54 protein-coding genes, 2 pseudogenes and 1 riboswitch (1 of these 57 running past the window's edge) are annotated in these 55,026 nt (G+C 72.6%); of the genes and pseudogenes, 23 read left to right on the top strand and 33 right to left on the bottom strand.

From position 1 onward, the window contains the following. Positions 1-153: 153 nt before the first annotated feature. Complete coding sequence (locus tag ACIQRW_RS29980) at positions 154-684, bottom strand: gamma carbonic anhydrase family protein (protein ID WP_403766015.1); 531 nt, start codon at positions 682-684, stop codon at positions 154-156. Positions 685-861: 177 nt separating this feature from the next. Between ACIQRW_RS29980 and ACIQRW_RS29985 the strand changes: the two genes are divergently transcribed. The 3 genes from ACIQRW_RS29985 to ACIQRW_RS29995 all read left to right on the top strand — a co-directional run bounded on the left by ACIQRW_RS29985 (position 862) and on the right by ACIQRW_RS29995 (position 2,939). Then, positions 862-1,611: an acyltransferase gene (locus ACIQRW_RS29985; RefSeq protein WP_403766018.1), complete on the top strand. Its 750-nt coding sequence runs from the start codon at positions 862-864 to the stop codon at positions 1,609-1,611. Between the two features lie 156 nt (positions 1,612-1,767). Beyond that, the gene (locus ACIQRW_RS29990) at positions 1,768-2,340 is read left to right on the top strand and encodes a helix-turn-helix domain-containing protein (protein ID WP_403766021.1); all 573 of its coding nucleotides are present in this window, start codon (positions 1,768-1,770) and stop codon (positions 2,338-2,340) included. A gap of 44 nt (positions 2,341-2,384) precedes the next feature. After that, the gene (locus tag ACIQRW_RS29995; protein ID WP_403766023.1) at positions 2,385-2,939 is read left to right on the top strand and encodes a YbaK/EbsC family protein; all 555 of its coding nucleotides are present in this window, start codon (positions 2,385-2,387) and stop codon (positions 2,937-2,939) included. A gap of 44 nt (positions 2,940-2,983) precedes the next feature. Here the strand turns inward: ACIQRW_RS29995 and ACIQRW_RS30000 are convergent, their stop codons facing one another. After that, positions 2,984-3,805: an aminoglycoside N(3)-acetyltransferase gene (locus ACIQRW_RS30000; protein WP_403766025.1), complete on the bottom strand. Its 822-nt coding sequence runs from the start codon at positions 3,803-3,805 to the stop codon at positions 2,984-2,986. A gap of 46 nt (positions 3,806-3,851) precedes the next feature. Beyond that, positions 3,852-4,283, bottom strand: coding sequence for a CoA-binding protein (locus ACIQRW_RS30005; protein WP_403766028.1), 432 nt, complete (start codon positions 4,281-4,283; stop codon positions 3,852-3,854). Between the two features lie 75 nt (positions 4,284-4,358). Here ACIQRW_RS30005 and ACIQRW_RS30010 point away from each other — a divergent pair, with 75 nt between their 5' ends. The 3 genes from ACIQRW_RS30010 (at position 4,359) to ACIQRW_RS30020 (ending at position 9,426) form a co-directional block, all read left to right on the top strand. Further along, positions 4,359-4,985 carry a YigZ family protein gene (locus tag ACIQRW_RS30010; protein ID WP_403766031.1) on the top strand — a complete coding sequence of 209 codons (627 nt, stop codon included), beginning with the start codon at positions 4,359-4,361 and terminating at the stop codon, positions 4,983-4,985. 266 nt (positions 4,986-5,251) lie between these two features. Beyond that, positions 5,252-6,421 carry an exonuclease SbcCD subunit D gene (locus ACIQRW_RS30015; RefSeq protein ID WP_403766034.1) on the top strand — a complete coding sequence of 390 codons (1,170 nt, stop codon included), beginning with the start codon at positions 5,252-5,254 and terminating at the stop codon, positions 6,419-6,421. Next, entirely contained in the window at positions 6,418-9,426 is a 3,009-nt protein-coding gene (locus ACIQRW_RS30020) for an AAA family ATPase (RefSeq protein ID WP_403766037.1), read from the top strand. The genes ACIQRW_RS30015 and ACIQRW_RS30020 overlap by 4 nt, the downstream gene beginning before the upstream one ends. A gap of 30 nt (positions 9,427-9,456) precedes the next feature. Here the strand turns inward: ACIQRW_RS30020 and ACIQRW_RS30025 are convergent, their stop codons facing one another. Then, a complete protein-coding gene (locus ACIQRW_RS30025) occupies positions 9,457-9,903 on the bottom strand; it encodes an Lrp/AsnC family transcriptional regulator (RefSeq protein ID WP_403766040.1) in 447 nt (148 codons plus the stop codon). Between the two features lie 88 nt (positions 9,904-9,991). Between ACIQRW_RS30025 and ACIQRW_RS30030 the strand changes: the two genes are divergently transcribed. Continuing rightward, entirely contained in the window at positions 9,992-10,486 is a 495-nt protein-coding gene (locus ACIQRW_RS30030; RefSeq protein WP_403766043.1) for a rhodanese-like domain-containing protein, read from the top strand. A gap of 20 nt (positions 10,487-10,506) precedes the next feature. On the opposite strand, the gene ACIQRW_RS30035 is transcribed toward ACIQRW_RS30030, so the two are convergent. The 3 genes from ACIQRW_RS30035 to ACIQRW_RS30045 form a co-directional block, all read right to left on the bottom strand. Then, complete coding sequence (locus ACIQRW_RS30035; protein ID WP_403766311.1) at positions 10,507-11,388, bottom strand: ATP-grasp domain-containing protein; 882 nt, start codon at positions 11,386-11,388, stop codon at positions 10,507-10,509. Between the two features lie 47 nt (positions 11,389-11,435). Then, on the bottom strand, positions 11,436-13,124 hold the full coding sequence (locus ACIQRW_RS30040) for a DUF885 domain-containing protein (RefSeq protein WP_403766046.1): 1,689 nt from the start codon (positions 13,122-13,124) through the stop codon (positions 11,436-11,438). Positions 13,125-13,253: 129 nt separating this feature from the next. Beyond that, the gene (locus ACIQRW_RS30045) at positions 13,254-13,733 is read right to left on the bottom strand and encodes an Lrp/AsnC family transcriptional regulator (RefSeq protein WP_403766048.1); all 480 of its coding nucleotides are present in this window, start codon (positions 13,731-13,733) and stop codon (positions 13,254-13,256) included. Positions 13,734-13,792: 59 nt separating this feature from the next. On the opposite strand from ACIQRW_RS30045, the gene ACIQRW_RS30050 reads away from it, so the two are divergent. Beyond that, positions 13,793-15,022: a trans-sulfuration enzyme family protein gene (locus tag ACIQRW_RS30050; RefSeq protein ID WP_403766051.1), complete on the top strand. Its 1,230-nt coding sequence runs from the start codon at positions 13,793-13,795 to the stop codon at positions 15,020-15,022. On the opposite strand, the gene ACIQRW_RS30055 is transcribed toward ACIQRW_RS30050, so the two are convergent. The 5 genes from ACIQRW_RS30055 to ACIQRW_RS30075 form a co-directional block, all read right to left on the bottom strand. Beyond that, positions 14,940-16,382, bottom strand: a complete 1,443-nt coding sequence (locus ACIQRW_RS30055; RefSeq protein ID WP_403766314.1) for a GNAT family N-acetyltransferase — start codon at positions 16,380-16,382, stop codon at positions 14,940-14,942. The genes ACIQRW_RS30050 and ACIQRW_RS30055 overlap by 83 nt on opposite strands. A gap of 85 nt (positions 16,383-16,467) precedes the next feature. Continuing rightward, a complete protein-coding gene (locus ACIQRW_RS30060) occupies positions 16,468-19,230 on the bottom strand; it encodes a DUF6493 family protein (RefSeq protein WP_403766054.1) in 2,763 nt (920 codons plus the stop codon). After that, complete coding sequence (locus ACIQRW_RS30065) at positions 19,227-20,606, bottom strand: SWIM zinc finger family protein (RefSeq protein ID WP_403766057.1); 1,380 nt, start codon at positions 20,604-20,606, stop codon at positions 19,227-19,229. The genes ACIQRW_RS30060 and ACIQRW_RS30065 overlap by 4 nt, the downstream gene beginning before the upstream one ends. 51 nt (positions 20,607-20,657) lie before the next feature. Beyond that, complete coding sequence (locus tag ACIQRW_RS30070; RefSeq protein ID WP_403766060.1) at positions 20,658-22,244, bottom strand: alkaline phosphatase D family protein; 1,587 nt, start codon at positions 22,242-22,244, stop codon at positions 20,658-20,660. Positions 22,245-22,371: 127 nt separating this feature from the next. After that, positions 22,372-23,829 (bottom strand): PLP-dependent aminotransferase family protein, encoded by a 1,458-nt coding sequence (locus ACIQRW_RS30075; RefSeq protein ID WP_403766063.1) that lies wholly within the window; start codon positions 23,827-23,829, stop codon positions 22,372-22,374. 47 nt (positions 23,830-23,876) lie between these two features. Between ACIQRW_RS30075 and ACIQRW_RS30080 the strand changes: the two are divergent. Further along, positions 23,877-24,719: pseudogene (locus ACIQRW_RS30080) on the top strand (DMT family transporter); the annotation flags it as partial. 93 nt (positions 24,720-24,812) lie between these two features. On the opposite strand, the gene ACIQRW_RS30085 reads toward ACIQRW_RS30080, so the two are convergent. Then, entirely contained in the window at positions 24,813-25,643 is an 831-nt protein-coding gene (locus tag ACIQRW_RS30085; RefSeq protein WP_403766066.1) for an alpha/beta fold hydrolase, read from the bottom strand. A 122-nt stretch (positions 25,644-25,765) separates the two neighbouring features. On the opposite strand from ACIQRW_RS30085, the gene sigJ reads away from it, so the two are divergent. Both sigJ and ACIQRW_RS30095 read left to right on the top strand, forming a co-directional pair. Further along, a complete protein-coding gene (gene sigJ, locus ACIQRW_RS30090) occupies positions 25,766-26,650 on the top strand; it encodes an RNA polymerase sigma factor SigJ (protein ID WP_403766069.1) in 885 nt (294 codons plus the stop codon). 286 nt (positions 26,651-26,936) lie between these two features. Further along, entirely contained in the window at positions 26,937-27,707 is a 771-nt protein-coding gene (locus ACIQRW_RS30095; protein WP_403766072.1) for a GntR family transcriptional regulator, read from the top strand. A 249-nt stretch (positions 27,708-27,956) separates the two neighbouring features. Here the strand turns inward: ACIQRW_RS30095 and ACIQRW_RS30100 are convergent, their stop codons facing one another. From ACIQRW_RS30100 to ACIQRW_RS30110, 3 genes are all read right to left on the bottom strand, one after another. Continuing rightward, positions 27,957-29,114: an ROK family transcriptional regulator gene (locus ACIQRW_RS30100; RefSeq protein WP_403766075.1), complete on the bottom strand. Its 1,158-nt coding sequence runs from the start codon at positions 29,112-29,114 to the stop codon at positions 27,957-27,959. A 100-nt stretch (positions 29,115-29,214) separates the two neighbouring features. Then, on the bottom strand, positions 29,215-29,865 hold the full coding sequence (locus ACIQRW_RS30105) for a response regulator (protein WP_403766078.1): 651 nt from the start codon (positions 29,863-29,865) through the stop codon (positions 29,215-29,217). Further along, positions 29,837-31,030, bottom strand: coding sequence for a sensor histidine kinase (locus tag ACIQRW_RS30110; protein WP_403766081.1), 1,194 nt, complete (start codon positions 31,028-31,030; stop codon positions 29,837-29,839). The genes ACIQRW_RS30105 and ACIQRW_RS30110 overlap by 29 nt, the downstream gene beginning before the upstream one ends. A 108-nt stretch (positions 31,031-31,138) precedes the next feature. On the opposite strand from ACIQRW_RS30110, the gene ACIQRW_RS30115 reads away from it, so the two are divergent. Both ACIQRW_RS30115 and ACIQRW_RS30120 read left to right on the top strand, forming a co-directional pair. Next, positions 31,139-32,071, top strand: a complete 933-nt coding sequence (locus tag ACIQRW_RS30115; RefSeq protein WP_403766084.1) for an ABC transporter ATP-binding protein — start codon at positions 31,139-31,141, stop codon at positions 32,069-32,071. A gap of 2 nt (positions 32,072-32,073) precedes the next feature. Continuing rightward, positions 32,074-32,811 (top strand): ABC transporter permease, encoded by a 738-nt coding sequence (locus ACIQRW_RS30120; protein ID WP_403766087.1) that lies wholly within the window; start codon positions 32,074-32,076, stop codon positions 32,809-32,811. 58 nt (positions 32,812-32,869) lie between these two features. Here the strand turns inward: ACIQRW_RS30120 and mug are convergent. From mug to ACIQRW_RS30150, 6 genes and pseudogenes are all read right to left on the bottom strand, one after another. Continuing rightward, positions 32,870-33,453: pseudogene (gene mug, locus ACIQRW_RS30125) on the bottom strand (G/U mismatch-specific DNA glycosylase). Between the two features lie 19 nt (positions 33,454-33,472). Then, positions 33,473-34,915, bottom strand: a complete 1,443-nt coding sequence (gene purB / locus ACIQRW_RS30130) for an adenylosuccinate lyase (protein WP_403766089.1) — start codon at positions 34,913-34,915, stop codon at positions 33,473-33,475. 100 nt (positions 34,916-35,015) lie between these two features. Further along, the gene (locus ACIQRW_RS30135; protein ID WP_403766092.1) at positions 35,016-35,885 is read right to left on the bottom strand and encodes an SGNH/GDSL hydrolase family protein; all 870 of its coding nucleotides are present in this window, start codon (positions 35,883-35,885) and stop codon (positions 35,016-35,018) included. Positions 35,886-35,928: 43 nt separating this feature from the next. Further along, positions 35,929-36,948, bottom strand: a complete 1,020-nt coding sequence (locus ACIQRW_RS30140; RefSeq protein WP_403766095.1) for a hemolysin family protein — start codon at positions 36,946-36,948, stop codon at positions 35,929-35,931. Then, positions 36,945-38,282: a hemolysin family protein gene (locus ACIQRW_RS30145; protein ID WP_403766098.1), complete on the bottom strand. Its 1,338-nt coding sequence runs from the start codon at positions 38,280-38,282 to the stop codon at positions 36,945-36,947. The genes ACIQRW_RS30140 and ACIQRW_RS30145 overlap by 4 nt, the downstream gene beginning before the upstream one ends. Positions 38,283-38,449: 167 nt before the next feature. Further along, on the bottom strand, positions 38,450-38,884 hold the full coding sequence (locus tag ACIQRW_RS30150; protein WP_403766101.1) for a GNAT family N-acetyltransferase: 435 nt from the start codon (positions 38,882-38,884) through the stop codon (positions 38,450-38,452). A gap of 117 nt (positions 38,885-39,001) precedes the next feature. On the opposite strand from ACIQRW_RS30150, the gene ACIQRW_RS30155 reads away from it, so the two are divergent. Continuing rightward, entirely contained in the window at positions 39,002-39,229 is a 228-nt protein-coding gene (locus tag ACIQRW_RS30155) for a hypothetical protein (protein ID WP_010062312.1), read from the top strand. Then, entirely contained in the window at positions 39,226-39,597 is a 372-nt protein-coding gene (locus tag ACIQRW_RS30160; RefSeq protein ID WP_018957883.1) for a hypothetical protein, read from the top strand. The genes ACIQRW_RS30155 and ACIQRW_RS30160 overlap by 4 nt, the downstream gene beginning before the upstream one ends. A gap of 72 nt (positions 39,598-39,669) precedes the next feature. Here the strand turns inward: ACIQRW_RS30160 and ACIQRW_RS30165 are convergent, their stop codons facing one another. From ACIQRW_RS30165 to bioB, 4 genes are all read right to left on the bottom strand, one after another. Next, positions 39,670-40,347: a class I SAM-dependent methyltransferase gene (locus ACIQRW_RS30165; protein WP_403766104.1), complete on the bottom strand. Its 678-nt coding sequence runs from the start codon at positions 40,345-40,347 to the stop codon at positions 39,670-39,672. A gap of 160 nt (positions 40,348-40,507) precedes the next feature. Beyond that, positions 40,508-41,203 carry a dethiobiotin synthase gene (gene bioD / locus ACIQRW_RS30170; RefSeq protein WP_403766107.1) on the bottom strand — a complete coding sequence of 232 codons (696 nt, stop codon included), beginning with the start codon at positions 41,201-41,203 and terminating at the stop codon, positions 40,508-40,510. A gap of 6 nt (positions 41,204-41,209) precedes the next feature. Then, the gene (locus ACIQRW_RS30175) at positions 41,210-42,553 is read right to left on the bottom strand and encodes an adenosylmethionine--8-amino-7-oxononanoate transaminase (RefSeq protein WP_403766110.1); all 1,344 of its coding nucleotides are present in this window, start codon (positions 42,551-42,553) and stop codon (positions 41,210-41,212) included. Then, entirely contained in the window at positions 42,546-43,829 is a 1,284-nt protein-coding gene (bioB, locus tag ACIQRW_RS30180) for a biotin synthase BioB (protein WP_403766113.1), read from the bottom strand. Before bioB ends, ACIQRW_RS30175 begins: the two co-directional genes overlap by 8 nt. A 202-nt stretch (positions 43,830-44,031) precedes the next feature. Between bioB and ACIQRW_RS30185 the strand changes: the two genes are divergently transcribed. Next, entirely contained in the window at positions 44,032-45,192 is a 1,161-nt protein-coding gene (locus tag ACIQRW_RS30185) for an 8-amino-7-oxononanoate synthase (protein WP_403766116.1), read from the top strand. On the opposite strand, the gene ACIQRW_RS30190 is transcribed toward ACIQRW_RS30185, so the two are convergent. After that, the gene (locus ACIQRW_RS30190; protein ID WP_403766118.1) at positions 45,185-45,436 is read right to left on the bottom strand and encodes a DUF397 domain-containing protein; all 252 of its coding nucleotides are present in this window, start codon (positions 45,434-45,436) and stop codon (positions 45,185-45,187) included. The two genes, ACIQRW_RS30185 and ACIQRW_RS30190, sit on opposite strands and share 8 nt — an antisense overlap. 9 nt (positions 45,437-45,445) lie before the next feature. Continuing rightward, complete coding sequence (locus ACIQRW_RS30195; protein ID WP_403766120.1) at positions 45,446-46,300, bottom strand: helix-turn-helix domain-containing protein; 855 nt, start codon at positions 46,298-46,300, stop codon at positions 45,446-45,448. A 235-nt stretch (positions 46,301-46,535) separates the two neighbouring features. Between ACIQRW_RS30195 and ACIQRW_RS30200 the strand changes: the two genes are divergently transcribed. Then, entirely contained in the window at positions 46,536-46,967 is a 432-nt protein-coding gene (locus tag ACIQRW_RS30200; protein ID WP_361880232.1) for an ATP-binding protein, read from the top strand. A gap of 12 nt (positions 46,968-46,979) precedes the next feature. Here the strand turns inward: ACIQRW_RS30200 and ACIQRW_RS30205 are convergent, their stop codons facing one another. Then, positions 46,980-47,903 carry a LysR family transcriptional regulator gene (locus tag ACIQRW_RS30205; RefSeq protein WP_403766122.1) on the bottom strand — a complete coding sequence of 308 codons (924 nt, stop codon included), beginning with the start codon at positions 47,901-47,903 and terminating at the stop codon, positions 46,980-46,982. 73 nt (positions 47,904-47,976) lie between these two features. On the opposite strand from ACIQRW_RS30205, the gene ACIQRW_RS30210 reads away from it, so the two are divergent. Next, on the top strand, positions 47,977-48,636 hold the full coding sequence (locus tag ACIQRW_RS30210; RefSeq protein ID WP_403766125.1) for a LysE family translocator: 660 nt from the start codon (positions 47,977-47,979) through the stop codon (positions 48,634-48,636). 79 nt (positions 48,637-48,715) lie between these two features. Here ACIQRW_RS30210 and ACIQRW_RS30215 read toward each other — a convergent pair whose 3' ends face one another. The 3 genes from ACIQRW_RS30215 to ACIQRW_RS30225 form a co-directional block, all read right to left on the bottom strand. After that, positions 48,716-49,186, bottom strand: a complete 471-nt coding sequence (locus ACIQRW_RS30215) for a C40 family peptidase (RefSeq protein WP_403766128.1) — start codon at positions 49,184-49,186, stop codon at positions 48,716-48,718. A gap of 3 nt (positions 49,187-49,189) precedes the next feature. After that, positions 49,190-49,375, bottom strand: a riboswitch (cyclic di-AMP (ydaO/yuaA leader). 353 nt (positions 49,376-49,728) lie between these two features. Next, entirely contained in the window at positions 49,729-50,034 is a 306-nt protein-coding gene (locus ACIQRW_RS30220) for a hypothetical protein (protein WP_403766130.1), read from the bottom strand. A gap of 37 nt (positions 50,035-50,071) precedes the next feature. Then, positions 50,072-50,677 carry an ATP-dependent Clp protease proteolytic subunit gene (locus tag ACIQRW_RS30225; RefSeq protein WP_403766133.1) on the bottom strand — a complete coding sequence of 202 codons (606 nt, stop codon included), beginning with the start codon at positions 50,675-50,677 and terminating at the stop codon, positions 50,072-50,074. 85 nt (positions 50,678-50,762) lie between these two features. Between ACIQRW_RS30225 and ACIQRW_RS30230 the strand changes: the two genes are divergently transcribed. Then, positions 50,763-51,047 (top strand): type II toxin-antitoxin system Phd/YefM family antitoxin, encoded by a 285-nt coding sequence (locus ACIQRW_RS30230; protein ID WP_274345935.1) that lies wholly within the window; start codon positions 50,763-50,765, stop codon positions 51,045-51,047. An 83-nt stretch (positions 51,048-51,130) separates the two neighbouring features. On the opposite strand, the gene ACIQRW_RS30235 is transcribed toward ACIQRW_RS30230, so the two are convergent. Continuing rightward, positions 51,131-52,114, bottom strand: coding sequence for an ABC transporter permease (locus ACIQRW_RS30235; protein ID WP_403766136.1), 984 nt, complete (start codon positions 52,112-52,114; stop codon positions 51,131-51,133). 126 nt (positions 52,115-52,240) lie between these two features. Between ACIQRW_RS30235 and ACIQRW_RS30240 the strand changes: the two genes are divergently transcribed. From ACIQRW_RS30240 to ACIQRW_RS30255, 4 genes are all read left to right on the top strand, one after another. Then, positions 52,241-52,861, top strand: coding sequence for a TetR/AcrR family transcriptional regulator (locus ACIQRW_RS30240; protein ID WP_403766139.1), 621 nt, complete (start codon positions 52,241-52,243; stop codon positions 52,859-52,861). Between the two features lie 137 nt (positions 52,862-52,998). Then, entirely contained in the window at positions 52,999-53,301 is a 303-nt protein-coding gene (locus ACIQRW_RS30245; RefSeq protein ID WP_403766142.1) for an urease subunit gamma, read from the top strand. A 13-nt stretch (positions 53,302-53,314) separates the two neighbouring features. Then, positions 53,315-53,626 carry an urease subunit beta gene (locus tag ACIQRW_RS30250; RefSeq protein WP_403766317.1) on the top strand — a complete coding sequence of 104 codons (312 nt, stop codon included), beginning with the start codon at positions 53,315-53,317 and terminating at the stop codon, positions 53,624-53,626. Continuing rightward, a protein-coding gene (locus ACIQRW_RS30255; RefSeq protein WP_403766145.1) for an urease subunit alpha crosses the window boundary here: on the top strand, positions 53,619-55,026 show its 5' portion. The gene runs 314 nt beyond the window's last position; 1,408 of the gene's 1,722 nt are visible here — the first part of the coding sequence; the start codon lies at positions 53,619-53,621; its stop codon lies beyond the right edge, outside the window. The genes ACIQRW_RS30250 and ACIQRW_RS30255 overlap by 8 nt, the downstream gene beginning before the upstream one ends.

Here is a 55,026-nt window from a genome sequence, read left to right on the forward strand (position 1 = left end):
GCGGGGGGCCGGCCGGGGGGCCGCCCGGCTTTCGCCGGTGGGGGCGCCCGCCCCCCCCCCCTGTTTCACACCCGCCCCCCCCCCCGGGGGCCGCCCCCCCCCGGGGGGGGGGGGGCCCGCGGCCCGGGTGCGCTGTCGGCCGGAATCCGGGCGTCAGCCCCCGTGCGCCTCACGGTGGGCCTTCGCCAGCTCCACGTACCCGGCCGCGTTGAAGCGGATGCCCTCCAGCTCCTCGGCGGTCAGCAGCCGCTTCACCTTCGCGGGCACCCCCGCCACGAGCGAGCCCGGCGGCACCCGCATCCCCTGCGGCACGAGGGTCTGCGCCGCGACCAGCGAACCGGCCCCGATGTGCGCGCCGTTGAGCACCGTGGCGCCCATCCCCACCAGCACGTCGTCCTCGATCACACAGCCGTGCAGCACCGCGTTGTGGCCGACCGAGACCCGAGCGCCCACGGTGAGCGGGAACCCGGGGTCGGTGTGCACGCTGCAGTTGTCCTGGATGTTGCTGTCGGGGCCGAGCGTGATGGGACCGCAGTCGGCCCGCAGCACGGCCTGGTACCAGACGCTGGAGCCCGCGGCGAGCGTCACCTCGCCGATCACCACGGAGGTCGGGGCCACGAACGCGTCCACGTCGATGTCCGGCTCCTTGCCGCCCATGCCCGTGATCAACGCCTGCTCCGCCATCGCCTGCTCCTTCGCGCCGGTGTGGTGCTCCTGGGCCTTCCCGCCGAATCCGTCGGATCCGCCGGACCCGGCCGACTCACACGGTAGGGGACGACTCTCCGCGCACAGCGCCCGGTGGGGCGAACATCACAGGTCATCGCGCAGATCGCCCACCGCGCCGCCGACTACCGTGAGCGCGTGCCGAAGAACCGAAACGCGTTCTCCTTCCTCGCCCGCCGGCCGCGCCGTGCCGCCTCCCGCGCGGTCCACCTCGGCTGGGCCTGGGCGCAGCGGGCGGGCGCGGTCACCGCCGAGCACCCCGGCCGGCTGCGGTTCCGCGCGATCGGGACGGGGACCCGGCTCGCCTTCCCGCAGGGGACCGTGTTCGGGGAGCCGTGGATCGAGCTCGGCGCGCACTGCGTCATCGGCGAGCAGGTCACGCTCACGGCCGGGATGATGCCGGACCTGGACCTCGGCCCCGACACCGTCCTCACGCTGGGCGACGGCGTGGTGCTGGGGCGCGGCAGCCATGTGATCGCGGACACGACGGTGACGATCGGCCCGGACACGTACTGCGGTCCGTACGTCTACATCACCTCGACCAACCACAGCTACGACGACCCGCACGAGCCCGTGGGCAAGCAGTGGCCCCGGATGGAACCGGTGGCGATCGGGCCCGGCTGCTGGATCGGCACCGGCGCGGTGATCCTGCCCGGTGCCCGGCTCGGCCGGAACGTCGTGGTCGCCGCTGGCGCGGTCGTCCGGGGCGAGGTCCCCGACCACGCCGTGGTCGCGGGGGCCCCCGCCCGCGTCGTCCGCAGCTGGGACCCGGAGAAGGGCTGGCAGCCGCCCCTGCGCACACCGGCGCCCGTGCCGATCCCCGAGGGCGTCACGACCGAACAGCTGCTGGCCCTCGCGGAGCTGGACGAGGCACCCGAAACGCCGTAGGGCGGCGGTGGCGGTACAGCCCGCCGGACGCGGGAGTGCACCGTACGGCAGTGCAATATTCTTGACCCCGGCATGCGCCGTACGCGACTCAGCCCGCCGCACCCAGTACGCCGCACCCCGCCACCCGCACTCCGCCATCCACCGCAGGGACGGTACGTGTCCGACCTCGACCAGCTCACCCAGTCGCTGGCCCGCAACCTCAAGCGCTGGCGGGGGGAGCGCGGCTTCACCCTCGACGCCCTCGCGGCCCGTGCCGGGGTCAGCCGCGGGATGATCATCCAGATCGAGCAGGCGCGGACGAACCCGAGCGTCGGCACCACCGTCAAACTGGCCGACGCGCTCGGCGTCAGCATCACCACCCTCCTCGACCACGAGCAGGGCGCCCAGGTCCGGCTGGTCCCGGAGAGCCGGGCCGTCCGCATGTGGTCCACCGAGGCGGGCAGCTCCACCACGCTGCTCGCGGGCGCCGAGGCCCGCGGCCCGCTCGAACTGTGGACCTGCCGGCTGATGCCCAGCGAAGGCACCACCTCCGACCCGCACCCCGAGGGCACCGTCGAACTCCTCCATGTGACCGAGGGCGAACTGACCCTCGTCGTCGACGGCCGCACCCATCCCGTCCCCGCCGGAACCTCCGCCACCTTCGAGGCGCACGTGCCGCACGGCTACCGCAACGAGGGCGCCGAACCGGCCGTGTTCACCATGGTCGTCGCCATCCCGCCCGTACGCTGAGACGCCCGGCCGGTCCCGCCCCCGCCGCTGTTAGCGTGAGCGCCATGCGCGCACCCATCGGCACCTTCGAGGACGCCGCTCCCGCTGCGGAACGGCTCGACCTGCTCCCCGCCCCCGTGGTCACGGCCCTGACCGCCGGCTGGGGCGAGTTCACCGCCGAGCAGGTCATCCACGTCGACAGCGACCCGGCCGTCGCGGACACCGCGGTCTTCGCCGAGCACTACGGCGTGGAACTGCTGGACACCTCGGCCAACTGCGTCGTCGTGGCGGGCAAGCGCGGCCAGGACGTCACCCTCGCCGCCTGCGTGGTGCTCTCCCGCACGCGGGTCGACGTCAACGGCGCCGTCCGTAAACACCTCGGCGCCCGCAAGGCCTCGTTCGCGTCGATGGACACGGCGGTCGGCGAGAGCGGCATGGAGTACGGCGGCATCACCCCGATCGGCCTGCCCGCCGCCTGGCCCCTCCTGCTGGACCCCGCCGTGGTGGACGAGGAGTGGGTCCTGATCGGCAGCGGCAGCCGACGCGGCAAGCTCATCGTCCCCGGCAAGGCGCTCGCCGCCCTCCCGGGTGCCGCCCTCGTCGAGGGCCTCGGCGTCTGACGCCTCCCTCCGGGGGCGTCCCGACTCCCCTTCGGGCGGCCGGGTCAGCGCCCGGTCGCCCGGTGCTCCGTGAGCCAGCCCGTGGCGAAGTCGACGGCGGGGCGCAGCCGGACAAGCCTGCAGTCGGCCGCGCCCACGCGTCCCGCGCGTACGGCACCGCCCGCCGCGACACCCTCGAACGCCGCGCCCAGGGCGGCGAAGTCACCGTCGTCCAGGGCGACATCCTCGTACTCCCACCACCGGCGCACCCCCCGCGACGTCACCACACAGCGGTAGCTGCGGCGCGGCGGACCGGGCATCCGGTACTCGCCCAGGTGGAACGCCGTACACGTGGCGTAGCCCGTGCCGAGCAGCAGAATCCGGGCATCCGCCTCGTACAGCCGGGCCAGCGGCGAGTCCTCCCCGAGATGGCAGTCGGCCCGGTGCCCGGCGAGCAGCCGCGCCGCTTCCGGACCCAGCGCGGCGAACGAGGTCTGCGGATGCGCACTGCGCCCGGCCCCCGGAGCCGTCCGTACGGTCTCGGCCAGCGCGCCCATCGACGGCGCGGGGGTCAGCGACGGGTCGTACGGCTCCATCGAGGCCCGCACGGCGTCGACGGCCCCCGCGTCCAGGCCCCGTACCCGCGCGCGGTAGTGCGGGGAGGTGTCGGAGTTCTCCGGGGTGAAGGAGGGGACCACCAGGGTCCCCTCCGGCCCCACGGCCCGGCGCAGCGCGCCCAGCACGCCCCGCGCACCGTCCGCCACCGGACCCAGCGAGCGCAGCGAGGCGTGCACCAGGAGCACTTCGCCGGGCCGTACGCCCAGCGCGGTCAGAGCGGCCGTCGTCCGGGCCCCGTCGAGCACGTCTGCGTCGAGTACGTCGTCCACGGCGGAGATTCTTCCCGTCCCGGGGCGTCCCGCACACCCGGTCCGCTCAGGCGGGCCGTCCCAGCTGCGGGATCTCGATCGCCGGGCACCGGTCCATGACCATGTCCAGCCCCGCCGCGCGCGTCCGCTCGAAGGCGTCCGGGTCCACGACGCCGAGCTGGAACCACACCGCCTTCGCCCCCACCGCCGCCGCCTCGTCCGCGACCCCGCCCGCCAGCTCGCTGTTGACGAACACGTCCACCACGTCGACCGGGAAGGGGATGTCCGCGAGCGAGGCGTACCCCTGCTCCCCGTGCACCGTCTCGGCCTTCGGGTGCACGGGCACCACCCGCTTGCCGAACCGCTGAAGGACCTCCGCCACACCGAAGGCCGCCCGGGAACGGTTGCCGGACAGGCCGACCACCGCCCAGGTGTCGCCCGTGTCCTGGAGAATCCGCCTGATCGTCGCGGGGTCCGCGTAGGTGTCGTCTGCGTTCATGCCGGGACAACCGACGACCCCCGCCCGCTCATTCCCGCCGAACCCCGTCGTCCCGGCGGCGCATAGGGTGGACGGATGCAGGAGCAGTACCGGACCGTCGCCCGCGCGGGTGTGCACGGATGCGAGATCAACCGATCCCGTTTCCTCTGCTCCCTCGCCCCCGCCGCCACCGAACAGGAAGCGCAGGAATTCGTCGCCCGCGTCCGCAAGGAGCACCCGACCGCCTCCCACAACTGCTTCGCGTACGTGATCGGCGCCGACGCCTCCGTACAGAAGGCGAGCGACGACGGCGAACCCGGCGGCACCGCGGGGGTCCCGATGCTCCAGATGCTCATGCGGCGGGAGGTGCGGTACGCCGTGGCGGTCGTCACCCGCTACTACGGCGGGGTCAAACTCGGCGCGGGCGGGCTGATCCGGGCGTACGGGGGAGTGGTCGGCGAAGCCCTCGACGCGCTCGGCACCATCACCCGGCAGCGCTTCCGGCTCGCCACGATCCGGGTCGACCACCAACGGGCCGGAAAGTTGGAGAACGACCTGCGGGCCACCGGGCGGGACGTCCGCGAGGTGCGGTACGCCGAGGCCGTCACCATCGACATCGGGCTGCCGGACGGCGATGTCGAGGCGTTCACCGCCTGGCTGGCCGACGCGACCGCGGGGACCGCCGTGCTGGAGCTGGGCGGCGAGGCGTACGGCGACGTGTGACGGCGCCGAGGTGCGAACGCGCGCGATGAGGGCAATCCCACGGACGCCAAAATCATGATCGATGCGGGTTCGGCGGCCCGGCGGCGTTAGCGTGGTCGGTGCCGAGCGGGATCACGGGCCGCCGGTGCGCGGCCCACGGGGTGGAGGACGACGACGATGCAGGCCGGAACCGGCGGAATGACGATGCGGCCCGCGAGCGGCGAGGTGGCGGGACAGGCCGCGACCGGCGGAGCGATGGCGCCGGCCGGATCCGCCGGAGTGATGGCGTGAGGATCCTGCACACCTCGGACTGGCACCTGGGCCGGTCCTTCCACCGCGTCTCCCTCCTCGACGCCCAGGCCGCCTACCTCGACCATCTCGTGGCGACCGTCGAGGAGCGCGAGGTGGACGTCGTCCTCGTCGCGGGCGACGTCTACGACCGGGCCGTCCCGCCGCTCACCGCCGTCGAGCTGTTCGACCGCGCGCTGCACCGGCTCGCCGCCGTCGGCGTCCCCACCGTCATGATCTCCGGCAACCACGACTCGGCCCGCCGGCTCGGCGTCGGCGCCGGGCTGTTCGAGCGGGCCGGGATCCACCTGCGGACCGACCCGGAGAACTGCGCCACCCCCGTCGTGCTCACCGACGACCACGGCGACGTGGCGTTCTACGGGCTGCCCTACCTGGAACCTGCCCTGGTCAAGGACGTCCTCCGGGCGGCCAAGGCCGGCCACGAGGCGGTCCTTACCGCCGCCATGGACCGGGTCCGCGCCGACCTCGCCACCCGCCCGAAGGGCACCCGCTCCGTCGTCCTCGCACACGCCTTCGTGGCGGGCGGGGAGCCCAGCGACAGCGAACGCGACATCACCGTCGGCGGGGTCGCGGCGGTCCCGGCCGGGGTCTTCGACGGCGTCGGCTACGTGGCCCTCGGCCATCTCCACGGCTCCCAGCGGGTCACGAGCCGCGTCCGCTACTCCGGCTCCCCGCTCGCCTACTCCTTCTCCGAGGCCGACCACCGCAAGACGATGTGGCTCATCGACCTCGACGGCGACGGGGACATCGCGACCGAGGAACGGATCGACTGCCCCGTGGAGCGGCCCCTCGCCCGGCTCCGCGGCCGGCTCGACACCCTCCTGGAGGACCCCGCCCTGGACCGCCACGAGCACGCCTGGGTCGAGGCCACCCTCACCGACCCGGCGCGCCCCGCCGAACCCATGGCCCGCCTCGCCCGGCGCTTCCCGGGCACCCTCAGCCTCGTCTTCGACCCCGAGCGGCCGCCGGACGACCCGGGGGCGTCCTACGCCCAGCGCCTCCAGGGCCGCGACGACCACCAGATCGCCGAGGACTTCGTCGCCCACGTGCGCGGCGGCAGCGGCCCGAACGACCTCGAACGCACCGTGCTGCGGGCCGCGTTCGACGACGTGCGGGTGGACGAGACCGTGCGCGAGGTGTCCCGGTGAGACTGCACCGCCTGAGCATCACCGCCTTCGGCCCGTTCGGCGCCACCCAGGAAGTCGACTTCGACGCCCTCTCCTCCGCCGGGCTCTTCCTGCTCCACGGCCCCACCGGCGCCGGGAAGACCTCCGTCCTGGACGCCGTCTGCTTCGCCCTGTACGGGGCCGTCCCCGGCGCCCGGCAGAGCCCCGGCGCCTCCCTGCGCAGCGACCACGCCCCGGCGGACCTGCCCACCGAGGTCCAGCTGGAACTGACCGTCGGCGGCCGACGCCTCGAAGTCACCCGCAGCCCCGCCCAGCCCCGCCCGAAGAAGCGCGGCGACGGCTTCACCATGGAGAAGGCCCAGAGCCGGCTGCGCGGCCATGACCCCGAACGCGGCTGGCAGGCGCTCAGCAAGTCGCACCAGGAGATCGGCGAGGAGCTGACCCAGCTCATCGGCATGAGCCGGGACCAGTTCTGCCAGGTGGTGCTGTTGCCACAGGGAGATTTCGCCCGCTTCCTGCGCTCGGACGCCGAAGCCCGCGGCAAGCTCCTCGGCCGGCTCTTCGACACCCGCCGCTTCGCCGCCGTCGAGGAACGCCTCGCCGAACTGCGCCGGGGCGCGGAGGCCAGGGTCACCGCCGCCGACGAGCGGATCCTCGCCCTCGCCCAGCGCATCGCCCAGGCGGCCGGACCCGTCGGGGCCGAGGCCACGCCGATCGCCGCCCGACCCGGCGAACCCGGTCTCGCCGAAGCCGTTCTGGAGTGGGCCGCCATCGCCCGGTCCACGGCCCGTGAACGCCTCGGCATCGCCCACTGCGTCCTGACCGAGGCCGAGGGCCGACAGCGCGCGGCACGCCACGCCCTGGACACCGAGCGCGAACGCGCCCGCCTCCAGCAGCGGTACGAGGAGACCGTGCGCCGCGTCGCGGCCCTGGAGGAGCGCCGGCCCGAACACGACCGCTGCCAGGAACAGCTGGAACGCGCCCGCAGGGCGGACCGGGTCGCCCCGGCGCTGGAGCTGCGCGAGGAGGCGGAGCGGGCGTACCTGGCCGCGAGCGAAGGTCTCGACCGGGCCCGGTCGCTGCTGATTCCGGAGCTCTCCGACGCGGGCACTGACCAACTGGCCGAGCTGGAAAGGAAGTTCCAGCAGGAGCTGTACGCACTCGACGCGGCGCGACAGGCCGAGGAGCGCAGTGCGCGGATCGACGGGGAGCGCGTCCGGCTGAACCGGGAGGCCCAGGCAGACGACGAGCTGATCCGCGAGGCGGACGCGTGGCTTGCCGACTGGGACATCAACCGTGCGGCCCTCAAGGGACGCATCGACGCCTCGCAGGAGGCCGCCACCCGCGCCGAGCAGCTCGCCGGACTCCTCGCCCCGGCCCGCCGCCGCCTGGACGCGGCGGGCCGCCGTGACGCGCTCGCCACCGACGTCCAGCAGGCGGAGGAGCGGCTCACCGCCGCACGTGAACAGGAGCTGGATGCCCGCACATCCTGGCTCGACCTGCGCGAACGCCGACTGCGGGGCATCGCGGCCGAGCTGGCCGCAGGTCTCGTCACGGGCGAGCCTTGCACGGTCTGCGGGTCGGCCGAACACCCGGTCCCCGCCAGCCCCGGTGACGGCCATGTCGACCGGGCGACGGAGGAGAGGGCCCTGGCCGCCCAGCGGTCCGCCGAGGAGACCCGCGCCCGTGCGCAACAGCAGCTCGGACTCGTACGCGAACGGCACGCGGCGGCGGAGACGGAGGCTCGGGCGGACGATGCCTCCGCATCCTCCACCGTGGCCGAACTCAGTGCGCTGGTAGACCGGTTGGCCGACGAACACGCCGAGGCCCACCGACTCGCCGCCGCGACGAACCCGGCGCGTGAGGCCCTCACCACCGCCGAGCGCGAGCACGCCGAGCGGCTGGAACAGCGGCAGGAAGCGCACAGCCGGATCTCCGCTCGCACTGCCGCGCGCGAGGCCCTCGATGCCGAACAGGCCCGCCTGGAGGAGCAGATCGCCGCCGCCCGGGGTGAGTCGCCGTCCGTCGCGGCGCACGCGGAGCGATTGACCCGCCGCGTGGCACGCCTCGCCGACGCCGCCGACGCGGTACGCGCCGAACAGGAGACGGGTCGGCGGCGCAAGGAGGCTGACGGCCGGCTCTCCGACGCGGCGTTCCGGGCCGGCTTCGACACCCCGGAGGCCGCTGCGGCGACCCTCCTCGACGCCGCCGCCCAACGCGACCTCCAGCACCGTATCGACGCCTGGCAGGCCGAGGCCGCCGCGGTCGCCGACCGCCGCGGCGAACGCGACGCCCGCGAGGCCGCCGAGCAGCCGCCCGCTCAACCATCGGCGGCTCAGGGCGAGTTCGAGACGGCGGAGTGGCTGTCGCGCGAGGCGTCCTCCGCACTCGCCGCCGCAGACCAGCGCTGCGGGGAGCTGGCCCGGCTCTCCGGTCAGGCCGCCGACGAGGTGCGGCGGCTCGGCCCCGTGCGCCAGGAGTACGAGCGGATCGCCCGGCTCGCGGGTCTGGCGGCGGGCACCTCCGCCGACAACGAGCGCAAGATGCGCCTGGAGGCGTACGTCCTGGCCGCCCGCCTCGAACAGGTGGCGGCCGCCGCCACCGCACGGCTTCAGAGGATGTCCTCCGGCCGTTACACCCTGGTCCACTCCGACGCCCGCACCGGCGGACGCAGAGCAGGGCTCGGGCTGCACGTGGTCGACGCCTGGACCGGCAGTGAACGGGATACCGCGACGCTCTCCGGCGGGGAGACGTTCTTCGCCTCGCTGGCACTAGCGCTGGGCCTCGCCGACGTCGTGACCGAGGAGGCCGGCGGCGTACGCCTGGACACCCTCTTCATCGACGAGGGGTTCGGCAGCCTGGACGACCAGACCCTGGACGAGGTGCTCGACGTGCTGGACTCCCTGCGGGAGCGGGATCGCAGCGTCGGCATCGTCAGCCATGTGGCCGACCTGCGCCGCAGGATCCCGGTCCGGCTGGAGGTGGTGAAGGAGCGCCAGGGCTCCTCCGTCCGCCACCGCCTGTGACCGGCCCGGCCACGCGGACGCCCCGCCGGGTCAGCGGCCGATCGCCCGGCGGGGGAGCGGCGAGGAGTACACGACGCTGGTGGTGACGGAGCCCAGCGCGCCGATTCGCCCGGTGGTCTCCTCCAGGTGCTTCATCGAACGGGCCGTGACCTTGAGGACGAAGCAGTCGTCGCCTGTGACGTGGTGGGCCTCGATGATCTCCGGTGTGGTCTCCAGGAGATCGTGGAAGGGCTTGTAGTTCCCGTTCGGGTAACGCAGGCGTACCAGGGCGAGAACGGGCAGCCCGAGCCGCTCGGCGTCGACCACCGCCGCGTACCCGCTGATCACCCCCAGCTCCTCCAGCCGGCGCACCCGCTCCGTCACGGCGCTCGGGGACATGGCGACGGCGCGTGCGAGCTCGGCGAAGGTGGCGCGGCCGTCGCGCTGGAGGACGTCGAGGATGCGCCAGTCGGTGGCGTCCGGGGAATAGTCGGTCACTGGGCCGAGACAACAGGGAAATCCCCGGCGAATCAAGAGGAGTGCCGGGGAATCCCGCTTCCCGGTCCCGTTCCGCGGCCATAGATTCATGGTCATGACCTCGCACATCACGGCCACGGCCGACAACCCCGTTCTGCGCGTCGCGCCCGCTTCTCCCGCTGCGGCGGCGGCCTACTTCGGTGCTTCGCTCGCCTTCCACGCCGACGTCTCCGACGTCGCCTCCACGCTGGCCGCCGACGGCGATCCCGGGTTCGTCGTCCTGGACAGCCGCTCCACCGCTTCCTGGGACCAGGGACATGTGCCCGGCGCGGTGCACCTGCCCACCGCGCTGATCGCCGAGCAGGCGGCGGCACTCCTGGACCCGGCCGTCCCCGTCATCACGTACTGCTGGGGGCCGGGCTGCAACGGCGCTACCCGCGCGGCCCTGGCCCTCGCCCAACTGGGCTACCAGGTCAAGGAGATGCTCGGCGGATTCGAGTACTGGGTGCGCGAGGGATTCGCCTTCGAGACCTGGGAGGGCGTCGAGCGGCGCGGAGCCGACCCGCTCACCGCGCCGGCCGACGCCGCCGACTGCGGCTGCTGATACCGAGGCGCGGGTGGAGGTCAGCGCGGTTCGACGCCCGCCAGCGCGGCGAACAGGACCCCGGCCTCCGAACCGGCGGGGAGCCCGCTGACCTGACCGTCGCCGACCTCCACCACCCGCCACACCCCGTCCTCGCGCAACGCCAGGTCGGTGGTGACCCAGCGCAGCCCGAGGCGGCCCACGGCCTCCCGCGGGAAGGCCGGTTCGGGAACGGACACCGGGCCCGGGGTGTCGGGGTGGGCGGTGACGAGCACCGCCTCCCCGTCCACCCACCACACCCGCGCCTCACCGCCCGCGACGAACGGCTCGAAGGACCGCAGGACCAGGCCGCCCGAGAGGAAGGGCCCCTGCAGCTCGACGAACCGGCCGACCACGGAGGCCAGTTGCTCCGCGTCCGCCAAATCCGGTACGTAACACGCCTCATACCACTCGTGCTTGCGGGACTTGACGAAGTCCTTCACGATGCCGGGCCCCGACCCCAGGGGCGCCGCGAGCCCGGCCAACTCGTCGGCGGTGGGCGGCGGAGCCCCCGGAGTCATGGCGCACCACACGCTGTGCGGCGTGAACCCGTCGAACTCCTCGTACCAGCCGGGGAGTTCGTGCGCCTTCCGGTAGCCGGCGGCGCCGGTGAGCAGCGCGCAGCCCCGGGCGCCGAGCGCGGCCTCCAGCTCCGCGTACCGGGCGGAGGGGATCATCCAGCCCCGGTACCAGTACGGCCCGGAGTCCCGCGCGACCCGGGCCACCGCCCCGGCCGCGTCCCCCGCGAGCAGCGCGTCATGATCGAGCAGCGCGGTCCGCCCGCCTGCCGCACGCGCCGCCGCGAGCTCGGCCGCGAACTGCGGATCGGGCCGGGAGAGCCGCAACGGGTCGGCGCAGAAAAGGAATCCGTTCCGCTCGCTCATGCCGTTCATGACGTGCTGCCCCTCTTTCCTCGATCAGATTTCCTCGATCAGAGCCGCGACAGCTCGTCCACCAGATCGTCCAGGCCCAGCGACCCCTGGGAGAGCGCCGCCATGTGCCAGGCCTTCAGGTCGAAGCCGTCGCCGTGCGCGGCGCGCGCGTTCTCCCGGCCGAGCAGCCAGGCGCGCTCCCCGAGCTTGTAGCCGATGGCCTGGCCCGGCATCGACAGATAGCGGGTCAGCTCGCTCTCCACGAAGTCGGCGGGACGGCCGCTGTGGTTGCCGAAGAACTCCTGGGCCAGATCGGGTGTCCAGCGCTCGCCCGGGTGGAAGGGGGAGTCCGCCGGAATCTCCAGCTCCAGGTGCATGCCGATGTCGACGATCACCCGGCAGGCGCGCATCATCTGCGCGTCCAGATAGCCGAGTCGCCGTTCCGCGTCGGGCAGGAAGCCCAACTCGTCCATCAGCCGCTCCGCGTACAGCGCCCAGCCCTCGGCGTTCGCGCTGACCATGCCGATCGACGCCTGGTAACGGGAGAGGCTGTCGGCGACGTGCGTCCACTGAGCGATCTGCAGGTGGTGGCCGGGAACGCCCTCGTGGTACCAGGTCGAGACCAGGTCGTACACCGGGAAACGGGTCTCGCCCATGGTGGGCAGCCAGGTGCGCCCGGGGCGGGAGAAGTCCTCGGAGGGGCCGGTGTAGTACGGCGCGGCGGCCCCGCCGGGCGGCGCGATGCGGGACTCCACCTTCCGTACCCGCTCGGCGAGGTCGAAGTGCGTGCCGTCCAGCGCCTCGATCGCCTCGTCCATCAGACCCTGGAGCCACTCGCGGACCTCGTCCACGCCCTCGATGTGCTTGCCGTGCACGTCGAGGTGGGCGAGCGCCTCCCAGGGGCCGGCCCCTGGCAGGATCTTCTCGGCCTCGGTCCTCATCTCGGCGAGCAGCCGGTGGTACTCCGACCACCCGTACGCGTACGCCTCGTCGAGATCCAGGTCGGTGCCGTTGTACAGCCGCGACCAGAGGGCGTAGCGCTCCCGGCCCACCGGGTCCGGGGCCCCCTCGACGCCCGGGGCGTACACATCGCGCACCCAGTCACGCAGGGAGAGGACCGAGGCCGTCGCCAGCCGTGCGGCCTCGTCCAGCTCCGCCCGCAGCGACGCGGGGCCGGGGGCGACGAACTCCGCGAAGAACGCCGTGCCCTCGCCCTCCCCGCCCCACTCCGTGAGCTGACCGACGAACGTGGCGGTCGCGCGGGGACCGCCGTACAGCTTGCGCTCCAGGCCGAGTGCGAGCGAGGCGCGGTACCCCTCGTGCGCGGCGGGCACCGCGCGCAGCCGATCCACGACCGCCGCCCAGTCCTCGTCCGTCGCGGTCGGCGTGAGAGTGAAGACCTCGGTGATGCTGTGGGCCGGCGACTGCAGGTTGGAGACCGTCCGCAGTCCCTCCTCGGCCTCGTGCACGGCGAGTTCCGCCGTCAGGCGTTCCCGCAGGAGGCGTCCGCAGCGCCGTTCGGATTCGCTCTCCGCACCGGGACGCCGCTCGGCGGCGTCCAGCTCCCGCAGCGTCGCGCGGATGAGGTCGGCGACCGCGGCCTGACCCGCAGGTGAGAAGTCGGGCAGCCGACGCGAGCTTTCGGACACACCCAGATAGGTGCCCGTGATGGGGTCGAGTTCGATGATGGCGTCGACGTAGGCGTCGGCGACCTGACGGGGCAGCGCGCTGCTCGAAGTGTCTGACATGCGGACATCCTCGTACGACGGTGGCCTCCTCGTCATCATCGGGGCCCCGGGGCGTCCGAAAGACGATCACTTCCAGCGCTTCCGGCTTCCGGTGGGCGTCGCGGGCGCGTCCGCACAGGTTTCCGGTACTCAGCTCCCGGCCGGAGGCAGCAGTGGCCCGCAGTCCCACTGCTGGAAGATCAGCCGGGTGTCCACCCGGGCCACCTCCCGCCGCGAGGTGAACTCGTCCAGCACCAGCCGCTGCAGATCAGCAGCGTCGGCCACCGCGACCTGCACCAGATAGTCGTCGGGGCCGGTGAGATGGAAGAGCGCACGCGACTCCGGCAAGGACTTGACGCGGTCGACGAACGGGCCGATGAGCTCCCGTCGGTGCGGCCGGACCTGCACCAGGAGCAGCGCCTGAAGACCCCGGCCGAGCTTCGCCGGATCGAGGCGCAGCTGGTCCCCGAGGATCACCCCGGAGCGGCGCAGCCGGGCCACCCGGTCCAGGCAGGTCGACGCGGCCACGCCGACCTCGGCCGCGAGCTCCCGGTACGTGGTCCGCACATCGTTCTGCAGCAGCCGCAGAATCTGCAGATCCACCGGATCAAGAGCGACAGAGTCGGACATGTGGCGAACGTAGCACGGGAAATTGCCCCTACGAACCGGTAACTGTTCAGAGTGACGCCATGGACAACGAAGTCTCGATGACGCTCCCTGCCCCCACCCCGTCCAGGGCTCTCGCCACCGAAGCCGTGCACGCCGGACGCGACGACCTCGCCTCCCTCGGTCTGCACGCCCCGCCGATCGACCTGTCCACCACCTACCCCTCCTACGACTCGCGCGGCGAGGCGATGCGGATCGACGCCTTCGCCACCACCGGTGCCCGACCCGACGGGCCGCCCGTCTACGCCCGGCTGGACAACCCCACCACGGGCCGCTTCGAGACGGCGCTCGCCCGGCTGGAGGGCGCCGAGAGCGCGGTCGCCTTCGCCAGCGGGATGGCGGCGCTGACCGCGGTCCTGCTCGCCCGCGCGAGCCAGGGGCTGCGCCATGTCGTCGCGGTCCGCCCGCTCTACGGCTGCAGCGACCATCTGCTCGGCGCCGGGCTGCTGGGCACCGAGGTGACCTGGACCGACCCGGCGGGTATCGCCGACGCCATACGCCCGGACACCGGGCTCGTGATGGTCGAGACGCCTGCCAACCCGACGCTGGCCGAGATCGACATCCGGGCCGTCGCCCACGCCTGCGGAACCGTCCCGCTGCTGGTCGACAACACCTTCGCCACCCCCGTCCTGCAGCGTCCCGTCGAACACGGCGCGCGGATCGTCCTGCACAGCGCCACCAAGTACCTCGGCGGCCACGGGGACGTCATGGGCGGCGTCGTCGCCTGCGACGAGGAGTTCGCCGCCACGCTGCGCCAGGTCCGCTTCGCCACCGGCGGAGTGCTGCACCCGCTGGCCGGCTACCTCCTGCTGCGCGGCCTGTCCACGCTTTCGGTGCGCGTACGGGCGGCCTCGACGAGCGCGGCCGAACTCGTCCGCAGGCTCACCGCCGACCCGCGCATCGCCCGGGTGCACTACCCGCGGATCGGTGGCGCGATGATCTCCTTCGAGGTGTACGGGGACCCGCACCGGGTGATCTCCGGGGTGCGGCTCATCACGCCCGCCGTCAGCCTCGGCAGCGTGGACTCGCTGATCCAGCACCCGGCCTCCATCAGCCACCGCATCGTGGAGGAGGGAGACCGGCGGGCGTCCGGCGTAGGCGACCGGCTGCTGCGGATGTCGGTCGGCCTGGAGGACGTCGAGGACCTGTGGGCGGACCTGTGCCAGGCGCTCAGCGACGGGCCCCTTCCGTCGGCGCGGACGGAAGGGCGGCCCCTTCAGTCGTCAGCCGGTCGGTCGTCAGCCGGGCGGTGATGACGAGCGTGCCCTCCTCGATCTGGTAGTCGAGGGGCAGCTCCAGCGCGCGCATCGCCGCCACCATGCCGGTGTTGTGGGACTGCGTCACGGCGTACACGCTGTCGCAGCCCGCCTCCCTGGCGAGGGCCACCAGGCGGCCGAGCAACTCGGAGCCGACGCCCCGGCGCTGCCAGTCGTCCTCGACGAGGAGGGCGACCTCGGTCTCGTCGCCGTCCCAGAGGAGGTGGCCCAGCGCCACCAGCTTGCCGGAGGCCGTCTGTACTGCCAGGGTGCGACCGAAGCGGGGGCTCAGCAGATGGTCGAGATAGCGGTCCGCGTCCGCGACCGGACCGTGGTAGCGCAGGCCCAGAGTGCGCTGCGAGCAGCGGTCGTGCATGGCGCGGGCGGCGGTGAGATCGCCGTGGTCCGCGCGGCGCACGGTGATCTCGTTGCCCTCGGGCAGCGTGAGGACGTCCTCGCTGCGCGGTACCCGCGGGCCGAGGCGGGCGTCCAGCTCGACCAGGGCACGCGCCCGCGCGAACTCGGTCGGTGTGAACGGCAGATAGGGCCGCTCCACGGAGATCACCCCGCCGGACGGGTCCCGCAGCCGCATCACCGTCTCTTCCAGCACGCCCTCGACCGGGGCGCTCTCCCCGGTCTGGCGGCCGGTGACGGAGAGGGCGGGCAGCGAGTGGATGGTGCACCGGCCGAGCAACTGGCGCAGGGCGAGCGGAAGCTCGGCCGCGTCGAGCGCCGTCCGGGTGGCCAGTGACAGCATCCGGGTCGGGATGTCGACCAGATCGTGGGCGTCCGCCCGCTCGATCCACGTGGACGCGCCGCCGGCGGCCGCGATCTCCCGGGACAGCTCCTGGGCCTGGAGCGAGGCCGGGGCCCGCAGCAGGAACTCGTCGACGGTCCCCCGCGCCAGCGGGTGGGTCCCCAGGGTGAGGATGTCCACCCGGAGCCCGGCGAGGGCCACGCACAGCGCGGCCAGACTGCCCGGGGCGTCGCGCACGGTCGTCCGCATCCGCCACAGCGTGGTCTCCTCGGCGCCGGCGATCCTGCCCGCACCGCTGCCCCCGGCCCCGCCCGCCGCCCCGTCCCGTGCCCCGCGCTCCGCCGCGTCCGCTCGATCCGGCACGGAGCCCCCCTCACCGGACGGGGGAGCGTGACTGTGCCGTCGCGCCCACCAGGTGTGGAACGCCGCGGTGGCCACCAGGGCCACCGCCGACGCCACGAGCAGGTAGGGCCCGTCCGGCTGGTGTCCGATCAGGTTGGCGATGGCGTCGGCCACGGCCACGGCGGTGAACAGGGCGGCCAGTTCGATCAGGTCCCGCCGCCAGTGGTGCGGACGGCGGGCGCTCTTCGCGGAGGTCACATCAGTCATATCCTCACTGTGAACGAACGGTGTTGCCTGATCACGAACGCCTTGTGACTGATGGGTTACGTGTTGATCTGGTCGCCTATCGTCGTTTTCGGTCAGATTCCGTGGAACTCTCCGCCACGGCAGGGAACGTCGCGAGCAGCCGGGCGGCCTGACGGACCGTCTGGGAGGTGCCCTTGCGTCCCGCCGTGGCCGCGAGCCCCGCTATCGACGGGATCCCGCCCGTACCGCAGCGTTCGGCGCACTCGGCCGCCACGGACAGCAGGTCGCCGAGCCCCCGGGGCGTCTTCTCGTACGCCAGGAGACCCGGCAGCATCGCGGCCAGCACGGTCAGTACCGTTCGGTACGCGCCGGTGGCGGCCGCCGTGCCGAGCGCGTCGGCCGTGCGGTTCACCTTCACCAGGTCGCGGTCGACCAGGATCGCCAGCTCCCGTCCGAGCGACGCGCCGTCAAGCCTGCCGCCCGCGGCCAGCACGAGCAGGGCGTCCACCGCCGCCGTCCGGTCCTCCGGGTACCGCGCGCCGAGACCGTAGGCCAGCGCGAGATGCGTCGCCCCGCCCACCTCGCCCGCGCTCTCCGCCAGGGCCGGCAGGAACCCGGCGGCTCCCCGCTGCCCCTGGTCGGCGGCGAACAGCAGGTTCGGCATCAACCAGGCGGCGAGCGTCTCCGGATCCTCGGGCAGGGTCGCCGTCCAGTGTGCGGACCGCTCGGGCCCCCAGTGGTAGCACTCCTGCGCCCGGGGGAGCTGCGCCCGGCCCAGCCAGCGGAAGGCTTCGGGGAACTCACGCCGGATCACCGGTCGTTCCTGGGTCGCCAGCAGCACCTGACGGGCCCCGGTCGTCGTCCGCTGCCACCAATTGCCCGCCGACGGGCGGGAGACGGCGGTCGTCGGATGCCGGAGCACCGGGGCCACCGGCTCGTCGGCACGGATCCAGGCGGCCAGCCGGTCGCCCTCGCCGGTACCCAGCGCCTCGGCCGCCGCAGCGACGTCCGCCCCCTCGGGGCCGCCGCCCCGACGGACCCGCAGCAGGGCCTGGCCGAAGTCGGCAGGGCCGGGACGGGCGCCCACCTCCCGATACGTCCGCAGCCGTTCGACGAGCTCGGCCGCCTCGATCGCCCCGGTGTGCCAGGTCGGCGTGGCCAGCAGGAACGGCGCCTCCCCGACCGCTATCGCCTCCGCCGCCTCCCACGCCCGGTCGAGCAGCACCCCGTTCAGCGCGGCGTGGGCACAGGCGCCCGGCCCCGAGACGGTCGTCTTCGCCCGCCACGCGGCCCTGTCCCGGTCGGACACCAGGCCCAGCAGCGAGGCCACCACGACGGAGAGTCCGTGCGAGGTCGAGATGGACCGAGGATCGATCATGTACGGAGACAGGCCTTGCTCGACGAAGTGGACACCGGCCAGTGCCTCCCGCAGAGCCCCCGTCAGCTCCTCCCGGTCGGTCCGGGCCACCCGGACGAGGCCGTCGAACGCCCGCTCGAAACCGGTGACCCCGACCGAGGGGTCCATGGTGGCCGACGACGGGATCCGGTGTTCCGACGCATGCGCCTTCACCCGGGCGGCCACCTCCTCGACGAGCTCGGCCACCGTCCCCGGCGCGGGCTCCTGACGCCGCAGCACCGGCGCGGCCGGCAGGAACTCCTCGTACGCCTCGGGCCCTTCCACCTCCACGGGAGCGCCGAACAGGGCGATGACCGTCTCCCGGTGCAATGGGCCCAACTGTGCGGCGGCGGAGGCCAACTGCTCCCGCACCGGCGGGTCGGCGACGGCGGGGAGATACCGCGCGACCAGCTTCAGAGACCGCTCCTGGACGTCGATTCCCTCGTGGACGAACGCCTCGGCGACCGCCGGAAGAAGCTCGTCCGCCGTCGAGGCGTCCCGGCGCAGCGCCTTGCCCAACAGGGTCAGTTGGGCCCGTACCAGCTTCTTCTCCTGCCGGAAGAGCACGGCGCCCGACACATCCGCCAGCTCCCGGGTGGGCAACAACCCCCGCGCGTCGAGCCGTACGAGCACCTGCTGGGCGTACGAGGCGACCGGCGTGATCCCGTCCGTCGCCATCGCCGTCCAGTCCCGCAGATGCCGGTCCTCCTCTTCCTCCGTCGTCCCCAGTCGCAGGAGAACGGCCAGGAAGAACCGCTGATCGACGGATCTGCCACCGCGCATCAGACGGGTCACGCACCGCTCCACCAGGTGTGCCCGGTCCAACACCCCGTCGTCGGCCAGTGCGCACAGCGCCCCGGGCCAGTGGTCCTGCGAGTCCGGCGCGTCGTAGAAGTCGACCTGCGGCGGCAGCTCCGGCATCTCGAACAACCGGGACGCCAGCTCGGGGGAGTGCGGATCCTCCCGCAGGATGTCGGTCAGCGGACGCCGGGTCCGGCCACGCCAGCGAGCCGCGCTGACCAGCTCCGTCCATCCCACGACCAGGTTGTCCGTGACGGGGAGAGGGACCTGGGCGATCCGCGTCAGCTCGCCGACGAAGGTGTACTCCGCGTCGGAGAGGGCCGCGCGCCCCGCGAACCGGTGGGCGAGATCGCCCAGCCACGCCGGATCGCGGTCCTTCAGCGAAGCCAGGATCAACGGATACGGAGATCGGGCCCAGTCGCGCAGATCACGGCCCCCGATCCAGGCGGCGCACCCCGCCGCCCCGGTGTGACAGCCCGCGCCGGCCACCAGCAGCGCCTTGCGGATCTTGTCCCGCCGCTGCCAGTCCCAGCCCCGCACCTCCTTGCGCAGCTCCTTCAACCCGGCGAGGGCGGCACGACGGCCCGGCAGGTCCAGACCGAGCACCAGCGGCGGCACGTCGTGGTGACGCCCCGCCCGTACAGCGGTGAGCAGCTCGTTCATCGCGTGCCACCGGCGACCGTCGCACCCCGGCGGACCATACGCACCGCGAGCGCGTGCTTACAGGGCCCTCGCCGCCCCCGGTAGTCCGCCCACCACTGACAGGTGCACGTGAACGCGGAACCGCTCTCGCGCACCTGGTAGCGGCGGTCCCCGGAGGCGACCGTCGCCCGCGCACCGTCGAGGGACACCGCGCCCTCACCGGCCAGCCTGCGGGCCGCCACGAGACGCGGGTTGTGCCGCTCCACCCGGTCCGCGTCGTACGGCAGCTCCCGATGGAAGTACGCGGCGTCCGCCAGGTCGTAGCCGACCCGGCCCGCCGTGCCGAGCCGGGTCAGCGCGGCGCGCACCCGCTCCACGCCCAGCCCCGCCTGCTCGGCCAGCGAAGCCGGTTCGATCCGGGGCTCCCAGGCGAGCAGCACCGACACCAGCTCGGCATCGGCCGCCGCGTCATCCGTGGCCAACGCCTCCAGGACGCCGCCCTCGCCCGAGAACCCCCGGGAGGAGTCGGGGGAGAGCGTCAGCGTGAGCCGCATCCCCGGCAGCACCACCTCCCAGGCGCTCGCCGCCGCCGCGCCGTCGGCCACCGGCCCGTACACCCGCAGGGCCGTCGCGTCGCGCAACACCCGCTGCAACGCCACCAGCCGCTCAGGGCCCGGCAGGCACACCGCGCCCGGGACCGGCCGGGTCGTCGGGCGCAGGGACCCGCCGGACGCCACCACCCACCGGGCGCCGCGTGCCGCACGGCCCGAGGAGGGGGAGCGGGGCAGCGAACTCAGGAACGCCACCGCCTGCGCCGCCGTCAGCTCGGCCCGCAGATCGAACCCGGCCGAGGCGACCTGCGCCTCGGCGAAACCGCGCAGCCACCGGTCGGGCAGCGGCACCTTCTTCTCCACCACCGGACCGTCGAGCGTGGTCACGGCCAGCTCCTCCGGACCCACCCGCAGATGCAGCGGATCATCCGCCGTGATCCGCGAAAGCGCCTCCCGCAGCGGAGGGTTCACGTCCACATTCGTCGTTCCGTGGCCGGTCTCCCGGCCGTCCAGACCTTCCTGGAGCACGTCGAGGCGCGCGTACACCCCGCAGCAGCCGGAGAACGACTCAAAGCGCAGCCGGTCGCCGTTGCCCGTCACCACCGGGTCCAGGGAGGCGGGCAACGTGCGCTGGTAGTAGCGGGCGGCGGCCACGTCCGCGACCGCCAGCAGCCCGCGTGCCGCTGTCCGAGGGGCGGCGAGGAAGCCCGCGAAGAACCGCGGGTGCGCCTCCGCTCCGCGCGGGGTGAGGCCCCCTGCGGTCTCCAGACCGAGGGACGGCCCCACCTGCGATGACGTCAGGGAGGACGGGCGTGCGTAGGCCAAGGCCTGAACGGATCGGGTCATGAAAAAAGCGTAGGACCCACCACTGACAACGGGCCTTGCCCCAGCCTCGGTTCACTGCCCGACGCGGCCCGGCCGGAGCACCTTGGTGAACAGCACCGCTCCGCCCTCGGCCCGCAGCCGCACCGTCAGCTCCGCACTGTCGCCGTCGATCTCCACCTCGCCGAAATACTGCGGGGACTCCATGGGCGAGACATTGGCCCGGTCGGGAGCCCGCACGAAGACCCGGTCCGGGCCGAAGGTGCCGTCCAGCGCGTTGGCCGGGAAGCCGCCCGCCGCCAGCGGCCCCGACACGAACTCCCAGAACGGGGCGAAGTCCTTGAACGCCGCCCGCTCCGGCGCGTAGTGCTGGGCCGAGGTGTAGTGGACGTCGGCCGTCAGCCACACGGTGCCGGTGATCCTGCGGTGCTTGATGAACCGGAGCAGTTCGGCGATCTGGAGTTCCCGCCCGAGCGGGGCCCCGGGATCGCCCTGTGCCACGGCCTCGAAGTCCGTCGCGCCGTCCGGGACCACGAGGCCGAGCGGCATGTCGGCGGCGATCACCTTCCACTCCGCCCGGGAGGCGGCCAGCGAGCGCTTCAGCCACCGCGCCTGCTCGGCGCCGAGGATGCCCGTCGTGTCGTCGGCCTGCCGACCCGGGGAGTTGGCGTTGCGGTGCGAACGCATGTCGAGCACGAACACGTCGAGCAGCGGCCCGTGGTGCACGACCCGGTACAGCCGCGAACGGCGCCCGGAACCGTACGAGGGCGCGAGCGGAACGTACTCGTGGAAGGCGCGCACGGAGCGTGCCGCGAGGATGTCCACGTTCTTCTCGGTGTAACGCGCGTCGTCGAGGATCTGGCCGGGATACCAGTTGTTACGCACCTCGTGGTCGTCCCACTGCACGACGGAGGGCACCTGCGCGTTGAAGCGGCGGACGTTCCGGTCGAGCAGGTTGTAGCGGAAGTTGCCCCGGTATTCGTCCAGCGTCTCGGCGACCTTCGCCTTCTCCTCGGTCATGACGTTGCGCCAGATACGGCCGTCCGGCAGCGTCACGCTCGGCTCCAGCGGGCCGTCCGCGTAGATGCTGTCGCCGCTGCACAGGAAGAAGTCCGGGTCCAGACGCCGCATCTCCTCGTACACGCGGTAGCCGCCGATGTCCGGGTTGATGCCCCAGCCCTGCCCCGCGATGTCGCCCGACCACAGGAACCGCACCCCGGAGCGGCGCCGGGCCGGGGCGGTACGGAAGGTCCCGTACACCGGTCTGCCGGTACGGCGTGGATCGGCCGCATCGGCGAGCGTCACGCGATAGTGCACCTGTTCGCCCGCGGGCAGACCGTACAGGGGTGTGGTGCCGGTGAAGTCCGTACCGGGGCCGATCGACGGCCCGTGCCACCTGCGGACCCGCCGGAACGACTCGGTCGCCGAGGTCTCCACCAGCATCCGGGCCGGCCGGTCCGAGCGCACCCACAGGAGCGCCGACGAGGCGGTGACGCTGCCCACCTGCACACCCCACGACGCTTCGGGCCGCCCCGCCAGGTGCAGCGCGGGCGCCGCCGCCGAAGCGGTCGCGGGGGAGAGGGCGACCGCCGCCGGGGCGATCAGCGAGCCGCGCAGGACGGCACGGCGGCCGGGCGAGGGAATACGCGGACGGTAGGACATCGAAGCGCCTCCAGGGAGGTGGGCGGGCGGTGCGCCGTTCGCGAGAAGACCCGGACCGGCGCCGGTCTTGGCCCATGCCTAGTGCCCCGCGGCGGCGGGAGTCCCAACCCCGGGTGAACGGCGCCCGTCAGCCGGGGACGGACCGGCCGGAACGCCACGCGGCCGCCAGCGCGGCGACCCCCCGGGCGATGTCGCCGGGGGCGAGATGGGCGTAGCCCAGGACGAGGGGCAGGGTGCCGTCGTCGGAGTCGGCCGTTCCGCAGTCGCGCAGCGGCCGCAGCGCGATGCCCGCCCCGGCCGCCCGCTTCAGGAAGACGTCCTCGGGGCCGTACCGCGCGGGCAGTCGGGCGATGATGTGCAGGCCCGCCGCGATGCCGCTGACCGTCGCGCCGGGGAAGTGCTCGTCGAGCGCGGCCACCAGGGCGTCCCGGCGTTCCCGGTAGGCCCGCTGGCAGCGCCGCAACTGCCGGTCGTAGCCGCCGCGCACGATGAAGTCGGCCAGGACGGCCTGGTCGATCACCGGGTTGCCCAGATCCATGGTCCGTTTGCGGGCGACGATCCGCCCGGTGAGCGCGGCGGGGGCGATCAGCCAGCCGAGCCGCAGGCCGGGAGCCAGCGACTTGCTCACGGAACCGGTGTACACGACCCGCTCGGGATCCAGCCCCTGCAAGGCTCCCACCGGCGCCCGGTCGTACCGGAAGTCCCCGTCGTAGTCGTCCTCCATGATCACGGCGTCCGCGTCCCGAGCCCAGTCGAGCAGCTCGCCGCGGCGCTGCGCGGAGTACCCGATTCCGGTGGGGAACTGGTGCGCCGGCGTGGTCACCACGGCGCGTACCCCGGAGCGCTTCAGGGGCGCGAGGGCGAGGCCGTCGTCGTCGAGAGGAAGGGGGACCGTGCCCAGACCGGTCGCCGCGAACAGCGAGGCGTGTTCCGGGCTGCCCGGATCCTCCACCCCGACCGAGGTCACGCCCTCGTCCCGGAGGACGAAGCCGAGCAGGGTCGTCGCCTGGGCCACCCCCGAACAGACCACAAGCCGCTCCGGATCGGCCACCACGCCCCGGCGCCGGGCGAGCAGCCCGGCCAGCGCCTCACGCAGCTCCGGCAGCCCGCGCGGATCGGGGTAGCCCAGCGCGCCGTGCGGCAGCCGGCCGAACACGGTCCGCTGGGCGGCGCTCCACGCACTGCGCGGGAAGAGGGACAGATCGGGGGTGCCCGGCCGGAAGTCCACCAGCGCGCCCGCCGCGCGCGGTGCGCGGTCGCGTACGGGACGCTCCGCCGCGCGTACGCCCGCGCTCACCCAGGTACCCGCGCCCTGCCCGCTGCGCAGATAGCTCTCCGCGGTGAGCTGCTCGTACGCCTCGGTGACCAGCCCGCGCGACACCCCCAGATCGGCGGCGAGCTCACGGCTGGAGGGCAGCCTCGTGCCGGCCGCGAGGCGGCCGGAGCGGACCGCTTCCCGCAGTGCGGACCGGAGTGCGCGCCCCCGACCGCGCGCCGGCGCGGAGGCGGCGGGCAGCAGCAACTCCCACGCCGGAGAGAGGGATTCCGCCGACGGACGATGCGAATTGGTCCCCGAAGACGTCATGGAAGTGGACCTTAAACCGGTCCGTCGTCGACCCTAGCGTCGACCCCATGAACGCAACCTCTCTGCGCGGGGCCCTCCTCGCGGCCCTCGCGTGTGTGCTGGTGGGGGCATCCTTCACGGCCAACAGTGTCCTCGGCGACTACCCGTTCGCGGGTGGCCAGGCGCTCCGCTACGGTCTCGCCGCGCTCCTGCTCATCCCGTTCCTGCGGCGTGATCCCGACTCCACGACGGCGCGGCTGCGTCGTCTCACCCGTCGCCAATGGGGGCGGATCGGGTTGCTCGCCGCCGTGGGCATGGTCGGGTTCAACCTGGCGGTCCTGGCGGCCGAACAATCGGCGGAACCAGCTGTTCCGGGTGTCTTCGTGGGCTGTGCGCCGATCGTGGTCGGCGTGCTCGTCCCGCTGCTGGACGGCCGCCGCCCGTCCCGCGTCACGCTGTACGCGGCCGGCCTCGTCGCGGTGGGGGCGTTCACCGTCCAGGGCTGGGGGCGCACCGACCTGGCGGGCGTGCTCTTCTCGGTGGGCGCGCTCGTGGGAGAGGTCGGCTTCGCGGTCCTCGCCGTCCCTGTGCTGCGGCCGCTCGGTCCGAAGCTGCTCTCCGCGACGGTCTGCGGTGTCGCGGCCGTCGAGTCGGCGCTGCTCGGTCTGCTGATGGACGGCGGGTCGTTCCTGCGCGTCCCGACGGGCGGCGAGGCGGTGGCCCTGCTGTGGCAGGCCGTCGTCGTCACCGTGATCGGATTCGTCTGCTGGTACAGCGGGATACAGCGCATCGGAGCCGAACGCGCCACGCTCTTCTCCGGCCTGATCCCGGTCTCCGCCGCCCTGACCGCACCTCTCGTCGGAGCCGGGACGTACGGTCTCGCGCAGGGGGTGGGAAGCCTCTTGGTCGGTGCCGGTGTGGCGTACGGCTCCGGCGTCCTCGGGCGGCGCGGAGCCGCCGGAGCGCGACTCCCCGTCGGGGCGCCGACGCCCCGACGGGCCGGCTCAGCGGCTGGTGTCCAGGATGACGCGGGCCACGAGCGCCGGGTCGTCGCTCATCGGGACGTGCCCGCAGCCGGGCAGCCGCACGAGCCGGGCGTGGGGGATCACCCGCTTGGCGCGGACCCCCTGCCTGCGCAGCAGTATCCGGTCGCGGGTGCCCCAGGCGACGGAGACGGGGACGCCCTTGACGTCGTCGCCGAAGAGCAGGCCCCTACCGGTCTCCAGCGTCTGGTGAAAGCCGGTCGCTCCGCGCAGGGCGAGCGTCTCGGCGACGACGGCCTCCGGTGAACGCCTGCCGGGCCGGGCGTAGATGGTGCTGGTGAGCGCCGCCCGGCCGGCCGCGCTGCGCGACAGGCGCTCGATCAGCCCCACCGGCAGGGCAAGCGCGCTCCGGCGCATGGCCCGCAGGGTGCCGAAGGCGTAGCGCCGTTCCGCCTCGGTCCAGAAGCCCGCCGGGGACAGCGCGGTCACCGACCGCACCAGCTCGGTGCGCCCCAGTTCCAGCGCGAGCAGGCCGCCCAGCGAGTTCCCCGCCACATGGGGGCGGTCCAGGCCGAGTTCGGCACAGAAGGCTCCGAGCACCCTCCCGACAGTGGCGGGATCGTAGGGGACGCCGTCCGGCAGCGCGGGCGAGGTGCCGAAGCCGGGCAGATCCACGGCTATCACCTCGCGCTCGGCGGCCAGGATCCGCGCCACCGGGTCCCAGGCCCTCAGGTGGTGCCCGATGCCGTGCAGGAGCAGCAACGGTTCGCCCGAGCCGGTCCGTTCGTACGCGACCGAGACCGGGTGGGGGCCGTCGGCCGTTGCGACGGTGAAGGAGGCCGTGGTGGTCATGCTGCTGCTCCCTGGAGTGGGTAGACATCTCGTCAACAACAATTACCGCCGGGTAGCTTGTAGTTCAAGGGGCTTGGCGATTCCCGCTGGACAGCGCGTGACCGGTGGGCTGGGATGGGCCGATGACCGTCGACACCGCGACCGAGCTCTTCGAAGAACACCGGCCCGTTCTCACCGGTGTCGCCTATCGCATGCTCGGCCGTATCGCCGACGCCGAGGACGTGGTCCAGGAGGCATGGCTGAGGTGGTCGGCGGCGGCGCGCGAGGACATCCGGGAGCCGCGGGCCTTCCTGGTGCGGATCACCACCCGGCTGGCCATCGACCGGCTCCGGCACCTCCAGTCACGCCGGGAGTCGTACACGGGGCCCTGGCTGCCGGAGCCGGTGGTCACGGAGTTCGGCCCCGCCGTGCCGGACACCGCGGAGCGCGCCGTCCTCGCCGATTCCGTGTCGCTGGCCGTGCTGGTCGTCCTCGAATCACTCTCGCCGCTGGAGCGTGCGGTGTTCGTGCTCCGGGAGGCCTTCGGGTTCCCGTACGCCGAGATCGCCACCGCCCTGGACCGCACCGAGGAGGCCGTCCGGCAGCTCGCCGGCCGTGCCAGGCGGCATGTGGAGGAGCGCAAGCCGCGTTACGACGTGGACCCGGCCGAGCGCCGCGATCTCACCGAACGCTTCCTGGCCGCCGCCTCCGGAGGCGGCATCGAGCAGCTGCTCGCACTGCTGGCCCCGGACGTCCGGCTGGTCAGCGACAGCGGTGGCAAGGCGAAGGCGCCGCGGCGGATCATCGAGACCGCGGACAAGGTCGGCCGCTTCCTCTTCGCCGTGGCGGGGAGCCTCGGCCCGGACGGGGAGGTCCGCATCGTGGAGCTCAACGGTGGGCCCGCCGCCGTCTACTTCGTCGGAGGGAAGGCCGACACCGTCTTCCAGATCGAAGTCAGCCAAGGTGTTATTCAATGCGCCTATATCATTCGTAATCCGGACAAGCTTTCCGGGCTGCCCGTCGCATAACCAAAAGGACCACCGGCCCCCTCGGTCCCCTGGTGCCCCACAGGCCCGCCGCGGGCCTGGTCAGAGCCCCGCCATCCGCCGTGATGGCGGGGCTCTGTGCTGCGCTCGCCTCACGGCACCACGAACGTCGTGTGAACGCTCTGCGCCAGAGTCCCGTTTCGTTCCGTTACGGAATAAGGATTGGTCTTGACCAAGGGAGTATGCCGTCCTAGGGTCTTCACTTAAGACAGGAACCTTTAATAAATAACGTCGCGGAAAAGACGCCGGGCGATTGCGGAGGATCAGGGTGGGGACCACGCAGCTGGAATCGGTACAGGAGCCGAAGTACTGGCACCTCAAGACCGTGCTCAGTGAGGCACTCGACTCGGACTTTGCGGTGGGGGAGATCCTGCCCAACGAGCGGGACCTCGCGGCGCGGTTCGGTGTCGCGCGAGCCACGCTCCGGCAGGCCCTGGAGCAGCTCGAACTCGAAGGCAGACTGCAGCGCCGCCGTGGTGTCGGGACGACCGTCGCCCCGCCGCGCGTGGGCATCGCCGTCTCCACCGCCCAGCACGAATGGACGGGCGGCGTCAGCGGCGAGGCCTGGCAGCCGGTCGACAGCGTCATGGACAAGGCCCCCGCGGCGGTGGCCTCCATGCTCGGCACCGACCCCGCCGAAGCGGTGCACGTGGTGCGCCGTATCCGTGACACCCAGGGGCAGGCGGTGGCGGCGGAACTCCTCTACATCCCCGCTGCCTCGGTGCCCGACCTCTCCGCCATCGAGGCCCCGTCCGGCGCCGTCCGCGCCCGGAGCGTGCTGCGCGAGCTGCACCGGCTCGACCTGCAAGGCCAGGACCGCTCCGTCGAGCTCGGCTCGGCGCGCGCGGCCGACGCCAAGGAGCTGGACCGGCTCCCCGGCGCCCCCGTCCTCGTCGTCACCACCCGCTACTTCACCGCGGACGGTACGGCTGCCGTGTCCGTCGCCACCTACCGCGCGGACACCTGCCGACTCACCTTCGGGGACTCCGGCGCGCTGGAGATCAGCCACGACGAACAGCCGGAGCGCCAGGCCTCCTGACGCCTCCGACCCGCTCGGCCCCACGCCCGCCGCTTCTCAAGGACTCCAGTCCCCGGGAGCCGGCGGGCGCGCGTGTTTCCCCGCCCGATCCGGCTCAGGGGAAAGCGTCGGCGATCCACCCCGCTCAGGGAAAGCGTCGGTGATTCACCCCGCTCAGGGAAAGCGCCCGTGATCAACCGGCTCCCGGGGCAGCGCCCGTGCCCCGGCCCGCCGATGCGCACGCGGTCCGTGTGCCGGCCCTCACCGCGGTCAGCGGCGGGCCGTCACGGCCCCCTCGACGGCGAACAGCTCCTCCTCGACGTGGTCCAGGGCGAGCCGCAACGCCCCCGTCGCGACCGCGGCCTCCCCGAGGAGCGACAGGGTCACCCGGGGCGGGCGCAGGCAGTAGCGGGCCAGCTCTCTGCGCAGGGGCTCCAGCACCCCGTCCAGTCCGGCGGCCCAACCACCCACCACGACCAGCTCCGGGTCGAGCGCCAGCACCAGCGCCGCCACATCGTGCACCAGGCGCTGAAGGAAGCGCTCAACCGCCGCCTGGGCCCCCGCGTCGCCCTCCCTGGCCTTGGCGAACACCGCGGCCACCGCAAGCTCGTCCAGCGGGTCCAGTGGCGTGTCCGTCGTCGACAGCAGATGCTCCGGCGTCACGTCCCTGCCCAGCAGGTGCAGAGCGCCGATCTCCCCGGCGGCCCCGCCGAACCCCCGGTGCAGACGCCCGCCGATCAAGGACCCCGCCCCCGGGCTCAGCCCAGCCAGCACGAAGACCACGTCGTCGGACTCGGTGGCCGCGCCCTTCCAGTGCTCGGCCACCGCGGCGGCGTTGGCGTCGTTCTCGACGAGCACGGGGCAGCGGAACGAACGGCGAAGCCGCTCCCCGAGCGCGAGGCCGGTCCAGTCCGGCAACGCCGTACCCAGCCGCACGGTGCCGTCGGCCTCCACGATCCCGGGACTGCCAACGCCGACCGCACGCAGACTGCTCCGGGCCACCCCGGTGCGTCGCAGTACGTCCGCGATGACGGCCCGTACCTGGTCGAGCCGGTCATCCGCGCCGGCGGTCTCCGACACCACGCGGGAGCCCGCCCCGACGATCCGGCCGTCGAGCCCCGAGATGAGCGCCGACACCCGGTGCGGACCGATCTCCACCCCGAGGAGATGCCCCGCCTCTGCCCGGAAACGGAATCTCCGGGCAGGGCGCCCCTGGCGCCGCGCCTCGCCCTCGTCGGGCAGCGCCTCGACCACGAGCCCCGCTTCGAACAGCCCCTCCACGACCCCTTCGACCGTCGGCCGGGACAGCCCCGTGATCCGTGTCAGGTCCGTCAGCGTCGGCGCGCCGGCCCCTCTCAGGGCGTGCAGTACTACCGCGGAATTGATCCGTCGCAACAGCGAGGGGTCCCCACCGGTCAGCCGGCCCACGGTATGTCCTCCCAGCTCGTGCGCATGTCTGCCGGATCGTACTCGCTGGCCGGGAGCCCTGCGGCCAGCGAGGGAAGCCGGTATCGAGCCGCAACCTCGGTCACCCCGGAGCGACGAACCCGGACTCGTACGCGGCGATGACCGCCTGGGTACGATCCCTGGCCCCCAACTTCGCCAGAACCGAGCTGACATGGGTTTTCACCGTCTCCGTCCCGACGACGAGGGTGGCCGCGATCTCCGCGTTCGACAGGCCTCGGGCCATCAACCGGAGCACCGCCGCCTCCCGCTCGGTGAGCGCCGCCCGGTCGAGAGCGGCCCGTGCTTTGTCCGTGCCGTACTCGGCGGCGAGCTGCCGGACCGCCGCCGGGAACAGCAGGGACTCCCCCTCGGCCACCAGACGCACGGCATGCACGATCTCCGCCGGCCTGGCTCGCTTGAGCAGAAAGCCGTCCGCCCCCGCCCTCAACGCCTCGTACACGTACTCGTCGTTCTCGAATGTCGTCACCACCAGGATCTTCGGGGGATCCGGCACCGTACGCAGCACCAGCCGGGTCGCCTCGATGCCGTCCATCAGCGGCATCCGCACATCCATCGCCACCACATCGGGCCGCAACCGGTTCACCAGGGGGAGCACCGCCGCGCCGTCCGCCGCCTCGCCCACCACCTCGATATCGGGCTGGGCCTCCAGCACGGCACGCAGTCCGGCGCGTACCAGTGGCTCGTCATCGACCAGAAGAACGGTGAAGGGCATCCGACCAGCGTATGCCGTCCAGCGGGAGGCTCACGCGCACCCGCCAATCGCCCTCCCGCGACTCCATCCGCGCCTTCCCGCCCAGCAGCGCGGCCCGCTCCCGCATACCGCGCAGCCCACTGCCGCTCCCCGGCAGACCGGCCGCCCCGGAGAGCGGATTGATCACCTCCAACTCCAGCCGCCCGTCGGCCACCGTGATGCTCACCCGGATGGGTACCGGCCCCGCGTGACGGAGCACATTGGTGAGGCTCTCCTGAAGAATCCGGTACCCCTCCCGCGAAACCGGCGCCGGGACCAGACCGAGATCCCCGGACACCCGCGCATCCACCCGCGCCCCGGAACTCCTCGCGGAGTCCAGCAGTCGCTCCGCCTCTCCCAGCGTCGGCCGCCGGCTCACGGGTGTGCCGGATTCACGCAGCACCCGCAGCACCCGCTCCAGGTCCTCCAGCGCATCACGCCCCGTCTCCTCGATGGCGGCCAGCGCCCGCTCGGTGAACGCCGGATCATTCGCCGCCCGCGCCGCACCGGCCTGCACCACCGCCACCGTCAGCGCATGGCCGATGGAATCGTGCAGCTCCCGCGCCATGCGATTGCGCTCCAACAACTGCTCGGTCAGCTCCTCCAGCACGCTCAGCCGGTCCGTCGGCGACGGGCCGAGCAGCCACCGGGCGGCCGCCGTACTGAGCCGGCCGCCGAGCACCACCAGAACGAGCAGCGGAATGATCGGCAGTGGTGCGAGCAGCGCGTTCCACCAGTGCGGGCTCATGCCCTGGACCAGCCCGTCCGGAGGCCTGCCCGTCGCCGACAGGACGAGCTCGATCGACGCCACGGGCAGCCAGAGGGCCATGATCGCCGCGGCCGAGATCAGGAGCCGCACCTCCAGCCAGAGCACGGTCCGCCACCGCTCCGCCCAACTCGTCGAGGAAGCCACCGAGATGGAGGCGTCGGGCTGCCCACGCTCGGACGGAGTCAGCAGCAACTGCGCCTGCAGACCCTCCTCGAGCCGCATCGCGGGTATGAGGCCCACGGGCACCGCGAAGAGCAGGGGCATCCAGAGCTGGTCCGAGATGAAGAACCACACACTGGCCGCGGCAGCCGGAATGAACATGTGCAACCAGCGGCTGTAAGTGACCGCGCTGGTCAGCGGGGTGAGGATGCGGTGCATGTCCTCATCGTCCCAGCGGGCCGGGCGCACCGGCTCCCCCATGAGAGGGAGACGATCCCCGCTGACGGGGGAGGCGGGCCGCCCGGCGTACCGGCCAGGCTGGTGGACATGACCAGCATCGACGTCCACGAGCTCACCAAGGAGTACGGAACCACCCGTGCGGTGGACCGCCTCAGCTTTCGCGTTCAACCGGGCAGGGTCACCGGATTCCTCGGCCCCAACGGCGCCGGCAAGTCCACGACCATGCGTCTCGTCCTCGGCCTGGACCGGCCGACCGGCGGCTCGGCCACGATCGGGGGGAGGCCCTATGCGCGGCTCACCGAACCGCTGCGCAGCGTCGGCGCTCTGCTCGACGCCCAGGCCGCCCATGGCTCACGCACACCGCGCAGCCATCTGGCCGTACTCGCCGCGAGCAACGGGATACCCATGTCGCGGGTGAGGGCCGTGCTGGAGGAGACCGGGCTCGGCGACGTGGGCGCACGGCGGATCAAGTCCTTCTCCCTCGGCATGCGCCAGCGTCTCGGCATCGCGGCCGCCCTGCTCGGCGACCCGCGGGTGGTCATGCTCGACGAGCCGTCGAACGGGCTGGATCCCGAAGGCATCATCTGGATCCGCGAACTCATGAAGCGGCTCGCCCGCGAGGGCCGGACGGTGCTGGTCTCCAGCCACCTCATGAACGAGACCGCTTCCTTCGCCGACCACTTGGTGGTGCTCGGCCGGGGCCGGCTGCTCGCCGATATGTCGATGAAGCAGTTCCTCGACTCGCGTAGCCGTCCCCGCGTACGCCTGCGAACGACCGAACCGGGCAGGCTTCACTCGGCGCTGGCCTCCAAGGGCCTGACCGGAGTGCAGGCCGAGGACGGCCGCTGGGTGATCGACGGCGTCACGGCGGAGGAGATCGGCGCGATCGTCGCCGGCGAAGGCATTCCCCTGCTCGAACTGGGCGATGAGCGCGCCACATTGGAGCAGGCCTACCTCGACCTCACGGCGGACGACACCCCCTTCGCCGCTTCGGCCACCAGCAACCGCCAGGAGGCGTGACCATGACCCTGACGGCGGTACTCCACTCCGAGTGGATCAAGATCAGATCGATACGGTCGATTCTCGGCTCCCTGACGGCCGTCCTCGCCACCACCCTCACCATCACCGTGCTCATCCTGGGAACCACCGGCCAGGAGCAAGCGGAACAGCCTGGATCCGATGCGCTCCTCAACGCCTTCTTCGCGCTGACCTTCGGGCAGATCGCGGCCATCGCGTTCGGCGCGACCGCGGTCTCCTCCGAGTTCCTCAACGGAGCCCTGCGCATATCGCTTGCCGCGGTTCCCCGACGCTCCCTCCTCTACGCGGCGAAGATGGCGGCGATCGGCGGATCGGCGCTCGTCGTCGGGTTGGTGACCAGCTTCACGTCGTTCCTGGTCGGTCAGCTCTTCCTGGGGGAGCACGCGATGGGCCTGGGGCACCCGGGTGCGCTGCGTGCCGCCTTCGGCGGGGGGATCTACCTGGCGCTGATGGCACTGCTCGCGGCGGGCCTCGCGGCGCTCCTGCGGAGCGCGGTGGCGGTGCTCGGCCTGCTCATACCGCTCTTCCTCATCGTCCCCTTCGTGTTGGTGGACGTTGCCACCGCGGTGGTGACATATCTGCCCGACCGCGCGGGGCAGGCGGTGTTGCACCAGAATCCGGAAGACGGTCCGGGGCCGTGGACCGGCCTGGCGGTGACCGCCCTATGGGCGGCGGCAGCGCTCCTGGCGGGCTGGTGGGCGGTCCGCAACCGGGACGCGTGAGGCCCGGGGGGAGAGGCGCGGGCGTGAGGCCCGGGGGAGAGGCGTGGGCCGGAGCGGTTCAGTCGGTCGGCGCGGGGCCGGGGGCAGCCTGGTCGGTCGGGGGCCCGGTGAGGACGGCGTCCCGGAGGCGGGCGTACTCGTCGGCCATGCTCGGGACCGTCCAGTGGGCGTTGAGACCGCTGGGGTTGGGCAGAGCCCACACACGGGCGCCGCCGACCGTGCGGTCCTGGGGGCCGATCCGAGCCCGGGGCTCCCCGAAGGCCGTGCGGTAGGCGGTGATGCCGACCACCGCGAGCCACTGGGGCGCGAGCAGTTCGACCTTCGCCGTCAGAGCGGCCCCGCCCTCCCGGAACTCGTCCGCGCCGAGCTCGTCGGCCCGGGCCGTGGCCCGCGCCACCACGTTGGTGATATGCCGAGTCCGAGACCGAGCAACTCGGCCTGCTCCGACGGACGCAGCTGCCGGGGCGTGAAACCCGAGCGGTGCAGGACCGGCCAGAACCGGTTCCCGGGGTGGGCGAAGTGGTGGCCCGTCACCGCCGTCGTCAGGCTCGGGTTGATGCCGCAGAAGAGCACGCGCAGACCGCCCGCGGCCACATCGGGGACGATGCGGCCACGGGCGGCGCTCAGCTCTTCGGGGGTCATGCGGTGAGGGCGGTGCCGGTCAGAGGATCGAGCCGGGGGCGTACTTCGCGGCCTCGGGGTACTGCTCGGTGATCTTCTCGATCCGGGCGACCAGCGACGAAACCTGGTCGCCGGCGGCACCCGTGAACGAGAGCTTGTCGGCCATCAGCTCGTCCAACTGCGCGCGGTCCAGCGGGATCCGCTCGTCCGCGGCGAGCTTGTCGAGCAACTCGTTGCGCTCGGCGCCCTGCTCGCGCATCGCGAGGGCGGAGGCGACCGCGTGCTCCTTGATCGCCTCGTGCGCCACCTCGCGGCCCACTCCGGCCCGGACAGCGCCCATCAGGACCTTGGTGGTGGCCAGGAACGGAAGGTAGCGGTCCAGCTCGCGCGCCACGACGGCGGGGAACGCGCCGAACTCGTCCAGCACCGTCAGGAAGGTCTCCAGGAGGCCGTCGAACGCGAAGAACGCGTCCGGGAGCGCCACCCGGCGGACCACGGAACAGGACACGTCGCCCTCGTTCCACTGGTCGCCCGCCAGCTCGCCGGTCATCGAGGCGTAGCCGCGCAGGATCACCATCAGACCGTTCACCCGCTCGCAGGAGCGCGTGTTCATCTTGTGCGGCATCGCGGACGAGCCGACCTGGCCGGGCTTGAAGCCCTCGGTCACCAGTTCGTGGCCGGCCATCAGGCGGATCGTCTTCGCCACCGAGGAGGGCGCCGCGGCGAGCTGCACCAGAGCGGTGACCACGTCGTAGTCGAGCGATCGGGGGTAGACCTGACCCACCGAGGTGAACGCCTCGGCGAAGCCGAGGTGCCCGGCGATGCGCTGTTCCAGGTCGGCGAGCTTGCCCGCGTCGCCGCCGAGCAGGTCCAGCATGTCCTGCGCCGTGCCGACCGGGCCCTTGATCCCGCGCAGCGGGTAGCGGGAGAGGAGGTCCTCCAGGCGGCCGTGGGCGACCAGCATCTCGTCGGCCGCGGTCGCGAAGCGCTTGCCCAGCGTCGTCGCCTGCGCGGCGACGTTGTGCGAGCGTCCGGCGATGACGAGCTCGCGGTACTCCGCCGCGAGCTTGCCGAGCCGGGCCAGTACGGCCACGGTGCGGTCGCGCATCAGCTCCAGCGAAAGGCGGATCTGGAGCTGCTCGACGTTCTCCGTCAGGTCCCGGGAGGTCATGCCCTTGTGGACCTGCTCATGACCGGCGAGGGCGTTGAACTCCTCGATCCGGGCCTTGACGTCATGCCGGGTGATCTTCTCGCGCTCGGCGATCGAGGCCAGGTCCACCTGGTCCAGCACACGCTCGTAGTCGGCCAGCGCCGCATCGGGCACCTCGATCCCGAGGTCCTTCTGAGCGCGCAGCACCGCCAGCCACAGCTGACGCTCCAGCTTCACCTTCTGCTCGGGGGACCAGAGGACGGCGAGCTCCGCGGAGGCGTAGCGGCCGGCCAGGACATTGGGGATGCGAGGCTTCGCAGACACAGCAGTCACGTAAAGGGATTCTACTGGCGGTTTGTGCAGGCCAGCGACGCGCCCCGGTTTGTGGGTTGCTACGAAGGAGCGGGGGAGGGTGCAGACCCGGGCGACCGGTTCAGTCGGTCTCCGCGGTGCCCACCGTGGTGCCGGGGGAGACGGCGCGGCGCCACCCCGTCACCGGGCCCGGGTTCTCCGCGTCCGTCGGCGTGATCCAGAAGGCCCGGCCCGTCGTGGCGTCGAACTGGGCGCCCGAGCGCCCGTCGCCTGAGGAGCGCCCGGTGAGCCGCCGCCCGATCCAGGGGGCCAGGTGCTGACGGGCGAAGCGGATGTCCTCCGTTCGCCGGGCCGCCCAGCGCGGCGGCGCGGTCGCGGGCATCCGCGCACGCCACTCCAGTTCGGTCGGCAGTCCCAGGGTCTGCCAGACGGCCTCGGCGACGCGCCGGTGGCCTTCGGTGTTGAGATGGAGCCGGTCGACGTCCCACATCCGGGGATCGGCGATCGAGGGCGCGGAGTAGAGATCCACCACCGCGGCGCCGTGCTGCCCGGCCAGATCGTCGATCAGGGCGAACAGCGCCTCCACCCGGGGGCGGAACCGGTCGAACACCGGCCCGCTCCGCCCGGGGCTGCGCATCAGCACCAGTTGCTTGCAGGTCGGTGCGAGACGCTCCACGGCCTCTTCGAGCCTCCCCCTGACCATCCCCATGTCGCACTTCGGGCGCAGCGTGTCGTTGAGTCCGCCGACGAGGGTGACCACATCGGCCTGGAGCGAGGCCGCCGCCTCGACCTGCTCGTCGACGATCTGGCCGATGAGCTTCCCGCGTACGGCGAGATTGGCGTACCGGAAACCGGGGGACCGGACCGCGAGCCGGGCGGCGAGGACGTCGGCCCAGCCCCGGTAGGCGCCGTCGGGGAGCAGGTCCGACATGCCCTCGGTGAACGAGTCGCCGACCGCGACGAGACTGGTGTAGGAGGCATTCAAATCCATGGCCAGATCAGCGTACCGGTCGGTAGGCCGGGAGGCCAGCAGGTCAGCGGGGTCCCGGCCGTCCAACGAGTTCGCGGAGTACGTCCTCCATCGTGACCATGCCGGCCAGTCGGCCGTCCGCGTCGAGAACGGCCGCCAGATGGGTCCGGCTGCGCCGCAGGGCGGTGAGCACGTCGTCCAGCGGAGTCGCCGCCCGCACGCGGGCGATCGGCCGCATCGCTGTCACCGGGAAGGGGACGTCCCGGGGCGTCGCGTCCAGGGCGTCCTTCACATGGAGGTACCCGAGGATGCGCTGCTCGCTGTCCATCACCGGGAAGCGGGAGAACCCCGACTCGGACGAGAGCCGCTCCAGCTCCTCCGGGGTGGTGCCGACCCTGGCGTACAGCACGCGGTCGACGGGCATGACCACGTCCCGCACCGGTCGGCGGCCCAGCTCCAGGGCGTGGTGGAGGCGTTGCGCGGAGCGGTCGTCGACCAGCCCGGCATCTCCGGCGTCCTGGACCAGCCGGGCCAGTTCGTCGTCCGAGAACGTCGCGGAGACCTCGTCCTTCGTCTCCACCCGCAACAGCTTGAGCAGGGTGTTGGCGAACGCGTTGATCGCGAAGATCACCGGCCGAAGGGCACGGGCCATCGCGACCAGCGGGGGGCCCAGGAGCAGGGCACTCCGCGCCGGTTCGGCCAGCGCGATGTTCTTCGGCACCATCTCGCCCAGGAGCATGTGCAGATAGGTGGCCACGCCCAGCGCGATGACGAACGACAGCGGGTGGACCAGCCCGTGCGGCACCCCCACCGCGTCGAAGGCCGGCTCCAGCAGATGCGCGATGGCCGGTTCGGCGACGATGCCCAGCACCAGGGTGCAGAGCGTGATGCCGAGCTGGGCGGCGGCGAGCAGCGCGGAGACGTGTTCCAGGCCCCAGATGACACTGCGGGCCCGCCGGTTCCCGGCCTCGGCCTCCGGTTCGATCTGGCTGCGGCGCACCGAGATCAGCGCGAATTCGGCGCCCACGAAGAAGGCGTTGGCCACCAGGGTCAGCAGGCCGATGAAGAGCTGGAGAACGATCACCGCTTGTCCTCCGCCCGGTCCTCGGCCCCCGGCAGTGGGGCGTGCAGCAGGGCCCGCGCGGCACGGCGGCCCGAGGCGTCGACCACGTCGATCCGCCATCCCTCCAGCTCGACGCTGTCGTCCACCGTCGGGATCCGTCCGATCTCGGCGGCGATCAGCCCCGCGAGGGTCTCGTAGGGCCCGTCCGGCACCCGCAGACCGATCCGGCGGAGCTGGTCGGTGCGCGCCGCTCCGTCGGCCGACCACAGGGTCCGCCCGTCGGCGTCCTCACCGGCGGCGGCGAGGTCCGGCGTCTCGTGCGGATCGTGCTCGTCCCGGACCTCGCCGACGACTTCCTCCACGATGTCCTCCAACGTCGCGACTCCGGCCGTCCCGCCGTACTCGTCGATCACCACGGCCATGGCGAGCCTTCCGGACAACCGGTCCAGCAGCCGGTCCACGGTGAGCGTCTCCGGTACGAGCAGGGGCTCGCGCAGCAGTTCCGAGATCCGCGTGTGGGGCCGCCGGTCGGCGGGGATCGCCAGCACGTCCTTGATGTGGGCCACGCCGACCACGGTGTCCAGGCTGCCCCGGTAGACGGGGAAACGGGAGAGACCGGTCGCCCGGGTGGCGTTGGCGACGTCCTCGGCCGTCGCGCGCAGCTCCAACGCGGTCACCTGCACCCGCGGCGTCATCACGTTCTCCGCGGTCAGCTCCGAGAGGTTCAGCGTGCGGACGAACAGTTCGGCCGTGTCCGCCTCCAGCGCACCCGCCTTCGCGGAGTGCCGGGCCAGCGCCACCAGCTCCTGCGGACTGCGGGCGGAGGCCAGCTCCTCGGTCGGTTCCAGACCGAAGCGGCGCACGATCCGGTTGGCCGTGTTGTTGAGGTGGCTGATGAAGGGGCGGAACAGCGCGGTGAACACGCGTTGCGGTGTGGCCACCGCCTTGGCCACGGCGAGCGGGGAGGAGATCGCCCAGTTCTTCGGGACCAGTTCGCCGACCACCATCAGGACCACCGTGGACAGCGCCGTGCCGAGGACGAGCGCCAGGGTGGACGCGGCGGCGGGAGGCAGCCCCGCCGCTTCGACGGGGCCGCGGATCAGCTTGGCGATGGACGGTTCGGAGAGCATGCCGATCACCAGATTGGTCACGGTGATGCCGAGCTGGGCCCCCGAGAGCTGGAAGGTGAGGCTCCGGACGGCCTTGAGCGCGCTCGCGGAACCCCGGTCGCCCCGCTCGACAGCCCGTTCGAGCTCGCCGCGCTCCACCGTGGTCAGGGAGAACTCCGCCGCGACGAACGCGCCGCAGGCGACGCAGAGCAGCAGGGCGACGAGCAGCAGCAGCACTTCGATCATCGGTTCACCTCCGTCCCATGATCGGGCAGGGGCGGGGGGACCGCGCGGTGTCGGCGGTGTCGGCTACTGGGAGGCTCGTCCATGGACGGACGTTCACACCTTTCGGCAGGGGGTGACGGAGGGCATGTCATCGTAGGGCGTCTGCCCAGCGGCGCCCGCCCTACCGCTCAGCCGGTCAGGTGCTTCACCCAGCGGCTCCACTGCGGCTGGGGCTCGTAGCCCGCCGCGCGCCAGGCGGGGTGGGCCGATGTGTTGCGGTCGAGGACCATGGCGTCGGCGCGCCGCCCGCCCAGCGCGACGAACCGTTCCTCGGCCGCCGCCAGGAGGGCGCCGCCCACGCCCCGGCGCCGCTGGTCCGGGTGGACCGCGAGCCGGTAGAGATGGCAGCGCCAGCCGTCGAAGCCCACGATGACCGTGCCCACCAGCGCTCCCTCCCGCTCCGCGAGTATCAAGGCGTCGGGGTCGCGTTCCACCAGGCGTGCGACCCCGTCCCCGTCGTCGCTGATGCTGGTGCCCTCGGCGGCCACCTTCCAGAAGGCGAGGACCGTGTCCAGATCGGCCGGGGTCGCGGACCGTATCGAAAGATCGTTCATGACGGCCATCCCACCATCCGCGGCGACAGGGCGTCGATCGCATTCCACAGTCCGGGCGCGGCGCCCCGCGCCCCCGCCCCCGCGCTCCCCTTGCCGGTGCTAGCACGGCCGCGCTAGCGTGGTCGGGTGCCCAAGACTCAGCTGAACGTTCGAGTGGACGAGGCCACCGCCGAGGCCGCGCGGCAGCGCGCGCTGCAGAGGGGGATGAGCGTGAACCGCTACATAGAGGAACTCGTCCAGCAGGACGCGGGCGAGGTGGGACACACCTTCGTCGAGGCCGCGGCCGACTTCATGAAGCAGTACGAGTCGGTGTTCGCCGAGGAGTTCGGCCCGGAGCGCGAAGGCACCCGTTGAACCTTCGGATCGACCTTTCCTGGTTGCTGATGGTCGCCGAGCACAAGACGCCCGGAGACCCGCAGGTCGTCGACTGGGGTGCGCTCGTCGCCGCCGTCGCACGGCATGACGCGGAGATCTTCGGCAGCGCCGTCTACAGCGACCCGCACGCGCGGGCAGCCGCCCTGTTGCAACTGCTCCTGCACGTGCCCGCCCTCGAACACTCCAACGCGATGTTCGCCTCGGCCGTCGCCTACGGCTACCTCGTCGCCTCCGGGCTCAAGGTCATCACCTCGCCCGAGCAGGTCCGCGATCTGGCGCTGCTGGTGAAGCAGGGCAAGGCGGACGTGCGCGCCATCGCCGACGAGCTGCGGCAGTGGAGCGTGTGAGGCCGGACGGAACACGCCACGACAGACCGGGCGAAGCGCTCCACCATCCGGTTCGGCCCCAGCTCTCGGCCCTCAGTCCTCGGTGAACGGCTTGCGGGCCACGCCCAGCACACAGGGGGAGGAGGGCACCTGGAGGCCCGTCTCCGGAATCCGCAGCCTGCGGTACGTGCCCATCTCGAAGCCCGCCGCCTCGATCGCGGCCAGCGGGTCCCGGGCCGTGTGACAGCCGCCGAAGAGCAGCGGCCACAGGGTCCGGTCGGCCACCCGCTGCGCCGTGGCCAGCGCCCGGCCCGGCGCCGACCCGTGCTCGAAGAACCACAGTTCGCCGCCGGGCCGCAGGACCCGCCTGATCTCGGCGAGCGCCCGGGGCAGATCCCGTACGGTGCACAGGACCAGGGACGCCACCGCCCCGTCGAAGGCCTCGCTCTTGACCGGCAGCGCCTCGGCGGCCCCCGGCACCACGTCCACCGGCACCTCCGCGCGCAGGGCGGAGCGGACGGCGAGCTGCCGCAGCGAGCGTTCCGGCTCCAGCGCCACGACCTCCGAGACGGCGCCGGGATAGTGGGCGAAGTTCAGCCCGTTACCGGCGCCGATCTCGATGGCCCGGCCGGAGAGCCCCGACAGCAGCTCCTCGCGGTACGCGGCGATGCCGCCCTTCAGGTCGGCGGTCACGCTCACCCGTGCGTAGAAGCGGGCGAAGACCGGGTGGTGCACGGCGTCCCGGGGGAGCTTCCTGCTGCGCAGTTGCATGACGACCTCCGCTGAGGAGTGGACGTGACGCTTGAGGAGTGGACGTGACGTTCCTCCACGATTCTCCCCCGGATCGTCCCGGCGGGAATCCCCTGTTCACCCCGGATCGTCCCGGCGGGAACCCCCGAGGCCGCCCGGGCGCCACCCCCGCGCGCGCCCGTCAGCGCGGGGCCGCCCAGGTCCCTCCGAGCTCCGGAGCCAGCCAGCCCGGCGCGCGTGCCGCGAAGGCGGCGCCCGACAGTGAGCCCGCGCCGGCCGGTACCGCGCCGAGCAGCGGTGCACCGGCCGCCACCGGCAGGTCCTCGATGTTGCAGCGGGACGCGAGGTCGGGCTCCGCCGGCATGCTGCCGATCACGACGCCCCGGCAGCTCAGCCCCCGGTTCCGCAGAGCCTCTGCCGTCAGCGCGGTGGCGTTCAGCGTGCCCAGGCCCGCGGGGGCCACCAGCAGGACCGGCGCGGCCAGCAGCCGGGCCGCGTCCGCGAGGGTGCCGCCCTCGTCGTCGAACCGCACGAGCAGCCCGCCCGCACCCTCCACCAGCACGAGATCGTGCTCGGTGGCCAGCTTCTCCGCGGCCTCGGCGACCTCGTACGGCCGCACGGGCACGAGCCCCGCCCGCCGGGCGGCCGTGGCCGGAGCCAACGGCTCCGGAAAGCGGGCCAGTTCGACCGCCGTCACCTGGCTCCCCGCCAGGCGCGCGACCTCGGCCGCGTCGCCCGGCTCCCCGGGGGCGAGCCCGGTCTGCGCGGGCTTGAGCACCGCGACCCGGCGGCCCCGCGCGGCGGCCGCCACCGCGGCGGTCACCACGGTCTTGCCGATCTCCGTGCCCGTGCCGGACACCACCAGAATCGTCGACATATCGGCTCAGCCCTCCCGTGCCGCCGCGCACACGGCCCGGCAGATCCGCGCCACGTCCTCGTCCTCGGTGACGTACGGCGGCATCGTGTAGACGAGATCGCGGAACGGCCGCAGCCAGACGCCCTCGCGCACGGCCGCGCGGGTCGCCGCCGCCATGTCCACCTCGTGGTCGAGCTGGACGACCCCGATCGCTCCCAGGACGCGTACGTCCACCACCCCGGCGAGGTCCGCGGCGGGAGCGAGGCCGGAGCGCAGGCCCGCGCCGATCCGCGCCACCTCGCCCTCCCAGTCCTGCCCGAGCAGCAGGTCCACGGAGGCCGAGGCCACCGAGGCGGCCAGCGGATTGCCCATGAACGTCGGGCCGTGCGCCAGCACCGGCACCTCGCCGCTGGAGATGCCCTCGGCCACTCGGGTGGTGCACAGCGTCGCCGCCATCGTGAGATAACCGCCGGTCAGGGCCTTGCCGACGCACATGACGTCCGGCGAGATCCCGGCGTGCCCGGCGGCGAACAGCTTGCCCGTACGCCCGAAACCGGTCGCGATCTCGTCGAGGACCAGCAGGACGTCGTGCTCGTCGCAGGCCTCGCGCAGGACCCGCAGATAGGCGGGGGAGTGGAACCGCATCCCGCCGGCCCCCTGCACCACCGGCTCCACGATGACCGCCGCGAGCTCGTCGGCGTGCGCGGCGATCAGCTCCCGCAGATGGTTCACATAGGCGGGGTCCGGCTCCGCGTCGAAGCCGTCCGGCGGGGCGTCGGCGAAGACCTGGCGGGGCAGGGACCCCGACCACAGCTCGTGCATCCCGCCCTCCGGGTCGCACACCGACATCGGCTGCCAGGTGTCCCCGTGATAGCCCCCGCGCCAGGTCAGCAGCCGCTGCTTGGCCGGACGCCCGGCCGAGCGCCAGTACTGGAGGCACATCTTGACCGCGACCTCCACGGAGACGGACCCCGAGTCGGCGAGGAAGACGTGCTGGAGCGGCCCGGGGGTGATCTCCACCAGCCGGGTCGCCAGCCGGACGGCGGGCTCATGGGTGAGCCCGCCGAACATCACATGGCTCATCCGGTCCAGCTGGCCGCGTGCCGCCTCGTTGAGGACCGGGTGGTTGTATCCGTGCACCGCCGACCACCAGGAGGACATGCCGTCCACCAACTCGCGCCGCCCCTCGACGGGTTCGGCGAGCCGGAGCCGTACGCCGGAGGCCGACTCCACGATCAGCGGCTCCTGGCGGCCCGGCATCGGACCGTACGGATGCCAGACGTGCGCCCGGTCCAGCGCCCGCAGTTCGTCGGGGGCGTACGGCTTCGGCGCGGCGGGCAGGGGGAGTGCGGGGGCGTACGGCTCAGGCATTGGGCGCGAGATCCGTTCCCGCGCCGCGCCGGCGCACCGCCACCAGATCCGTGCGCGCCGCGCCGTTGGCGTCCGTACGCGCCACCGGGACGCTCTTCCCGGCGTCGGAGTCGGCGACAGCCACCGGCTCCCGCTCCCCGTGCCCACCGCACGGCCCGCAGCCCCCGTCGCCACCGTGGGAACCGCAGCCACCGGCTCCGGAGTCCTCGTGCGATCCGCAGCCGGACCTCGCGGTGGCGTCCCGCGTCCCGCAGCCGCCGCTCAGGGCGTCGGCCCGGTGGCGCGGAAGCGTCGTCGTGCCCGCGCCCTCCACCTCGAAACCGGCGTCCGCGATCATGTCCAGGTCGGTCTGGCCGGCCTGGCCCTCACTCGTCAGGTAGTCGCCCAGGAAGATGGAGTTGACCAGGTGGAGCGCCAGCGGCTGCATCGAGCGCAGGTGCACCTCACGGCCCCCGGCGAGCCGGACCTCGACGTCGGGGCAGACGAAGCGGACCATCGCCAGAATGCGCAGGCAGCGCTGCGGGGTGAGGTTCCACTCCTTGGCGAGCGGCGTTCCCTCGAACGGGATCAGGAAGTTCACCGGCACCGAGTCCGGGTCCAGGTCCCGCAGTGCGAACACGACGTCGACCAGGTCCTTGTCGCTCTCGCCCATCCCGGCGATCAGCCCGGAACACGCCGAGAGCCCGGCGGCCTGGGCCTGTTGCACGGTCTCCACCCGGTCCGCGTACGTGTGGGTGGTGGTGATCGCCCCGTACGTCTCCTCGGACGTGTTGAGGTTGTGGTTGTACGCGTCGGCGCCCGCCGAACGCAGCCGGTCGGCCTGTCCGTCGGAGAGGAGGCCGAGGCAGGCGCAGACCTCGATGCCCTCGTTCTCCTCCTTGATCGCCTCGATGGTCTTCGAGACCCGGTCGACGTCCCGGTCCGTCGGGCCGCGCCCGCTCGCGACCAGGCAGACCCGCTTGGCGCCGCCCGCCACTCCGGCGGCGGCGGCCTTGGACGCCTCGTCCGGCTTCAGCCAGGTGTACTTGAGGATCCCGGCCTTCGAACCGAGCCGCTGCGAGCAGTAGGAGCAGTCCTCGGGGCAGAGCCCCGACTTCAGGTTGACCAGATAGTTGAGCTTGACGCGCCGCCCGAACCACTGACGGCGCACCTTCCCGGCGGCCGCCACCACGTCGAGCAGCTCGTCGTCGGAGGTCGCCAGTACGGCGAGCGCTTCTTCGCGGGTCGGCAGTTCGCGCCGCAGCCCCTTGTCCACCAGCGTGTTCAGCAGGTCCATGAAAGATGATCCTGACGTACGGCACCGCTTCCAGCCAAGGAGGAACCAGACAGGAGACCCGGGCGAGGGTGTGTGTATTGCCACACCCTGACCTGCTGCGCACCCGGCTAGGGTCTGTTGGCTGCCTACAAAGGGACCGTCCGCACCGGACCGTCCGCGCGGAGCCGCCCGCCGAGGGCCCGCCTACCCAAGGGACCGCCCCATGTCCTTCGCCCCGTTCGACTGGATCGACGCCGAGGCCCGCAGCAGGGCCACCGCCGGACTCGTACGGACCCTGCGTCCGCGCGGCGCCGAGCCGGAGCTGCTGGACCTCGCGAGCAACGACTATCTGGGCCTCACCCGGCACCCGGAGGTCACCGCCGCCGCCGCCGGCGCCGCCCAACGCTGGGGGGCGGGGGCGACGGGGTCCCGGCTGGTCACCGGCTCCACCGCCCTGCACGCCCAGCTGGAACGGGAGCTCGCCGCGTTCTGCGGTTTCGAGGCGGCCCTCGTGCTCTCCTCCGGGTACGCGGCCAATCTCGCCGCGCTGACCGCGCTGACCGGGCGCGGCTCCCTCATCGTCTCCGACGCCGGCAACCACGCCTCGATCGTGGACGGCTGCCGGCTCTCCCGCGCCGGGACCGCCGTCGTGCCCCACGCAGACCCCGACGCGTTCGAGAAGGCCCTGCGGGAACACGACGGGCGGGCCCTCGCCGTCACCGACTCGGTCTTCTCCGTCGACGGCGACGCCGCCCCGCTCCCCGCCCTGGCGGAGGTCTGCCGTTCCGCGAACGCGGCCCTGCTGGTCGACGACGCCCACGGCCTCGGAGTGCTGGGCGAGGGCGGTCGCGGCGCGCTCACCGCGGCCGGGCTGGCGGGCCGCGACGGGGTCGTGGCCACGCTCACCCTGTCCAAGTCCCTGGGCAGCCAGGGCGGAGCGGTCCTGGGGCCCGCCCGGGTCATCGACCACCTGGTCAACACGGCCCGAACGTTCATCTTCGACACCGGACTCGCCCCGGCGGCGGTCGGCGGCGCGCTCGGCGCCCTCGGGGTGCTGCGCCGGGAGCCCGAACGTGCGGCCCGCGCCCGTGAGGTGGCCACCGCGCTGTTCACCCGGCTCACCGCGGCCGGGCTGAGGGCGGTCCGGCCCGATGCGGCCGTCGTCTCCGTCCGGGCGCCCTCGGCGGACGCGGCCGTGCGCTGGGCGGCCGACTGCCGCGCGGCCGGGATGGCGGTGGGCTGCTTCCGCCCACCGTCGGTACCGGACGGCGTCTCGCGGCTGCGGCTGACCGCGCGCGCCGACCTGACCGAGGAGCAGATCACGACCGCGGTGGCCACGGTCCTCGCCACCGCTCCCCGGCAGGTGGACGCTCCGGTCAGTTGAAGCGCCGTGGACGGGCCCCGTGCGGGCCGAGCCCGTCCACGAAGGTGGTCCAGGCCGCCGCGGAGAAGCGCAGCGGCGGCCGGCGCACGTCCTTGGAGTCGCGTACGGCGAGGAGTGCGCCGCCCAACAGGGCGGTCTCCACGCAGTTGTTCATCCCGGTCGAGCGGCTGCTGCGCCGCCACCGCGGGGTGGGCGGCGCGGTGGACGACGGTGTTGCGGCGGACAGTGCGAGACGGTCTGACATGGCGGCCCCTCAGCTGCGTCTGATCTCGGTGATGAGGTCCAGCGAGCGTTCTGGTGAGAGCGCGTGTGCCTGCAAGGAACGGAAGGCCGAGCTGTACGCGTCGAGGTCTTCTTTCCGCTCCAGGTAGAGGCTACTCGTCAAGTGGTCAAGAACGACCACATCCAGATCAGAAATGTTCGGAAAAGAGAAAATAACGAAAGGTCCGGTGAGGCCGACGTATCCGCCGACCGAGAACGGCAGCAACTGCAGTTGCACATGCGGAAGTTGGGCAACCTGGATCAGATGTTGCAGCTGGTCCCTCATCACCTGCGGCCCACCCACCTCGCGGCGGAGCACCGCCTCGTCCAGCACGGCGGTGAAGCGCAGCGGCGGACTCGCGCGCAGCACCCGCTGGCGGGTCAGCCGGACCTCGACCAGCGAGTCGAGCCGGCCGTCCGGTAAGCCGTCCAGCGAGGCGCGGGTCACGGCACGTGCGTATCCGGCGGTCTGGAGCAGCCCCGGCACCACCGAGGTCTCCAGCGTCCGGACCGTGCTGGCCTGCGACTCCAGGCTGATGAAGTCCCGGTACTGCGGCGGGATCAGCCCGCGGTAGGCATGCCACCAGCCCGAACCGCCGCCGCCCGCCGACCCCGCGAGGACTTCGAGCAGGCAACGCAACTGGGTGTCGCGCACCGCGTAGACGTCCAGCAGCCGTGACACGTCGGCGGGCGTCACCCCGCTCGCGCCCGTCTCGATGCGGCTCACCTTCGACTGGTGCCAGCCGAGCAGCCGCGCCGCGTCCCGGCTGGTCAGCCCGGAGGCGTGGCGCAGACTCCGCAGCTCCTCACCGAGCTTGCGGCGTCGGACGACGGGGCCGTGCAGCATGCCGGTCTCCTTCTGCTGTCGGGAAGGGCCGGTCCGTCACCGGGGCCGGCCCGCAGAGGGGTCAGTGTGCCGCCCGTCCACGCCGTACGGGTCCCGAATTCACCGCTTCGAGCGACAGATATATGCATATCTTGGCCGAACGTCGTTACAGGGAGCTGCATCAATGGCAATCTGGCGCGAAGCACAATCCTGGCCGGCCGCCGGTCGGCCAGGGCGGGAAAGGGACGGCGTCGCCATGGCAGACCATCAGGAAGCAACCGTCACGCTGCCGACCGATCCGGTCTCGGTCTCGTCGGCCCGCAGACATGTGGCCAGGACCCTGGCCCAATGGGGGCTGCCCGACGACACCGAGTTCGCCGACACCATCCGGCTGATCATCTCGGAGCTGGCCACCAACGCCGTCCAGCACACGTTCGGCCAGTCGCCCACCTTCACCGTGGATCTGCGCCTCGAACGCGACGAGGAGCTGTATCTCGGCGTCACGGACAGTCACCCCCGCTGGCCCCAGCGGCTGCCCGCCGCCGTCCGGCAGGACAACGGCCGGGGCATGGTCATCATTCGGGCCCTGGCCAAGGAGCGTGGCGGGCGGCTCCAGGTGACCCCGACCGCCGAGGGCGGCAAGACGGTCTGGATCGCCCTCCCCTGGGTCGTCCCGATCCAGGGCTGACCCCGGTGAGGCTCATCGCGCGGGGGCCGTGCTCCCACGGCCGAAGCCGCTGCGCAGCAGCGCGAGCAGCGTCGCCGCCGCCGCGGTCGACCGGTCGCCCCGGTGCACGACCGAGATGGTCCGGCGGAACGAGGCGGGCTCCAGCCGCCGGACCGACAGCGGGGCCGAGGACATTGAGGCGACCATCTCCGGCACCACCGCCACCCCGAGCCCCGCGCTGACCAGCGCGCACACCAGCGCGTACCCGGGCGACTCGCAGACCACCGCCGGTGTCGCCCCGGCCTCGGCGAGCGCGTTCTCGACCCCGCGCCGGGGCGGATGGGTGGGCGCGCTGCTGATCAGCGGCCGCCCCGCCAGCTCGCCGACCGGCAGCCGCCCGGTGCCCTCGGAGAGCCGGTGGCCCACCGAGGCGACCAGCACCAGCTCCTCGACCAGCAGGGGTTCGACGAGAACGCCCGCCGACGGGGGCTCGGCCGCCGCCGGTTCGTAGGCGTGGGTCAGGGCGAGATCCACCTCGCCCGCGACCACTGCGGCGATGCCGCCCGGCGGTTCGTATTCGGCGACGGCCAGCTCGACCTCCGGATGGGCCCGCCGGAACGCGCTCAGGACCGGCGGCAGCAGATGGATCCCGGCCGTCGTGAACGTCCCCACCCGCAGCCTGCCGCCCGAGAGCCCGGCCAGCTGAGCCAGCTCGTGCCGCGCCTGGTCCAGCTCGTCCAGGACTCGCCGGGCCCGGCCCGCCAGCAGCTCGCCCGCCGCCGTCAGCCGCGCCCCGCGGTGGTGGCGCACGAGCAGTGCCGCCCCGGCCTCCCGCTCCAGTTTGGCCAGCTGCTGGGAGAGCGCGGGTGCGGTGTAGCCGAGGCGGGCGGCGGCCCGGGTGATCGATCCGGCCTCCGCGACCGCCACGAGTGCCGCGAGCCGTGTCGGGTCGTACATGAAAGCGTTCCTTTAGGCAGACCCAGAAGATTGCAAATACATGCTAAAGGCTCCGCCGGTCCAAGGTGGACCCATGGACGCACAACTGATCGCCTTCACCGGGGTCGCCGCCGGAATGGTCGCACTGCCCGGCGCCGACTTCACCGTCGTCGTACGCAACGCCCTGGCCTCGCGCATCGCGGGCCTGGCCACCGCGTTCGGCGTCGCCGGAGGGCTGCTGGTGCACACCGCGCTCGCGGTCGCCGGACTCGCCGCGGTGCTGGTGACCATGCCGGTGCTCTTCCGTACCGTCCAGCTGCTCGGCGGCGCGTACGTGCTCTACCTCGGGATCAGCGCGCTGTACGCGATCCGCCGCCGGCCCTCGCAGGACAGCTCCGGCTCACCCTCCGGTACGCGGGAGGACGAGCCGGGGCGGCCCGTGACCGGGGAGTTCGGACGCGCGCTGCGTCAGGGGTTCCTGACCAACGCGCTCAACCCGAAGGCCCCGGTCCTCTTCCTCAGCCTGCTCCCGCAGTTCGTGCCCCACGGTCAGCCGCCGCTGCCCAGGACCCTGCTGCTCGCGGCCCTGGTGGTGGCGCTGGCGCTGATCTGGTTCCCGGCCGTCGCCCTGCTCGTGGACCGGCTGGGCCGGTGGCTGCGCCGCCCGCGTACCGCCCGCGCCATCGAGGGCGGCAGCGGTGTGGCGCTCACCGGTCTGGGACTGGCGCTGGTCACCGGCCCCCTGCTGCGCTGAGGGCGCGGGCGGTATGCGGGCGGCCCCGAGGAGGGGCCGGGCCGGGCCGCCCGCACGGAAAGAGCGTCCGGTCGGTGGGTCAGCGGACCCGTCCGTACCAGACGCTCTTGGACCAGATTTTGGCCAGTCTCACCACGTCCCCCGATTTGGGGGAGTGCCAGATCTTCCCGGCCCCGGCGTAGATGCCCACGTGGTAGACGCTGCGACCCGAATGGAAGAAGACGAGGTCGCCGCGTTTGCGCTGCGACTTCCCGATGTGGCGGGTCTTGTTGTACTGCTGCTGTGCCGTGCGGGGAAGCTTCTTGCCGGCCTTCTTGAACGAATAGACCGTCAGCCCCGAACAGTCGAAGCGGCTGGGACCGGCCGCTCCGTACTTGTAGGGAGCCCCCTTCTTCGACGCGGCGACCTTCAGGGCCTTCGTCGAGTGGGTGGCGGCCTCGGCATCGTTCACCAGACCGGGCGCCAGCATCGTGGACGTCACAGCCAGGGTGAGTACCGAGGCCGTACCGACCCGGGCGAACAGAGACGGGACATGAACCTGCGCAGACATGCGCAACCCTTCGTCAGCCGCCTGTGAAGGATGACCTGTCGGGTTCGGGCTGGCGAAGTTGCCCGGCCGCTGTCGCGGCTTCACCCCGAGGGCTTCCCGGTCTCCCGGGCGGCCCGTTGTGCTCGGGTCCTCCACTCCTGCCGATCCACTCCTGTCGACCAGTCATCCGGGCGGCGGCAGGACTCGGCGTCCGCCCGGACCGCCCCGCCGCGGTGGCGGGGGCTTGTCGTCCCAGGGATCTTGACTCACTCGATGCCGGAATTCCGAGCTGAAACAGCGGTTTGTGAGTCTCCTCACCACTGATCCATTCGGGTGGACAGGTCGGATTCGCGCTCGCCCGCGAGCCGGGCGCACACCCTCGTACCAGCGACGAAAGGGGGCATTTCGAGTACGGACCGCGCATCGAACGCAAGTTGAGCCGTCGCTCGGGCGGGTGATCGCCTACGCCGAACGAGCGAGACGAATCGGTCCCCCGACCGGGCGTGTCGTGCGCGGGACCGACCGGCCCGCTCCCGTAGCGCGCTTCCCGTGCGCGGGGCCGGTCAGTTCACGGGCGGCGGCACCGCGACCCGGCCCGCCCGGCGCTCCCCGTCCAGGACGCGCAGGGCCCGCGCCAGGGTGGCGGCGTGGATCCGCGACTCGCCGCGCTCGTGCATCAGGGCCAGGGCGTCGCGCAGCGCGGCCGCCCGGGAGGCCAGGGCCTGGGCGGCCCGCAGCGCGCTGTAGGTGTCGCTGCCACGGGCCGGGTTGATCCGGCCCACCTGGTCGAGCACGGCCAGATAGCAGTCGACGAACTCGCCCTCGGCCCGGGTCAGCGCGGGCAGGGGCGGGAACTGGGGTGGCTCCATCGGCGTTTCACCTCGCGTCGTACGGCGGCCGGGAGAGTCAGCGGTTCTCCATGACGTGGTCGACCAGCCCGTAGGCGAGGGCGGCCTTGGCGTCGAGGATGGTGTCGCGCTCGATGTCGGCGGTGATCTGCTCCGCGGTCCGGCCCGTGTCCCGGACCAGCATGGCCGCGAACATCTCGCGGGTGCGCACCAGTTCGCGCGCGTGGATCTCCAGGTCGGACGGCTGGCCCCGCATCGGTTCCTCCATGGCGGGCTGCTGAATGACTACCCGCGCGCCGGGCAGCGCATGTCGGCGCCCCTTCGCCCCGGCCGCCAGCAGGGCCGCCGCGTAGGAGCCCGCCTGCCCCAGACAGAAGGTCTCCACCTCGCAGGTCAGGAACCGCATCGTGTCGTAGACCGCCGCCATCGCCTGGAACGTGCCGCCGGGGGAGTTGATGTAGAGCGACAGGGGCCGGTCCGGATCGGCGTGCTCCAGATACATGAACTGGGCGATGAGGTCGCTCGCGGCGATGTCGTCGACCGGGCTCCCGAGGAAGACGATCCGCTCGGACAGCAGCTTGGAGTACGGGTCCAGCGTCCGGGTTCCGGTCGCGGTGCGCTCGGTGAACTCCGGCAGTACGTAGCGGGCGGCGGGGCGGATCATGGCGGTGCCTCTCTCCTGGAGCTGACCATCCGTCTGTCCGTCCGTAAGAAATGTACAGGACGTACAGAAGGTTATGATGGGGACTATGGCTTACGAGATTCCGGTGACGCAAGCACGGGCGGAGCTCGCCGAACTGATCAACCGCGTTGTCTACGGCGGTGAACGTGTGGTGGTGACGCGGCACGGCAAGCCGCTCATCGCCTTGGTTTCCGCCGCTGACCTGCAACGACTTGAAACCGATGAAGCGGCTGCCGAGGAGCAGGTGATCAGCTCGGTCTCCTCGATCGGCTCCGCGCCATCCGCTCAGGGCGAACGGCGCAGGTTCGGCATCGCCGCAGAGCACCGCCCCCACGATGGCCGGGACGTCTGAGGCCCGCGACTCCCCGCAACAGCACAGAGCCGGGTGCCCCTCCGGTAGGAGGGGCACCCGGCTCGGCGACGCGGATCCGGAGCTCAGCCGGTCAGGGCCGGCTCCCGGACGGGTGCGGCCGGCTCGGCCGTCGTGGGCGCCCGGCGGGCGAACAGCACCGCCGCCAGGCCGAACAGCGACCACAGTGAGAGCGTCAGCGCGGCGCCGCCCGCAGCGCTTCCGTCGAAGAAGGCGACCGAGCGGAGCAGTGAACCGCCCGCGCCCGGCGGAAGCCACTGGCCGATCATGCCGACGGGCTCGGGCAGCAGCTCCGGTGCGCTGGTGACGCCGGAGAAGGGGTTGCCCAGCAGGACCATCGGCAGCGCCCCGAGCCCGATGCCGCGCGGCCCGAACAGGGCGGCGAGGCCCGCCACCGCCGAACCGATGGCCAGCTCGGTGAGCGCGATCACTCCCGCCTCCGCCCACCAGCCGCCCGTGACCACGCCGAGCCAGCTGTGCGCCACGGCCGTGGCGGCGAGGCCCACCAGAGCGGCCGACCCGATGAGGGTCACCGCGGCCCGTGCCCCGCGCAGTCCGATCAGGGTGACGACGGCTCCGGCCGCCATGCCCGCGAGGGCCAGCGGCAGGACGCTCGCGCCGAGTGCGCTGCCGCGCGGGTCCCCGGGCGGCGCGGCGACCACATCGGTGACCCGGACCGGGGTGCCCTCGGGGGCGGACGCCGTCACGGCCTCGCGCAGCAGCTGGGAGACGACGGGGCTCGCCGCCGAGGCGGTGAGCAGGTGCGGCCCCTGCGGGGTGACGACGACGGCTCCGTATACGACCCGGTCCTCGATCGCGGTGCGGGCGGCGGCCTCGTCGTCGAAGCGGTGCACGTCGAACGCGCCGTCGCGCCGCTCGAAGCGCTGTTCCAGCTGCTGGGCCGCCGACGCCGGGCCCGCGACCCCGACCGGAAGGTCGCGCGGCGCGATCCGGGCGGCGGGCCAGGCGAAGGCCCAGAGGGCGAGCGTCACCATCAGGGGGATCAACAGGATCACCGCCACCGCGCGGCGGTTGGGTGCGGTGGACATGAGAGGCCTCGATTCGTGCGACGACGGAGGGCTGATAGAGAAGGATCGTTCGTTTTACGTCTTGTCCCCACTGTTGGCACACCGCGCGGGATTGTCAAGAAGGAACGTTCGTTTTAGGTTGGTGCCATGGCTCGCGTATCCCAGGAACACCTCGACGCCCGTCGCCGTCAGATCCTCGACGGTGCGGCGCGCTGCTTCGCCCGCAACGGATTCCACGGCACGTCCATGCAGGACGTCCTCAAGGAGGTGGGTCTGTCCGCCGGAGCGGTATACCGCTACTTCCCCGGCAAGGAGGACATCATCGCGGCCATCACGCAGGAGACCTTCGCCGTCATCCGCGGCGCCTTCGAGGAGGCCTCCCGTATGGCGCCGCCGCCCACCCCGGACGCACTGCTCGGCCGGGTGCTCGGCGGGGTGCTCGCGGGGGAGGTGCACGGGCTGGAGCGCCGGGCCTTCGCCGCGCTCGTCGTCCAGCTCTGGTCCGAGACGCTGCGCGACGAACGGCTCGCCGCGCTCCTCGACGACGGCTACGCCACCATGCGCGTCGCCTGGACGAAACTCGTCGACGCCTACCGTTCCGCCGGGATCCTGGCGAGCGATGTGCCCGGCGACGATGTGGCGCGCACGATGATCGCGACGGCGCAGGGCTTCATCGTGCAGGAGGCGCTCTTCGGGGACGTCCGCCCCGAGGTGCTGAGGAACGGGTTGCGCGGGCTGATGTCCATGAACCCGCAAAAGATCAGTTAACGCAATGGAAAAACTTCCGCCCTAACGTGCAATGCCTGGTCGCCGGACCGCTGTTCCCGTTCAACGAACTGTTGAACGGGGATAAGGCCCCGCTGCGTCCGGAGCCGGAGCCGGACGGAAGACGATGAGGTGGAAGCGTGCAACTGACCCCGCACGAGCAGGAACGTCTGCTCATCCATGTGGCCGCCGACGTGGCCGAGAAGCGCCGGGCACGCGGGCTGCGGCTCAATCACCCCGAGGCCGTCGCCCTGATCACCGCCCATCTGCTGGAAGGCGCCCGGGACGGCCGCACGGTCGCCGAACTCATGGCGTCCGGACGTAAGGTGCTCACCCGGGACGAGGTCATGGAAGGCACCCCCGAGATGCTCCACGACGTCCAGGTCGAGGCCACCTTCCCGGACGGCACGAAGCTCGTCACCGTCCATGACCCGATCGTCTGACGGGGCCGCGCCGATGATTCCCGGAGAGATCCTTTACGGGGACGGGGACATCCCCCTCAACGTGGGGCGTACGGTCACCCGCCTCACCGTCCTCAATGCCGCCGACCGCCCCGTCCAGGTCGGCTCCCACTACCACTTCGCCGAGGCCAACCCCGGACTGCGCTTCGACCGCGCCGCCGCCCACGGGCTGCGGCTGAACATCGCCGCCGGCACGGCCGTCCGCTTTGAACCCGGCATCCCCGCCGACGTCGAACTCGTCCCCCTCGTCGGCCGCCGCGTCGTCCCCGGCCTGCGCGGCGAAACCGGAGGTGCCCTCGATGCCTGACCTCAAGAGAGCCGTGTACGCCGATCTGTTCGGGCCCACCACCGGAGACCGCATCCGGCTCGCCGACACCGACCTGCTCGTCGAGATCGAGGAGGACCGCTCGGGCGGCCCCGGACACGCGGGCGACGAGGCGGTGTTCGGCGGCGGCAAGGTGATCCGGGAGTCGATGGGCCAGGCCCGCACCACCCGCGCCGAGGGCGCGCCCGACACCGTCATCACCGGGGCCGTCGTCGTCGACCACTGGGGCATCGTCAAGGCCGACATCGGCATCCGGGACGGCCGGATCACCGGCATCGGCAAGGCCGGTAACCCGGACACCATGGACGGCGTCCACCCCGACCTGGTGATCGGCCCGGAGACCGAGATCATCGCGGGCAACGGGAAGCTGCTCACGGCCGGAGCGGTCGACGCCCACGTCCACTTCATCTCACCCACCCTCATCGACCAGGCACTCTCCAGTGGCATCACCACCCTCGTCGGAGGCGGCACCGGTCCCGCCGAGGGCACCAAGGCCACCACCATCACGCCGGGACCCTGGCACCTGGCCCGGATGTTCGAGGCGCTGGAGACCTTCCCGGTCAACATCGGGCTGCTCGGCAAGGGCAACACGATGTCGCAGGAGGCCATGCACTCCCAACTGCGCGGCGGCGCACTGGGATTCAAGATCCACGAGGACTGGGGCGCGACGCCCGCCGTCATCGACGCCTGCCTCACGGTCTGCGAGCGGACGGGCGCGCAGCTCGCCATCCACACGGACACCCTCAACGAGGCCGGGTTCGTCGCCGACACCCTCGCCGCCATCGCGGCCCGGACGATCCACGCCTACCACACCGAGGGGGCGGGCGGCGGGCACGCGCCCGACATCATCAGCGTGGTCTCCGAGCCCTACGTCCTGCCCAGCTCGACCAACCCCACCCGGCCGCACACCGTCAACACCATCGAGGAACACCTCGACATGCTGATGGTCTGCCACCACCTGAACCCCGCCGTCCCCGAGGACCTGGCCTTCGCGGAGTCCCGGATCCGGCCCTCCACCATCGCGGCCGAGGACATCCTGCACGACCTCGGGGCCATCTCGATCATCTCCTCGGACTCCCAGGCCATGGGGCGGATCGGCGAGGTCATCCTGCGGACCTGGCAGACCGCCCACGTCATGAAGAAGCGTCGCGGAGCCCTGCCCGGGGACGGGCGCGCCGACAACCGCCGGGTCCGTCGCTATGTCGCCAAATACACCATCAACCCGGCCGTCGCGCAGGGACTGGACCGGGAGATCGGCTCCGTGGAGACCGGCAAGCTCGCCGACCTCGTCCTCTGGGACCCGGCGTTCTTCGGCGTGAAGCCCCAGACCGTCATCAAGGGCGGACAGATCGCGTACGCGCAGATGGGCGACGCCAACGCCT

The sequence above is a fragment of the Streptomyces sp. NPDC091287 genome (assembly GCF_044768525.1).
In the GTDB taxonomy this organism is placed as follows: domain Bacteria; phylum Actinomycetota; class Actinomycetes; order Streptomycetales; family Streptomycetaceae; genus Streptomyces.

Coding starts and splice junctions, on each gene's coding strand:
- ACIQRW_RS29980 (WP_403766015.1), bottom strand. CDS start 684: ATGGCGGAGCAGGCGTTGATCACGGGCATGGGCGGCAAGGAGCCGGAC.
- ACIQRW_RS29995 (WP_403766023.1), top strand. CDS start 2,385: ATGCGCGCACCCATCGGCACCTTCGAGGACGCCGCTCCCGCTGCGGAA.
- ACIQRW_RS30005 (WP_403766028.1), bottom strand. CDS start 4,283: ATGAACGCAGACGACACCTACGCGGACCCCGCGACGATCAGGCGGATT.
- ACIQRW_RS30010 (WP_403766031.1), top strand. CDS start 4,359: ATGCAGGAGCAGTACCGGACCGTCGCCCGCGCGGGTGTGCACGGATGC.
- ACIQRW_RS30030 (WP_403766043.1), top strand. CDS start 9,992: ATGGTCATGACCTCGCACATCACGGCCACGGCCGACAACCCCGTTCTG.
- ACIQRW_RS30035 (WP_403766311.1), bottom strand. CDS start 11,388: ATGAGCGAGCGGAACGGATTCCTTTTCTGCGCCGACCCGTTGCGGCTC.
- ACIQRW_RS30040 (WP_403766046.1), bottom strand. CDS start 13,124: ATGTCAGACACTTCGAGCAGCGCGCTGCCCCGTCAGGTCGCCGACGCC.
- ACIQRW_RS30045 (WP_403766048.1), bottom strand. CDS start 13,733: ATGTCCGACTCTGTCGCTCTTGATCCGGTGGATCTGCAGATTCTGCGG.
- ACIQRW_RS30050 (WP_403766051.1), top strand. CDS start 13,793: ATGGACAACGAAGTCTCGATGACGCTCCCTGCCCCCACCCCGTCCAGG.
- ACIQRW_RS30060 (WP_403766054.1), bottom strand. CDS start 19,230: ATGAACGAGCTGCTCACCGCTGTACGGGCGGGGCGTCACCACGACGTG.
- ACIQRW_RS30065 (WP_403766057.1), bottom strand. CDS start 20,606: ATGACCCGATCCGTTCAGGCCTTGGCCTACGCACGCCCGTCCTCCCTG.
- ACIQRW_RS30070 (WP_403766060.1), bottom strand. CDS start 22,244: ATGTCCTACCGTCCGCGTATTCCCTCGCCCGGCCGCCGTGCCGTCCTG.
- ACIQRW_RS30075 (WP_403766063.1), bottom strand. CDS start 23,829: ATGACGTCTTCGGGGACCAATTCGCATCGTCCGTCGGCGGAATCCCTC.
- ACIQRW_RS30085 (WP_403766066.1), bottom strand. CDS start 25,643: ATGACCACCACGGCCTCCTTCACCGTCGCAACGGCCGACGGCCCCCAC.
- sigJ (WP_403766069.1), top strand. CDS start 25,766: ATGACCGTCGACACCGCGACCGAGCTCTTCGAAGAACACCGGCCCGTT.
- ACIQRW_RS30105 (WP_403766078.1), bottom strand. CDS start 29,865: ATGCCCTTCACCGTTCTTCTGGTCGATGACGAGCCACTGGTACGCGCC.
- ACIQRW_RS30110 (WP_403766081.1), bottom strand. CDS start 31,030: ATGCACCGCATCCTCACCCCGCTGACCAGCGCGGTCACTTACAGCCGC.
- ACIQRW_RS30115 (WP_403766084.1), top strand. CDS start 31,139: ATGACCAGCATCGACGTCCACGAGCTCACCAAGGAGTACGGAACCACC.
- ACIQRW_RS30120 (WP_403766087.1), top strand. CDS start 32,074: ATGACCCTGACGGCGGTACTCCACTCCGAGTGGATCAAGATCAGATCG.
- ACIQRW_RS30135 (WP_403766092.1), bottom strand. CDS start 35,885: ATGGATTTGAATGCCTCCTACACCAGTCTCGTCGCGGTCGGCGACTCG.
- ACIQRW_RS30145 (WP_403766098.1), bottom strand. CDS start 38,282: ATGATCGAAGTGCTGCTGCTGCTCGTCGCCCTGCTGCTCTGCGTCGCC.
- ACIQRW_RS30150 (WP_403766101.1), bottom strand. CDS start 38,884: ATGGCCGTCATGAACGATCTTTCGATACGGTCCGCGACCCCGGCCGAT.
- ACIQRW_RS30165 (WP_403766104.1), bottom strand. CDS start 40,347: ATGCAACTGCGCAGCAGGAAGCTCCCCCGGGACGCCGTGCACCACCCG.
- bioD (WP_403766107.1), bottom strand. CDS start 41,203: ATGTCGACGATTCTGGTGGTGTCCGGCACGGGCACGGAGATCGGCAAG.
- ACIQRW_RS30175 (WP_403766110.1), bottom strand. CDS start 42,553: ATGCCTGAGCCGTACGCCCCCGCACTCCCCCTGCCCGCCGCGCCGAAG.
- bioB (WP_403766113.1), bottom strand. CDS start 43,829: ATGGACCTGCTGAACACGCTGGTGGACAAGGGGCTGCGGCGCGAACTG.
- ACIQRW_RS30185 (WP_403766116.1), top strand. CDS start 44,032: ATGTCCTTCGCCCCGTTCGACTGGATCGACGCCGAGGCCCGCAGCAGG.
- ACIQRW_RS30190 (WP_403766118.1), bottom strand. CDS start 45,436: ATGTCAGACCGTCTCGCACTGTCCGCCGCAACACCGTCGTCCACCGCG.
- ACIQRW_RS30195 (WP_403766120.1), bottom strand. CDS start 46,300: ATGCTGCACGGCCCCGTCGTCCGACGCCGCAAGCTCGGTGAGGAGCTG.
- ACIQRW_RS30200 (WP_361880232.1), top strand. CDS start 46,536: ATGGCAGACCATCAGGAAGCAACCGTCACGCTGCCGACCGATCCGGTC.
- ACIQRW_RS30205 (WP_403766122.1), bottom strand. CDS start 47,903: ATGTACGACCCGACACGGCTCGCGGCACTCGTGGCGGTCGCGGAGGCC.
- ACIQRW_RS30210 (WP_403766125.1), top strand. CDS start 47,977: ATGGACGCACAACTGATCGCCTTCACCGGGGTCGCCGCCGGAATGGTC.
- ACIQRW_RS30215 (WP_403766128.1), bottom strand. CDS start 49,186: ATGTCTGCGCAGGTTCATGTCCCGTCTCTGTTCGCCCGGGTCGGTACG.
- ACIQRW_RS30220 (WP_403766130.1), bottom strand. CDS start 50,034: ATGGAGCCACCCCAGTTCCCGCCCCTGCCCGCGCTGACCCGGGCCGAG.
- ACIQRW_RS30225 (WP_403766133.1), bottom strand. CDS start 50,677: ATGATCCGCCCCGCCGCCCGCTACGTACTGCCGGAGTTCACCGAGCGC.
- ACIQRW_RS30230 (WP_274345935.1), top strand. CDS start 50,763: ATGGCTTACGAGATTCCGGTGACGCAAGCACGGGCGGAGCTCGCCGAA.
- ACIQRW_RS30235 (WP_403766136.1), bottom strand. CDS start 52,114: ATGTCCACCGCACCCAACCGCCGCGCGGTGGCGGTGATCCTGTTGATC.
- ACIQRW_RS30240 (WP_403766139.1), top strand. CDS start 52,241: ATGGCTCGCGTATCCCAGGAACACCTCGACGCCCGTCGCCGTCAGATC.
- ACIQRW_RS30250 (WP_403766317.1), top strand. CDS start 53,315: ATGATTCCCGGAGAGATCCTTTACGGGGACGGGGACATCCCCCTCAAC.